Consider the following 41310-nt stretch of genomic DNA (forward strand, 5'->3'; position numbering starts at 1 on the left):
CGCGAGGGGGAGTTCGTAACCTCCCGTCAGCTCCGCGAACGTCTCATCGACGAGTCGCGCAACAACCTGGCGATTCGCGTAGAGCGCGACGACGCGGCCAACTGCATGCTTGTATACGGACGCGGGGAGCTGCAGATGTCGATTCTGATCGAGCAGATGCGCCGTGAGGGCTATGAGTTCACCGTGGGGATGCCGCGCGTCATCACCAAAACGATCGACGGCACGCGCCACGAGCCGTACGAGATCGCCGAGATCGACATCCCCGAAACGCACATGGGCGTGGTGGTCGAGCGCATGGGCACGCGCAAGGGCGTCATGCAGAACGTAACGCACCACCAGAGTGGGCGCGTGCGTCTCACCTTTGAGGTGCCCAGCCGCGGCCTCATTGGTTACCGCTCGCAGTTCCTTACGGACACGAAAGGCACCGGCCTGCTAACGCATCGCTTCGAGGAGTTCAAGCCGTGGGCGGGCGACATTCCGCACCGCACCACCGGCGCGCTCGTGGCTGACCGTCAGGGCAAGGCCACCGGCTACGCACTGTTGAACCTGCAAGACCGGGGCACCTTCTTCGTCGGTCCCGGTGATGCGGTCTACGAAGGGATGATCGTCGGCGAAAACAACCGCACGCAAGACCTCGACGTGAACATCACCAAAGAGAAGAAGCTCACGAACATGCGAGCCGCAGCGGGCGAAGAACTGGAGCGCCTGCCTCCGCCCCGCGACCTGTCGCTCGAAGAGTCGATCGAGTTTCTGCGCGCCGATGAGCTGATCGAGGTCACACCCGAGGCCATTCGCCTACGCAAGCGCCACCTCGACCCACACAAGCGCAAAAAAGCCAACGAGCACGCGTACTCGGAGTGAGGATGGTGACTGCAGTGATTGCAATGGTTGCCATCGCGCCAGGCAGCCTGGCATAGCACATACGGCTGAGCATGTACAGATAAACACATACAGACGCTAACGCAACGCCTGCCTTGTTCTCAAGGTGGGCGTTCGCTGTTTGGCCCGGAGACACGTACAGTCCAGCGTCATTGCTTTTCGGTTTCTATGCAGGTTCTTGCATTTGCGCTGGCCTTCACGCATATTGCATTCACGTGTCTCTATCAAACACTGCTTATCTAATGCAACTACGTTTTACGCTCCTGTGTGCAACGCTTCTTCTCTTTCTTAGCGCCTGCGAACCGAGCTCAGTCCCTGCAGACGACCCCGACCGCCCGGATCCAACAGCCGCCACCATCGACCTTGAGCTGGGCGCGATGGATGGCGACGATCCGTATCTCTTCGGACGGCTTGGCGGCGTGACGGCCAGCGCAGAGGGGCGCATCTTCATTGCCGATATCCAGGCCGATGTTGTCCGCGCTTATGACGCCAACGGGCAGTACCTGTTCGACGTGGCCACCGCCGGCGAAGGCCCCGGCGAGGTCGACAATCCGTGCTGTCTCGCTATTGGCCCCGAAGGCCACCTGTGGGTTCGCGACGACCAGAACCGCCGCTACAGTCAGTACGACGTGACCGATGACGGCGCCTCACAGGTCGCTTCCGTTCAGATGGGACACCAGATGTTTGGCTTGCAGGCGCCCACCACGTTTGATGCGGACGGGAACGTTATTGACGTGGGTACGCAGACGGGAGACAGCGGACGCTCGTCTACACCGGCTCGATTCCATCAACGCCCAGACGGCGAGACAGTGCGCACCGTTTCTATTCCACAGCCCCCTTCCGAGCGCTTAAGTGTCTACGAAGCCGAGATACGGGGCGGCGTAGCGCGCTACCCCCTCCCCGGCGGTGTACAAGCCTTCGACGCCCACGCCCCCAATGGCGATTTCGCGTTTGCCGTCAGCGACCGGTACGAGGTCGTTTGGGCAGATGCCGCGGGCGACACGCTCCATGTGCTTAGCCGCACCCCAGCGCCTATAGAGCGGTCGGAAGAGGATGAAGAGCGGATTCGTGAGACGATTGAGGTGCTCACCGAACGGTTTGACGCTTCGCCGCGCGAACTGGAGCAGCTTCTTCCCGATCAGAAGCCCCCACTCGAAAGCATCTTCTTTGATGACCAGAGCCGCCTGTGGGCACAGCGCGCCGTACCCGAAGACGCCCCCAACGAGGCGGATATCTACGACCGCACGGGCACACTCGTTCAGGTTGTGCAGTGGCCAAACGACGTGATGCTCACACGCGGCCACATCACCGAAGACGCCATATATGGGTTCCGTTACAGCCAGGCCATAGGCGTACCACAGGTCGTGCGGCTCCGCTACTAACGCCTGCCCAGCCCCCGTTCGCCCCATCACCTACTCAGAACATGCTATGCGTAGAACCCAACTTGCGCCTCTTCCCATTGTGCTCCTTTTCGCGCTCACGGTTACAGGGGGATGCGGAACGGATTCAGCACGCAACGCTGAAGGAGATGTCCGCCCCGAACCGGTTGCTGTAACGCCTGATCTCACCGTGGGCGTGATGGACGGCGATGCGCCGTACATGTTTGGCCGCATTGGCGGGGTTGTCGCTGACGAGTCTGGACGCATCATCGTCGCTGACACACAGGGCGACGTGGTTCGCGCTTACGACGCCGCCGGAACGTATCTCTTCGACATAGCCACAGGCGGCGAGGGCCCTGGCGAAGTCAGCAGTCCCTGCTGCCCAGCCATCGGCCCCGACGGGGACCTGTGGATTCGTGACGATGGCAACCGCCGCTACACGCGCTACCAGGTCGATGAAGCCGGCGCTACCTCCGTCGGACAGGTCAGCATGGAGCATTTCGCCTTCGGCCGCTGGGCCGCCACCACCTTCGATGCCGACGGACATCTGATCGATGTGGGGACAGCACGCGGCGAAGAAGGATTCAACCCGGTGCGCATGCATCGCAGCCTCGACAACGAGACCGTGCACGAGCAGCCAATGCCCGCAGCGCCCGATGGACGCATTCCGACTCACGAGGTTAGCATCGAAGGCGGCATAGCCTTCATCCCACAGCCGCACGGTCCACGCCGAGTAGATGCTCACGCTCGGAACGGCGACTGGGCCTATACCATCACCGACCAGTACGAGGTGGTTCGCTTCAACGCGGATGGCGATACGCTACGTGTACTCAGCCGCAGCGTAGACGGCCCCACACTCACCGACGACGAGTACCAGGCGGCCGAGGCCCAGCTGCGCCGGCAGACTGAACGGTTTGGCATCCAGCCAGACGCCCTCTCGTTCGACATTCCGGCGCGCAAGCCGCCCCTGCAACGGATATTCTTCGACGCCGACAGCCGCCTCTGGGTGCAGCGCACGACCGAGGCGGGCGCCCCCAATGAAGCCGATGTCTACGATACAGATGGAACCCTGGTACAGGTAGTACAGTGGCCCCGCGAGATCAATCTGCATATGGGACAGATCACCGATGAGAGCCTGTACGGAATCGCGAGCAGCGATGTCCCTCAGGTCATTCGGATGCGGTGGTGAAACGCAGAAGCCATAATGCAGGAGCCACCCGGAGCATAGATGACGGATGCGAATGCAGGCGTGCGCCGTGGCTGCACCCCGGGCCTATGCTATGGGCTCATGCTCCGATCCTGGGTGCTGCTACAACTGCGCTGCTACTCCGCTTCTGCTTTGGCGGCTTCGACAATAGCGCGGACATCGGCACGCAGGCGTTCGGCGTCGTAGAGGATGCCGTCTTTCACGGTGTAGGATACGCCGCCGACGCGCTCTACAGTGTCCGTCTCGTCGTTCAGGCGCAGCGCTCCGGTGCCATAGAGCACCTTCAGGTTGTGCAGTGGGTTCTCATCCACAACCACGAGGTCGGCTTTTTTGCCCACTTCTACGCTGCCGATCTCGGCCTCCATCCCGAGGGCCTCGGCCCCGCTCAAGGACGCAGCAGTGATCACTTCGAGCGGGTGGAAGCCGGCTTCTTGCAGAAGCTCCAGCTCACGGATGAATCCAAAGCCGTAGACCTGGTAGATGTATCCGCTGTCGCTACCGGTGGTGACGCGCCCGCCCCGGTTCTTGTATTCGTCCAGGAAGGTCATCCACCGGTCGTAGTTTCGCTTCCATTCGATCTCGTCGGTGGTGGTCCAGTCGAAGAAGTAGGAGCCGTGGTCGACGCGGCTCGGCGTAAAAAACTCCTGCAGCGACGGCAGGGTGTACGCCTCGTGCCAGTCGGCATTGCGGGCACGCATCAGGTCGCGGCTGGCCTCGTAGATATTGAGAGTGGGGTTCAGGGTGAAGTCGAGCGCGATCAGCGAATCCATGACCGCGTTCCAGCGCGCACTGCCCGGCTCGGCGGCCTGCTTCCAGAGGCGCCCGGCTTCACGGAAGCGATCCATTTCGTTGTTGTAGTTGTAGTCGGTCGGGTAGTCTTGCACCGTGCGGTCCGTGAAGAGCGCCTCGGGCAGGCCGTACCAGTGCTCCATAGTGGTAAGCCCCCAGGTGGCCGACTGCAGGGCATCGACGCGGGTCACGTTGAGCTGGGCGTGGTGCATAGCCGTGCCCAGGTCGTGCTGTTGCGCTTCGTCGAGTGCAGCCTCCATGATGCTCGGGCGCGCCCCGAAAAACTTGATGCCTTCCGCGCCCTGTTCGGCAATGTCTTGTACCCAGGCACGTGCCTGCTCCGGCGTCGAGATGGGGCCGTCGTGGCCCTGGCCGAAGCCAACGTAGGCTACCAGGCGCGGGGCAACGATCTCGTTGGAGGCGCTGCGCTCGCGGTGGGCGAGCGTCCAGTCTATCCCGTTAAAGCTGCCCGGCTCGCGCACGGTCGTTACGCCGTGGCCCATCCAGAGCTTGAGCACGTATTCGGCGGGCGTGCCCTGCGCGGTGCCGCCGAGGTGGGCATGCATATCCACAAAGCCCGGCAGCACATAGTGCCCGCCAAGATCAATCTCGTGGTCGCCCCCATCCGGACGCCCGTCCTCGTCGATGGGCACGCCTGGGTAGCCCACGCTCACGATGTCGGTGATGCGATCGTTCTCAATCACGATGTCGACGGGCCCCACGGGCGGCGCGCCGGTGCCATCGATAAGGGTAGCCCCGCGTAGCACCAGCCGCTCGTAGGGGCCCTCGCCTTCGTCGGTACGGTCGGGCGCTTCGGGGGGCGCCTCTTGCGCTGCAAGCGGTACTGACAATAGCACGGAGAGGAGCAAACAGCCAAAAAGAGAAATGACGGTTCGGTATGGAGCACGCATGGGAGGTCGAGACAGATGTGGGAAAGACAGAAAACGGTCGCATCCCTCTATACCAAAACGACATAGAGGCAGCCCGGCGCAGTGGCGAGCTGCCTCTATAATACGGATTCGAGGATGCAGGAGCAACCGGCAGACGGGGCCCTTAGCGAGACACGTACGGCTGCGGGGTGGGGGCTCCGTCTTGCTTATAGATGGTACCCTCTTTCATAACGAACTGGACCTCGTGGAGCGTGCTGATGTCGCTCAGCGGATCGCCGTGCACGGCAATGAGGTCGGCATGCTTTCCTGGTTCGAGGGTGCCTAAGTGGTCAAGCTGGTCGAGCAGGTCGGCGGCGCTGTAGGTGGCGGCGTAGAGCGCCTCGGCAGGCGGCATGCCGGCTTCGACCATGTACTCGAACTCGGTCGCATTGCGTCCGTGGCGAAAGACGCCGGCGTCGGTGCCAAAGGCGATGGGCACGCCGCGCTCATAGGCCCGGGTGAACATCTCCTGGATAACCGGACCGACTTCAATGGCTTTTTCGGTTACTTCGGGGGCGTAGTAGCCCTCGATACGTGCCGAGTCGGCTACGCTCTTGCCGGCGGTAATGGTGGGCACCAGGTAGACCCCGTTGTCGATCATCATCTGCATGGTCTCGTCGCTCATGTAAGTGCCGTGCTCCAGCGAGCGCACCCCTGCCCGAATGGCCCGCTGCATGCCTTCATCGCCGTGGGCGTGGGCGGTGACCTTGAGTCCGTGGTCGGCGGCGGTTTCGACGATGGAGCGCACCTCGGCCTCTTTAAAGTGCGGGCGTGTGCCATCGGCGTTGAGCGAGAGCACGCCGCCGGTGGCTGTGATCTTGATCTGGTCGGCGCCCCGCTTGATGGCCAGGCGCGTGGCTTCGGCGGCTGCGTCGACGCCATTCGCTACGCCGTGCTCAACATCGCCCAGCCCCACGATGTCTTCGCGATAGCCCGTGGTGGGGTCGGCGTGCCCGCCCGTGACGGCGAGCGACTGCCCGGCCACAAACATACGCGGCCCCACGACATTGCCCCGGTTGATGCCGTCGCGCAGGGCCAGGTCGATGCCCTCGCGTCCGCCCACATCGCGCACCGTGGTGAAGCCCGACATAAGCGTAGTGCGTGCGTATTGGGCGGACTTAAGTACTCGGTTGGTCGGGGAGAGCCGAAACGGTTCGATATAGCCGCCCTGCTCGAACTCGTTGGAGAGATGCGTATGCATATCGATGAGTCCGGGCAGGCAGTATTGGTCGGTCAGGTCTACGACGGTATCGGCATCGCCGCCTGTCGTGTGGCCTTCCTGGCGTTCGACGATGCGCCCGTCTTCAACCACGAGCGTCTGCTCTGGAACCGGTTCCAGGCTTATTCCTGGGTCAAGGAGCGTGCCGCACTGCACATAGGTTTGCTGGGCTGAGGCGGATGCAAATGCTCCTCCGACGAGTGCAAAGGCGATGGCAATAAGGATGGTACGCGAAAAGGTATACATGCAGGGTTGGGTCGATTGTGAATCGGTGTGGACGAGCGGCTTGCTGTGCACATATTGTGCACACTGTGCTCATTATGCATCGGTAGGATGCGAGGCACCTGTGCGTGGCAGCACACTATGCGGCGTGCAGTGCATATGCTGAGGGTGAGGCATCTGGCACGTGGGGAGCGGGCTGTATGGTGCGATGCGCCCGATTTTCCCCATCATCATCTTCGCCTCCTCCATTTCCAGGGCCAACAAGTCCGCACCCGGCGAGCGCCAGCAGGCCAGCCAGAGCGATGATCGGGATACACTGCAGGATACACTGTAGGATGCATTGCGGGATGTTCTTCATAGGGTGTGGCGATTTGTGTGATGGATGTTATTCATGTGATGCGAGGACGCGCTGGCATGACCACGAGCGGCTTCCTGGTTGACGTCACCTGATTGCTTCAGAGGCGCCCGTCGTCGGGGGGCGTGCTGCTCTGGTAGATGTAGACAAACTGAACAAGCGAGTCGGTCTCGGTTGCCGTGCGCGTGAAGCGGCGATCCCCGTCGATCGAGCCATCGACCTGGATGCCTTCGAGGCTTGTGGTATCGGTTGTGGCATATACCTGGGCCAGGAAGCGCTGCGGACGTGCAATGTCGTAGGTTGCCTCAAACGGCACGGCAACAGTAAGCGTGTCGCCCTCGATCACCTGCACGTCGAGCGTCCGCCCGAAGTCAGCGGTCTGGTCTTGAGCGAGAAACACGGTAGACACGACGAGCTGCACCTCATCAGCTCCTGTGCCATCGATCACGACGCGCGCCGTGCTGGGGGCTGGATCGGACACCAGCCCGCATCCTGCGGCCAGACCTATGCCCAGACTTATAACTAAAAGCACGGTCGCGGCGCGGAGTGGTGACATATGGACGTAGGCCATTGGGGCAGGATGCGAAGCGCAGAGCGCGGTGTGCGTTTTACTAAGTAGCACAGCAAAAATTACGTTTACACCTTGTCATCGCGAGGAGGGAGCCTGCGACCGACGCAGCGATCTCATGCGTCACTTGCAGAGATTCATCCCGCTTGGAGGGCACAAGATTGCACTCCAAGAGCACTTCCTCGCTGCACTCACAGCGCCACGTCGCTAGCGCTCCTCGCAATGACATGATCGAAGATACCTTTGTGGGTCTACTTAGTCTCTTACTGACCGAGGTTTGGATTCGCTCGAATCTCGGTGATCGTGATGGGCAGGAAGGTGCCCGGCGTGTTCGCACTCCAGTTTGGCGACGGATCGTCAAAGCGGTAGTGGTCTGCCAGGCGACGGCCCTGCAGGTAGAGGTTGACCTTGCGGCTGTGCTTGAGCAGCTCAAACGCATCGATCTGGTCGTCGTACGGCGTGAGTCCGTCGAGTGCCCGCAGCTTGTTGATCTCTTCCGTGTAGTCGAGCGTGGGGTTGCCGGCGAGTGCCGCCTCGGCAAGAATCAGATGCATCTCACGAGCCGACACCACCGGGATGTCTGCGAACTGATCCTGCGCGATGAACTCGGTAATCGCCTCTTCGAGAACCGGGTCTACGACGTCGTCGATCGGATCACGCAGCGACACCGCGCTGAACGTTCCGTCGGGCTCTGGCTCAATATAGGTCTCTCCGAATCCAAGCTCGGCGCGCTGGTTTACCTGCAGCGCCATGCTAAGGTCGCCGACAACCAGGCTCGGAAGTGACCCGTCCATCTCCATAGCAAAGACGTAGTTGGCGTCCATCATGTCGAGTGCAGCAATGGCGTCTTGTACGGCGCCAGACTCGTTGATGAGATTATCTTGTGGTGCGCCTGAAACGGGGTTCACAGTCTGCCAGACGGCTTTGCTATACTGGATGCGAGCGCGCATGCCGGTTAGAGCGACTTCGAGGGAAGGCCGCGGCTCCAGATCCAGTGCAGCATCTACATAACTGAGCGCCGTATCGTACAGACTGCTCATGTTATCGGGGCCCACCGGAGGCGCCCCTTCGCGGCGATCGGAATCGATTGCGAAGTCGTCGAACATGTCAGCGATGCCGGTATAGATGACGGCTCCGTAGAGATAGACGCGGGCCAGCGTATTTTCGTCATTGAGCAGCCCTTCTTCGCGAAAGCCTTCGATGCGACGTATGTACTCGTCGGTGGTCCACCGCGCTTCGCCTACGAACGGGAAGGCTGCGTCGGTGAATTCGTTGTTGGGGTTTTCGAGGCGGCCGATGTCGAGCTCGTCCCATGCATCACGCGAACCGATCCAAGTCAGTTCGTCGGTACCAGCCGAATAGGGCGCCAGAATAGCCCCGAGAGCGCGCGTAACGGTCGCTTCTGCGCCGTTGGCCATGGCAGGAGCTGCTGCCGGGTTGTCAAGCTCGTCTTCAATAAGATTGTTGGGATTGCTTACATCCAGCAGGTCGCACCCCGACACAATGATGAGCGTAGCGATGACCAGCGCAGCGGCGGCCTGTGGGAGTCGGATTGATCGTAGCATGTTGTACATAAGGAAGCAGTAAGTTCAGCGGCAGATATCGGTAGGTCGCAACATCGGTCCGGGGCTTTCTTGCCCCGGACCGATGGTAGAGCGGCACGATGGTGCGTCTTTAGAATCCGAGCCGGACGCGGAAGGACACGCGGCGAGGTACGGGGAAGCCGAACGCCTCTACGCCGTCGAGGAAGTTGTTTTCGAGGCTATTCCCTCCACCCCGGCCAATTGCGTTCAGCTCCGGATCTACACCGCTATAGGCAGTCCAGAGTGCCAGGTTACGCCCTGCAAGGCTGAGCGTGAGGTTGCGTCCGCCGAAGCTTTCCACGAATCGGGCCGGTACGCTATACGTGAGGCTGACCTCGCGCCAGCGCAGGAAGTCGGCCGACTCGATAGCGTTGAGTCCGACAAACGGATCGAGCGCTAGCGTTTCGTTGACCCACTCATCGAGCGCTTCGAGGCGGACTTCCGGATCGTTCAACGGGTTGCCGTTGCTGTCAACGCCGCCGGTCATATAATCGCGCTCGATGCGCGCTGCATCAGGCAGGTTACGCCCGATGGAGGCATTCGCCTGCCGAAATCCGCCGGTCAGGTTGTTGACGAAGAAATTGCCGAATTTATATTCGAAGAGCGTCGACAGCGTAAAGTTACCGTAGCTTACGTCGCCGCCAAAGGCTCCCTGCCAGTCTGGAGTCGGTTTTCCGAGATTGAAGTCAGCGGGGTCGCCGGTTGGGCTGTTCGCGTTGGTTGCAATGAGCACTTGGGCGAGGCTATTGGGGAGCGACGCCGAGGAAGGATCGAGTCCGGCCAGATAGGCCAGCAGCTCGTCACGCGTGTTCGGTCCGCCACTGCCGATGAGATCTACGGGCAGGCTGCCTTCAGGCACATCCTGCAGGCGCACGCCGAAGTGTGTGCCCGGCGCGTACCCTTCAACCAGGAAGTTACGGTACCGGGGGTAGCTCCCGCCCACTTTGATGGGCGGCGCGCCGCCAAGGTCGCTGACCTGCTCCCACAGGTACGAGGCGTTTGCAAAGAGATTGACGGACACGTCGCGCCGGTCGAGTACAAGCGCCTGTGTCGACACCTCTACGCCCTGTGCCTTGAGTTCGCCGATGTTTACGACCTGTGGTGCGTTAAATCCACCTGTAACAGGAAATTGCTGTGCGACCAGTGCATCTGAAACGGTGCGGTTCCAATAGGTGGCCTCAATTCCGATACGGTCATCGACCAGGCCAAACTCGCCGCCGACTTCCCATTCGGTGGAGCGCTCAGGCTCCAGGTTGGGGTTGCCAAGATTATTCGGTACGATCCCCGCCCCGCTGATCGACGAAAGCGATCCAAACGTGGTGAGCGCGTCGAACGCCCCCGGCTGAAGGCCGGACTGTCCGATAGCAGCGCGCAGGCGACCCGACGAGAGCGGCCCTACGTCGCCCGGCCAGAACGGGGCATCCGAGAAGCTGAAAGCGAGCGAGGCTTTCGGATAGAGCACGCCGCTGAAGTCCGTTCCGAATGCGCTGTTTGCATCGTAGCGAGCGCCCAGCGTTAGGAACAGGTAATCGTTGTACCCGATCTGCTCTTGCGCGAAGACCCCGAGGTTAACCACTTCGCTGAAGCTCTCGATGAGCGCCTGGTTCGCCGCTGCCGAGGTTACTTCGAACCCGGGTCCGGGAAAGTTCAGCCCCTGCCCAGATTCCAGCGAGTTGCGCGTTATGAACCCCTGCGAGCCAACGGTAAGATCCGATTCGAACAGCGGGCCGAGCTGAGACGCGAGTGTGCCCTTCACGTCGAACGTAAGCTCCAGATTATTCTGCGTGGCGAACTGCTGTCGACCTCTCGGGGTGTCGGAGGAGAAATTGTCGATATTCCATCCAAAGGGACGAAATTCGCGGCTCGACGTGTTGGTGTAGTCCAGGCCGAAGACCGCGTCGAGCACCAGGTTGTCGATGGGCGTATAGTCAACGCCGAGCGACCCGTTGAAGCGGCGCGCTTGCTGCGTGGTCTCTTGCTGCACGGACTCCGCAACCGAGGCAAACGCTATCGTACCCGTGCGATTGTTTTCTTGCACCAGCTCGGGTTTGCTGAACTGTGCAAGCGAGATCGTTCCGTAGATGTTGTTGTTGGTCTGTAGCGTCTCGAAGTCCATATCCGAGTAGCCGGTGGACACGCGAATGCGCAGATCTTCAGAGGGCAAGATCTGGATGTTCGCTGTACCCTGTGCGCGGCGCACGGCGTCGTTTGCGCGCGTCGTTGTGCCTGCAGGCATGATGCTCGGATCACCCTGGAAGGGCCCGTCCTCACTGAGGAAGCGTCCGCTCACAAAGTAGGTTACGCTTCCGAGTCCTGTGTCGCCCCCGCCACTCACGCCGCCTGAGTATTCCTGTGCAAAGCCGGTGCCGACCAGGTCATTTGGAAAGTTCTCGCTCACAAGCTCGTAGCGCTGAAACGCGTTCTCATTGCCACGCAAGATGCGCCCCATGCGCTGCGCCTGGTCATCACTGCGAGCAAATCCTACCTGATTGGGGTAGGCGTTCGGGAAGCGGATCGCGGTTAGCTCACTGGTAAAAGTGAACTCAGGCGGTCCAGGCGTTCCCTGCTTCGTAAAGATCTGGATGACCCCGTTCGAGGCTTCTGTGCCGAAAAGCGTTGCCGCCGCTGCACCTTTGAGCACCTCCACCCGCTCGATCATCCACGGGTTGATGTCGTCGAGGCGCGAGGGCGATCCCCCGCCGCCTACAAAGCCTCCGCCAAAGCCCCCGCCGCTGTTAGCACGCACGCCGTCGATGTACACGATGGGCTCGTTGCTTTGCGACAGGCTGGCCGATCCTCGAATACGAATGCGCGTACCGTCGCCGGTCAGTCCGCTTGACGGCAGCCCTACCATGCCTGGCTCACGTCCCTGGATCAGATCCGAGAAGCTCTGGATGGGGGCATTTTCGAGCGAGGCGGTGTTGATCGTAGAAATCGAGTTGCCGAGCCGTCGCTTTTCGACGGGACCGCCTGTACCGGTTACCACCACTTGGTCAAGGTTGATTGAGCTCTGGCGGAGCTCAAAGTTGGCGACGGCTGTTTCGCCTGGCTCAACGGTAACCTCTTGAGAGGCCGATCGGAATCCGACAAAGCGGGCTTCAATCGTGTAGGTGCCTGCAGGCACGTCGTCGATCTGATACGCTCCGTCTCCATCTGTAATAGCCCCAAGGCTTAGCTCGGACAAAAGCACCTGTACGCCAGGCAGCGGCTCCTCTGCTACGCCGTCAAGCACGATGCCTTCGATGGCACCTCGTTCCTGCGCGGATGCGGAGAGGCTGGCTGTAAAGATGAGTAGGATAGCGATCGTATACGGTATCACTCGCGTCATGAGAGTCGCTCTGGGTTACATGGTGGATAAACGAAAACAAGGCGACAGCCTGGCCAAAAAACGGCATCGTTTACATGCTTGGCTGCGCCGCCAGACACCTCAGGATTCGACGCTGCTTCTGTCGGGGTGGGGAGCGCGTCGCTTCACTACTTCACTGCATAGCATACTGCACGGCACACTGCATAGCACGGGATGCCTGATGCGGAAAATTGTGACTGCCATACAAGCAGTACACAACCTTGTATATGCGGTGAATTTGATGTCTGCGTCCCGTTAGTTAACTGTTAAGAAAGAATCAATCAACTCCAAATGTAACGAAAATGAAACGAAGCGCTTCCGAAATGTAGAACAGTGTAAAACAAGATGTCAAGCACGGTTTTTCTATACTTTGTGTGTACATTACGTGCGTATGTTGATGCACACCGACGATAAGCTGACTTTCTGGTGGCATGAGTTGCCTATTCGCCACCATAAAAACACAGTTCTGCTTTCTCTACTTTGCTTGATGTAGCCCACGACTACGGAGGTCGCGCACGGCCACTTGGGTCGGGTAGGAGTCTGGTAGGAGCATCCTCTCCGACTGGTTGTCATGGTGAACGTCTAACAGAAAGGTCTAACAGAGTAAGCGCAGAGCCTTAGCACCTGCTTTGATTTCTGGTAGCGGTTCAATGTTAAATGATTGCCTGTGGTTTGCATCATTGCAACCTGCTCAACCGCCCTCTGTCTGCCGAGCTTCGCCCAAGGCGTGATCCTGTGGACATCTCCCCCTTGGAGTTCCCCCTTGGAGTACGTGTTTAACGCCCCACCGCACGGGGCACAAGCGTTGCTAACGGCATTTGGAACAGGTTGCCCGGCTACGTAAGTGTCCCCACAAGTCCGTTTTGTGCATGCATCACTTCGTTCATGCATTGTCATCTTGAGCGGAGCGAAGCGGAGTCGGATACGAGCGAAGCGAGATCCCGGATCAAGTCCGGGACAGGCGAACGCAGCGAATAAAGATCTCCCCCGGAATGGGCAGGGCCATTCGTTGGGCCATAGCTGCTGAACGCCGATGAGATGGTTCGACTGCGGCCTCCTGCGTCGGCCTTCGCTCACCATGACAAGTAGTTCGTTATTATCATTGGGGAGGCTCTTACTCCCCTTGAACTTCAACATTGACACGTGACTGTACGTAGCGCTCAATAAACAGACATCCCCCTTAATCTCTTTTTGGCGAAGGGGGAGATGAACGGAAGGGTATCGCCTCCAACCGCTCCCCTGGAGAGGGGAGCTGTCGCGCCAGCGACTGAGGGGTGGACCGGGTGGGCCGCCGTGCTTTCTCATCGCATGGTAAGCTGAGGATATGAGTGATCCCAAAAGTTTTCGGAATAGGTTTGGCGTTACCCGGCTATAGCTCCCTTAGCCCGGGATCAGGAGCAAAGCGGAATAAGGGAGAGGGGGTAAGAAAAAGTTGCGGCATCCAATCGCCTTATCATTTAGCGTCTACCCACCACTAAATATCCTTTGCTCGGGGCGGGCGGACACGTTCCGGGCATTGACGGGCATGCCTGAGAAGGGACAGGAATGGGAAGTGGCTTCTGCTGCTACGGAAATCACAGCTTACGGAGCAGCGGGTAGAAACAGAAAACGCTCCGGGCCAGAGCGACACGGAGCGTTCAAGGCTCCCCGGGCTGGACTCGAACCAGCAACCCTGCGGTTAACAGCCGCATGCTCTACCAATTGAGCTACCGAGGAATATGTGATGTTCGCTGGTGCAATCTGCTGTCCGCGATTGCAGGCGTTACCAATGCGTCGAGCACTGAGCAGTTCCCAACGAGCACACGCATGGTAGCTCTTTTTTTGGTTCCCGTCAAGTGCTTGACGTGTATTTCAAAAGGAGTACAGCGAAGATCACAGGTCCTCCATATACCTTTGGGCAACCGGTTTTTCTGAGAGCAAGGCACCGTACCCGGAGGCGCCCCAAGAACCCCTATGCTGACAACGCGAAAGTACCTACTCGCCGGGCGTGGGCATCCAGAGGTGGGTGCGTCGATCCACGTCGGGCAGGAAGCGTCCGGGATCCAGCTGGATACGGGTGACGGTGGCATCAGCGGGCGTATCCCATGAAACCTGAAGGCGGCGCGTGCGCGTGTCGATCCAGTCGGTGGCTTCGCGGCGGTGCATCTCGGTGGTGCCGTCGTCGTAGGTGACTTCAAGGATGATGGGCATGGGCAGGTTGCCGCTGTCGTGCACGGTGACGGTGACGCGTTCGTCTTCTACAGCGACGCTGTCGATGCTGTGGTCCATCGTCCATGTTTCGTAGAGGGTGCCGCGCCAGAACCAGCTGAGGTCTTCGCCGCTAACGGTTTCGAAGGTGTGGAAAAGGTCGTGTGGTGTGGGGTGTTTGTACATCCACTGCTCGGCGTAGGTGCGATAGGCTTCGAAAAACGTTTCTTCGCCTAAGATGCCGCGCAGCGCGTGCAGCATAACGCCGGGCTTGTTGTATGACGCGACGACGCGTGCGGGCCCATCGATTGGAAAACGATCGTTATGTCGCATAGACGGCGTTTCGTCGGGGTGGCCGGCGAAGCCGTAGTAGTACTGCCGGTTGGGAGCCCAGGCGTTGGCGTTGTAAAAGTCGACCGTGCCCTCGTTGGTGTTGAATGACGTAGTGCCCTCGTCCATCCAGGTGTAGCGCTTCTCGTTGGTGCTCACGAGCATCGGAAACCACATGTGGCTGATCTCATGGTAGGTGACGCGAAACAGCGATTGCGGCGTGCGATCGCCGCCGATGACGGTGATCATGGGGTACTCCATGCCGCCTCCGATGACGCCCTCTACCGCCGTCATGTGGGGATACGGGTAGGGTAGGAGCATATCGGAGAGATGTTCGATCGAGAAGCGGGCGTACTCGGCGCTGCGCTCCCAGGCAGCAGTACCGGGGCGATAGAGCGTGTTGATGCGCACCGGGCCGTCGCTGGTGGTAGCGGTGGTGGCGTCCCAGATGTAATCGGCTGAGGTGCCCCAGGCAAAGTCGCGCACGTTCTCGGCGTGGAACGTCCAGGTAAGCGTTCCGCTCTCGCTGGTGCGCGTGGCGCTGCCTGCACCGCGTTCATCGGGCCCCACGATGGTCTGGATGGCGTCGGGGGCCTCGGTAGCGTGGATGCGCTCCTGGACCGGCTCGGTCAGCACGGCGTCTTCGTTCTGGAGCATGCCGGTAGCGGCTACGAGCCAGCCTTCGGGGACCGTCAGGTTCACGGTATAATCGGCAAAGCCCATGTAGAACTCGCCGTTGCCCTGGTAGCGCTCGGCGACCCAGCCGTCGACGTCGTCATAGACCGCCATCTGTGGATACCAGTAGCCAAGATAGAAGACCGCGCTGCCCTCGCGTCCCATGCGTGGCGCTTCGCTGCCTCGTGGCACCTCAAACGACCAGTCGACCTCTACATGGGCCGTATCGCCCGAGGCCAGTGGCGTGTCGAGCGGCAGGGTCATCACGGTGCCGTCAATCTCGTAGCGCGGCTCCTCGTCAAACGCATCCGTGTCCGTATCATACAGAGCGACGCGCTCGACCGTTATGCCTCCGGTGACCTGCACCTCTCGGTTGCGAATGGCGCCTTCGGCATGCAGGTTCTGTCGCAGGTGGAGCTTCAGCTCAAGGAGGGGTTCGGGGGCGTTGTTGGCGTAGCGAATTGTGGCGCTGCCCGTGAGCTCCGCGGTCTCCGGGTCGAGCGTCGCATCGATATCGTACGTCGTCGTGTTGGTCCAGTACTGCGATCCGGGCGCACCCGTGAGCGTGCGGGTGTTCGCCGCTACCGCATCCATAAAGGCAGAGGGAGGCGTGACGGAGTAGGGAACCGGGCGCGGGTCGCTGCTGGATTCGGGCGACTGCGCTTGGATCGTAGGGACGAGCAGGAGCGCTGCACAGAGCAGCAGAACGGCGGATCGGAAGAGCGGCATGGGCCGGCGGTGTTAGCGATAAGGAATGACATGCCTGCCTCTACTGGATGCGGGTGGCATCGGTTCACATAGCATGCGCGGGCGTTAGGGCAGAGCAGTGCGTTCCTGAATCCAGGTCGTGATCTGACGAAGCGCCTCGGGTGCGATCGTCGTCTCGATCTGTCCGTACTCGGTGGGCAGTCCGGTTTCGGCGGGCTGGAAGAGATGGTTTAGTCCGTCGAGCACGGAGACGGTTGCGTCGGGGGTCGCGCTAAGGGCATCGCGTAGCGGCCCGGCGTGCACATCGGGATGCACCTGCAGGTCGTTGCTTCCGTAGAGCGCAAGCACCGGCAGGTCGAGCTGCTGCAGCGCCGGCGCGGGGTCGTAGGCAACAAAGTAGCGAAACCAGGGCGACGTAAGCTGGTCGACCTGTGCGCCGATCTGTTCGTCGGGCAAGCGCCCGTCTTTCAGGAGGGCGGCGACCTCTTGCGCGGCGGCAGACGAGTCGGGGGCGGTGCGAACGGCCTGCAGGAGCTGCCGCTGGGAGGCGCTGCTCGTTTCAGCGAGTGCAGCCGGCATGCCCTGAGCAGCAGCAATGCGCTCAAGCTGGTCGACAAGCGTGTCGTATCCCGTCTGCGCTGGCGCGGCCAGCAGCACCAGAAATGCAAGCGATTCGTGGTTGAGATGGACCTGCGGCCCGACCATGCCGCCCTCGCTCAGTCCGATAAGTCCAACCGACTCGGGACGCACATCCGGGTGGGCTTTCAGGAAGCGAACGGCGGCTGCGGCGTCGCGGGCGAAGGCTTCGGTCGTAACAGACGGGAAGGGCGTACCCGAAGAGGCGCCCACCCCGCGTTCGTCGTAGCGCAGTACGGCGATGCCGGCGCGCGTAAGGTGGTCGGCCAGCACCAGAAAGGGCTTATGCTCGAAGAGCGTGGCATCGCGGTCTTGCGGGCCCGACCCCGATACGAGAACGACGGCCGGATGCGGTCCGCCGTGCTCGGGAAGCGAGAGCGTACCTTCGAGCTGGATGTCATCGGGGCTGCTGTCGAACGTCACCTCGTCCGTGCGATATGGGTAGGGCGGTTCGGGGTGTTGAGGCCGTTCTCGAAGCGCAACCGATGCGTCGGTTGGGTGCAGCGTAAGCGGAAACGACTGTCCCATCTGCGACCAGCTTCCCTGGATTGAGCGGCCACTGTCGCCCTCGACCACGAGCGTGCCCTCATAGCGCCCACCGACTGCGGTGACCGTGAGGCGAAGGCGCTCGTCCTGGAATGTTGCATCCGAAACCGGAATGCCGGTAGCGCCCTGATCGGGACTATCCATGAGCGCGGTGAGGCTGTCCCCGTCCGCATCGAGGTGAAAGACGATGCGCAGCTCAGTGAGTCCGGCGTCAAGCAGGCCCTCCCAGGAGCCTATCACGTCGTCCGGAACGTTTTCTTGGCTGTTGTGCTGATCATGCTGATTGTGCTGCTGTGCATGCGTGGGAAGCGCGGCGAGCAGCACGGTGAGGAACAGCCCTGCCAGAAAGGTCGCGATAATCCGTAGTACTATAAGCATTATGCGATAGGGCAAGCGTGGAGCGTGTGTGGCAGGTAAACGGCAGGTAGACCGCGAGCGCTACGGATTTGTTCGGGTTTACTCGCGCTCCCGCCCAGGGGTTGCCTTACGGGCCAGGAGCTGTGGTCAGGCTGAAACGCTCTCTTCAGTGTCCAGCGCAGATGCGAAATGGACAATGGTTGACGCCGGGACGCCCAGAGCGCGAGCGGCCTGCTGCATATCGCCACCGCATAGGTGCAGCGCATGCTCCACGGCAAGGAGCTGCAGCTCTTCGAGAGGAACAATAGCATCGGGGGCGTCGGCTGCGAGCTGTTGCAGAGGGGTGATCTGAGGAGAGGACGAGCGTTTAACTGAGGGCTGCATAGGCGCATCCTGCTCAACGGCCTTCATGTCAAACAACGAGCGGGGTGCGGGGGGCTCCTCGTCTCGACCCTCGCTGCCGTTGCGCCCTGCCGACTGCTGATCGTGTGCAACAGGTGCGGTCTGGCCATCAGGCGCGCCGTTGAGCGAATGCACACCGGACGACTCGCTTTGGGATTCGGTGCTCCTACCATCTGACGGGGCTGAGGCAGGCGTTTCGTCTTCGTTATACTCATCTGCGTTATACGCGTCCGCATCGTGCTCATCCGGGAAGAGGTCGGCTGCGGTGATTTCGAAGGCAGTAGCCGCCTGGACCCCCTGCCGGATGGCAGACCGCAGTTCACGGGTGTTACCGGGCCAGTCGTACCGAAGCATCTGCTCCATAGCTGATACCGAGAACGCAACGGGCGCGTCGTCCCGGTCTTTAGTCGCGCTGCGAAGCATCTGCTGGGCGACCATCAGAATATCTTCGTTCCGGTCGCGCAGAAGTGGGAGGGTGATATGCGACGCTGTAAGGGCGTCATAAAGATCGGCGTTGAACGCGCCGTCGTCCACCAAGCGCTCCAGGTCGTGACAGGTGCCACATACGAGGCGCGCCTTAAATGGAGCGGGGGCGTCAGCGCCGGTTGCGGGAATACGACCGTCGCGGGCAACCGACAGGAGCAGCTGCTGGAGGTCATCGTCGAGCAGGCCCACATTTTCAAGGAAGAGCGTACCGCCTCCAGCATCTCTGCAGGCTCCCGGAGTGTCGGGGCCGCCAAAGAGCGCCTCAGCGTCAGAGGCATCCCGGTAGAGCGCGCAGTCCATGGTAACGAACGGTGCATCGGGATCGGCGCTTTGCTCGTGCACTGCCTGGGCCCAGCGGTCGGGCTCCGTGCCCGACTCGGCCTGAAGAAGGATCGGCCCCGACATCTGCCGGGCCTGCTCTAACAGGCTGCGCGTGCGACACATTACAGGGCTTCGCCCAACAATCACGTTCGGTCCACCAGTCCGCTTGGGCAGAGGAAGCGCCGTCGTAATCGACTGCGTACGGGCTCGCTTGAGCCACCACTCCATGCGACTCAGATCTGTGCTACCGGCAATCAGCACATCCGTAACGCCATGCTGCAGAGCGTCTTGTACGACATCTTTCTCATGGGGGCGTACGAGCAGCAGAATGGGAACGTCGCGCCATCCCGACCGCATCGACTGAACGAACTCAAGGCCCGACCCGTCGGAAAGCGTTGCGTTCACCACTGCCATCGTGGTAGTTGTTTCGAACGCACGCAACGCCTCCTGCCCGGTATCTACGTGGCGCATATCCAGGGCCGGAGCAGACGCCAGGCGATATTTGACAAGTGTGGTGTACGTTGTATTCGTGCCGACAAGCAGAACGTGAGACAGCATGATAGTAGAGTGCTCTTGTTAAGTAAAGCCGTGAAGCGTAACGCCGTGAACACGTCAGGGAGAATGTAAGGCGGGAGTGCTTTGGTCTCCACCAGTACTGAATCGCACCTGATTCTACATGAAATCAACTAAAGTACGATGGAGAACTGCTTATCGTACTGTGCCAAAATGTTTGGCTTACGTGTCAAATGGTGTAGAAGCGCCATGCAAAAGAGTAAAATATACCCAAATTAGACACCTCTGTGCTTTTATGGCTGCTCCGAAGCAGCATACAAATATAATGCTTGATATTAAGCTGCGACCTGTTTACCGAATGCGCCTCTATTTGTTCACGGCCTATGAAGGCTACACGACTTGCTGGCTACGCTATCCTATGCAACACGTTTATACCAGGCAAAGTGTGTCAGGTAGAGCGCTTCATACATGCGCTAAAAGTCCTGCTTTCATGCGGCACAGGTACGCCCCAAGAAATCAGGAAACGGCTCTATTAGAAAAGCAATAAGTAAAGCAGCCGGATGGCGTGTGGCCAGCAGCATCTAACGGTCCTTATCTGCGTCTTGTCCTTCTTCCGGTTTTTCTTTTTGGGTCTGCACGTGAGCAGCGATCGTTGCGCTGACGCGTTCAGGGCGATCAGTCGCGTCTACCTGCAGGTGAGCGCGCTCGTATGCTGGAGCCCGCCAGGCCAGGAGGTCTGCGATATGGCGGCGCAGAGCCGTACCTTGCAAGGGCGTTCCGTCGTCATCCCACAGGAGGGGGCGCGATGCGGCTTCGGGGGCCAGGCGCTTGTAAAGCGTATCTACGTCCACCTGCAGATAGACAACCGTACCCAACTCTTTCGCGCGTTGCATGCGCGCCTCGTCAACAAGCATGCCGCCGCCCGTAGCCACCACAGCGTGCGGATGCGCGGCAGTGGCTTCCAGCGCGTTGCGTTCCTGCTCTCGAAAGGCTGCCTCGCCGGCCTCTGCAAAGTATTCTGGGATACGCATGCCGATCTGCTTCTCGATCCAATCGTCCGTATCCACAAAGGGCATGTCAAGACGCGAGGCGAGCCTTCTGCCAACGGTCGACTTTCCGCATCCCATAAAGCCTGTTAGGTAGACGCGCATAGAAACAGAGGCATGAACTGGAAAAAGAATGCACGAACGCAATGGTGTATGCCCCGCAGGAGCAGGCGTTCGGGGCCGTGGTGCGGGCGCAAGTACGCTCATTCACGGAGGGCCGTGTGACTACCGGACAGGCAGGGGCGTGACTTCGGGCGGCAAGTGCTGTAAGGCGCCTTTGCGGTATAGCATTTCTGGGCCGGTATGGCTATATGAGAGATAGCTGTTGAAAGTCCCCTAATGCCGTTTTGGTAATGCCGTTTTGGCGTTGCTCCCCAACCGTTGCCTGCATGTATCGCTTCGGTACCGTTTCATTGGACTATACACTGGACTGTAAAGAGGTGCTCTTATGTCTCATCATCATGGAATGACCAGCCTGAAAGGCATCCACGCGTTCTGTCAGTACGGACACGAAGGAGCGCGGGGCGATCGCTTTGGGCGTATGTTTCGCCGGCCGCCCCTGTACGTGCGTCCCGACCACCTGCGCCGCCTCGGCGCCCCAGGGGGCCCTATGGACGGCGGTACGTCGTCGGACCGCACGTCGTCGGTGGCTGTCGGGCAGGTGTTCTTCGGGCAGTTTATTGATCATGACATCACGCTTGACGTGACGTCGAGCCTGGAGGAGGTCAACGACGAAAGCGAAACGCCGAATGTGCGTACGCCCACGCTCGACCTTGACTCCGTATACGGCAGCGGCCCCGAAGCCAGTGCGTATCTCTACCATGCGTCGGGCGAGTTCGCCGGGGTGAAGCTCATCACCGGTGCCGACGGTACCGCCGCACAGGTCGGCGGCGCACCCCAGCCGGCAGACCTGGCCGCTGAAGACCTGGCGCGTACGGCGCATGGCATCGCCCTGATCGGCGACCCGCGCAACGACGAAAACCGCATCATCTCGCAGATGCACCTGGCCATGCTGCGCTTCCACAACCGCGTAGTCGATACGCTGCACAGTGGCGCTCAGAACGGCGCGGCCCTCTCCGGGCACGATCTCTACGAGGCCGCTCGTCGCCTGACGACCTGGCACTACCAGTGGGTTGTGGTCGAGGACTTCCTCACGGCCATGTGCGGACAGGCCGTGGTCGACGACATTCTGGGGAATGGGCGGCGGTTCTTCTGTACCGACACGAGCGTACCGTTCGTGCCGATCGAGTTTGCTACGGCTGCCTATCGGTTTGGACACTCCATGATTCCGCTGCGCATCCACATCCGGCGCTCGGACCCGACGCACCACGTGTTCGGGCCGACGCTCGGCCGGGGGTTCACGCCGCTCAGTGCCGAGGCGGCGGTTGTCGACTGGTATGAACTGGCCGACACAACCGCCGACCGCAACGTGCAGATGGCCGAGAAGCTCGACAGCAAGCTCTCGCCCGATCTGCTCGCTCTCCCGTTTATCCAACCGCCCTCTGAGGCGTCGCTGGCTACGCGCAACCTGCTGCGCGGGCAGGCTTTCTTGCTCCCGTCGGGGGAGCAGATTGCGCATGCCATGGAACGCCCCGATGATGAGATCGACCATGTGTCTACCGCCGCCCAGAACATTGCCAACTCGGCAGATGCAACGATCGACCTGAGTTCGGGTACGCCGCTGTGGTTCTACCTGTTGGTAGAAGCAGAGCGCATCGGACGCGAAACTGAGCCGGGGCTCTTTGAGGAGCGCGAGGGACTGGGCCCGGTGGGCGCTCGCATCGTGGCGGAGACGATCATCGGGCTGCTGGAGCTCGACAGCCGCTCGTACCTGGCGCAGAACCGCAGCTGGCATCCCGACGAAGGCGTGGGGGTGACTACGCTCGGTGAGATGCTTACCTTCGAGGTAATGCAGCCCGATCCGGTTCCGGCATAACCGCGGTTCCGCATAGCCGTGACCGCTGAATGCAGCTATGTCTTTCAGCTATGTCTTTCGGCAGTATCCTGCAGCAGCGCTTCGAGCTATCGGTCCGGATGTACATCTGCCACCCGTTGTAGGCGTCTTGCACGGCGCCTGCACGGGTGGTGTTTTTTGCGAGGTGGGGGCGGTTCAAGGAGAACAGGAACGCATGGCGCTGCTGGGTCTACAGGAAGCACCTGGGCTTTTCTCAATCAACAGACCCTCACCATGCCGCGCTTGCGCCTTCGCATCGAGTACGACGGAACCGACTTTCACGGCTGGCAGGTGCAGCCCGATGTGGGTACCGTGCAGGGCGCGCTGGAGGAGGCGCTCGACACCGTGCTCAGTACGGCCCCCCGCCTCACCGGGTCGGGGCGCACCGATGCCGGGGTGCATGCCCGCGGACAGGTCGCCCACGTTGACGTGCCCGACGGCACCGATCCGCATCGCCTGCGCCGCAGCCTGAACGCGCTTACGCCGCCGGGTATCGCCGTGCGGCAGGTGGCAGCGACGCACGCCGACTTCCACGCCCGCTACGACGCCCGTTGGCGGCGCTACCATTACTACCTGTGCACGCAGCCCCGCGCGCTGGACCGCCGCACCCGCACCTACGTGCGCCCCGTGCCCGACTTCGACGCGATGCGGCAGGCGACCCCCGATCTGGTCGGTGAGAAACACTTCGGGGCGTTCTGCCTCGTGCAGTCCGACACCGAAAACCGCGTGTGCACGATCCGCCACGCCCGATGGGTACAAGAAACCGACTGTGGCGACTGGCGCTTCGAGATAGAAGGCTCGCGCTTCCTGCACGGCATGGTGCGGGCCATTGTGGGTACACTGATCGACATCGGGCAGGGGCGGCGGCCCGTCGACGATCTGCCGCGCGTCTTAGCAACCAAAGACCGCCGCGAAGCCGGCCCCGCCATGCCTCCCGAGGGCCTGGTGCTGGAGCGTGTGGAGTACGAGGCATAACCCGTAGAGACGTCTCGGGAGGTCTCTACGGAATGGTTTCTACTGCAATTGCGCCGTTACCGCCTCAATGCGGTCGGCCAGCTCGGCAAACGCAGCCTCGTAGCGGTCCATCCACACGCCAAGGTCGGCGGCACCCGTTTCCAGCTCGTAGCGTAGCGCGGGCAGCATCCACGAGGCGTACCCGCTAAACGGATCGGGCGAGACGTAGAGCGAGCGATGGATGCCTCCGGACTGCAGGCCCTCAGCGTGAATAAACGCCCGGCTCAGCTGTAACAGGGCCTGGTTTATTTCGGGGGATGCGGAGCGTCCCTCGTCTACGTAGGCATCGCGGGCTGACTCGTAGGCGTGGGCCGACTGCTCGATGCGCTCCACGGCCGTGCGAAGCGCAGCCGCATCGAAGTTGATTTCATGCTCGGCGGCCACCTCTTCCAGCACATCCAGGTGCGCATGCGTGTCCTGAGCGTAGCGGGCCACGTCGTAAGGCAGCACGTCCGCGTTGGCAAAGCGCAGGGCCAGGATGCCGTCGAGGCGGGCCAGCGTGGGGCCGCCGGTGAACGTCGGGTCGCCGAAGCGCTCGTACCAGGCAAACGAGTCGTAGTTGGAGTGATAGATCGGGGTGGAGCTCGACATCGAGACCGCGGCAGACGGCACGCCCAGATGGGTCACGAAGCCGACGTGATCGGAGCCGCCGCCCAGATTGCCGAGAGCGGTGTCGGCGTCGCCCGAGCGAGCGGCCAGGTGGTCGTAGACGGTGCTGGTATCGTTATCGGGATGCGCGACAGCACGTGCGGCGTCGAGGATGGGCCCCTTTAGCAAGGGCGAAGCTGCCCCGCGAAAGGTACGTCCGGTGGCGGCAGCATCTGCATTGATGTAGGTTACGGCGCCCGCATCCAACTGCTCCTGTAGCTGGCGCACCCACTCGATCGAGCCCAGAATGCCGTATTCCTCGGCGTCCCAGTGCGCAATGAGGATGCTGCGGCGAGGCGCGCAGTCGCCTTCAGCGAGCGTGCCGAGCGCTTCGGCCAGGGTCAGAAGCATGGCCGTGCCGCTGTTCGGGTCGGTGGCGCCGAAGGCCCAGGCGTCGAAGTGCGAGCCGAGAATGATCCACTCGTCGGGGCGTGTGGTGCCCTCAACGACGCCGATGATGTTGGTGGCACGGGTTATGCCCTTGGGCTGGTCGACGGCCAGCTCAACGGTGAGCGATTCGCCCCCGGCAACGCGATACGTAAACGGGAGACCGCCCTGCCAGCCAGCTGGTACGGCATCGCCGTTCATGCGCGAGAGGATCTCCTGCGCCGAGCGGTACGACAGCGGAGCCACAGGGATGCGGGGCAGATCGGCCTCATCGGGATCGAGGCGCTCGGGACTGTCGGGGTGGTCCAGAGGAAGCGCCGGGCCGTCGGGCGTGAGCGGGTCGCCGCCAAGCGGAGTTAGGATCGACCCGCGCTGGATGCCGCTCTCATGCACGTAGCGCCCCTCCGGATAAGTGAGCCCCTGCATGTAGCCACTGTCGGCCGGGTCGGTGTACATGATGAGTCCGGCCGCGCCGCGCTCCTCGGCGTACTTGGCCTTGTAGCCACGAAAGTTACCGCCGTAGCGCGCAATCACGATCTTGCCCGACAGATCGACGTCCATCGCATCGAGCTGCTCGAAGTCCTCGATACGCCCGTAGTTTGCATAGACCACCTCAGCGGTTACCGTGCCCGAGCCGGAGTAGGCGTTCCAGCCGGGGCGCAGATCCGGGTGATCGGAGAACGGGTCTTCGGGCAGGATGTCTTCCTGCATGCCGAGGGGCATCCGCTGCGGCGTGACCAGCGCGACGGAGGCGGTGGCTGACTCCGGATCGGGCATGTAGAGGTCGTACGGGTAGCGGTCGACGCGGAGTCCGGCGGCTTCCATCTGCGCGGCGATGTACTCCGCGACCCGCTCGTTCGCCGCGGTGCCTGCCGGGTTGGGCTCCTCGGTAAGGGCCTGCAGGTGCGTGCGGAAGGTGCTGCTGTCGGGAAGCGCAAGCAGCTCGGCCTCACACGCCTCTTGCGCAGCTGCTCGCTCGGGCGTGAACCCCGTCAGGCTCTGCGCCGGAGCGGCGAGCGGGGCAGCAAGGAGCGAGGCAGCAAAGAGCGAGGCAATGAGAAGACCGCTAACAGAGAGCGAGCGGAGCCAGGTGTGCAGAAGCCAGGTCATAAGGCAAATAGCGTCGAGGAGAACGAGGCGGGGGCGTTTTGCAGTATCGCAGGCGTTTCCATCAAACTCAAATACAAGAGGGATTAACTTTTCTGCGCTGTGCACGTACGGGCATGAGAGAAGCTACTCCCTGCACACCGCATCGCGACAGAGGCAGGCCAGAAGCGCTTCCAGTATCACTCCGACATGTTCTTCTCCCCAAGCACGCACCCCGCGCCATATGCCCGATACCGTTGCTCCGCCGCGTCCGACGTCGGCCACCTTTCAGGTAGACACCGAATCCATGCCGCTCGAACAGGTGCTGGTGCATACACCGGGCCACGAGATGGAGCTGGTAGCGCCCGACAATCGCCTGGACCTGCTCTTTGACGATATTCTGTTTCTGGGGCACGCCCGCGATGAGCACCTGCTCATGTGCACGCTCTTTGAGAAGGTAGTCGACAAGCCGGGTGCTGTGCTACAGGTGAGCGAGCTGCTGCTGAACGTATTTCAGCAGGAGGATGCGCGCGCCGACTTCATCGACCGGCTCTGCCGCGTGATGCCAGAGACCAACATCCAGGCGGTGCGTCACGACCTGAAGCAGCTTACGCCGAGCGAGCTGCACAGCCTGGCGCTGACCGGCGAGTCGCCCCTGCCGATTACGCTGCCGCCCCTGCCGAACCTCATGTTCACGCGCGACCTGGCGGCGGTGGTGCACGATCGCATCGTGATCAGCCATGCAGCTACAGCTGCGCGCTCGCGCGAGAGCATCATCATGCAGGTGCTGCTGCACCACCACCCGTTCTTTGACGATGTGAGCGACCGAGTGATTACGCTGCCTGAGGGCGTGACCTTCGAAGGCGGCGATCTGCTCATGGCGGCCCCCGACGTGCTGCTCGTGGGGCACTCCGAGCGCACCTCGTTCGGCGCCATCATGGCGATTGCGCACCAGGTGTTTGAGCACACGCCCATCGAACACGTGCTGGCGGTGGATCTGCCAAAGCGCCGCTCCACGATGCACCTGGATACGGTGTTTACGTTTGCCTCGCCGAACGAGTGCGTGGCCTTTCCGCCGCTGGTCGACGACCCGAGCTACGGCTATGCAGTGCACCTTACCGAGGGCAACGAGCCGGGCCAGTTCATCACCGACATGCGTCCGAACCTGCGCGACGTGCTGGGCGACCTCATCGACCGCGACCTGAAATTTATTCCGTGTGGCGGCAGCGAGCGGCTCAACCAGGAGCGTGAGCAGTGGACCGACGGCGCCAACGTGTTTGCAGTCGCGCCGGGTGTTATTGTGGGATACGAACGCAACCGCCGCACCTTCGAGGAGCTGCGCAAGCACGGCTACCGCGTCGTATCAGCCGAGAACTTCCTGTCGTACTACCAGGACAGCACGTTTACGCCGGGCGAAGAGAAGCTGGCCATTCAACTGGCCGGTACCGAGCTTTCGCGCGGACGCGGTGGCCCCCGCTGCATGACGCTGCCGCTGGCGCGCACGTCGATTCACGAGGTGTGATCGGGCAACGTGTGATCAGGCAACGTGTGATCGGGCAACGGGTGATCGGGCAAAGGATGCACGTTCTGCGTTCAGAGAAAGAGAGCCGGAAGATGCAGCCCAGTGGAGCTGCTCGGAGCGCTCCGACCGTCGGGAGGACGTATTCCTGGGGGGCAATCAAGCCGTCAACATACCAGGCTCTTGCGTCCCGCTCCCTGTTTCCGGCTACCGTCTACCTGCTGTGCCTCTAATGCCCCGTTGAACATCTGTCCCGCTGCCATCCTCAGATAACAGTACCCCTTTCGCATCCCCATGTCCCTATCCTCGCTCCTTGACGCCGACCGCAAATGGATGCAGAAGGCCTTTCGCGAGGCCGAACGTGCCTTTGATGCCGACGAGGTGCCGGTCGGCGCGGTGATCGTGCACGACGGGCGTGTGGTGGGGCGTGGACACAACCTCGTTGAGCAGCTGGGCGACCCGACCGCCCACGCCGAGATCATGGCGGTGACGGCGGCCTGCGATACGCTCGGACGCAAGTTCTTGCACGACTGTACGCTATACGTCACCCTCGAACCCTGTCCGATGTGCGCGGGGGCACTGGTGCACGCCCGGCTGAAGCGTCTGGTGTTCGGCGCCTACGACGAAAAAGCGGGCGCGGTGGATACGCTCTTTCGCATCGGACAGGACGAGCGCCTGAACCACCAGATCGACGTCGTGGGCGGACTCGAAGCCGGGCGCGCCTCCAGTATGCTGCGGGCGTTTTTTCGTGCGAAACGGGCGTAGGGACACGGCGCGCCGTGTCCTACTACGGTTCTGACGTGCCATGCTATTTTGAGCGTCAGGTGCGCACGACTACGGCAACACCGCTACTGCCCGAAGCGGCGCGCCGCCCGCCCCTTCAATTTTCATGGGAAGGGCGATCAGGTGCGCACCCGTAGGAGGCAGATCGTTGAGGTTCGTAAGGTTCTCAAAGACCGCGATGTTCTCCGGAAAGAGAATCCGGTGGGCCGCGAAATCCTCTGACGGTCCGTAGTCGATGCTCGGCGTGTCGAGTCCGACGGCGCTGACAGACCGGTTCGCGACCAGCCACTCTGCAGCGTCGGGATGCAGACCTGGAAACGCCAGGTCGGGCAGCGCCTCCTCGCCGCGTTCTGCGGTACCCATGTACGCCTCGCGGTCGGGGTAGAACTGCGCCGAGCCCGTGTTCAAGAGCACCATGGCCCCGTTGGGGATGCGGCCGTGCTCGGTCTCCCAGGCCTCAAAATCCGATACCTGCACCTGATAGAGGCGGTCGTCGGTCGCCTGTTCGCTCACATCGATGACCACCGCTGGACCGACGAGCCGCTCGATCGGAATCTCCTCGACGGTGAACTGCTCCTCGGCCGCCTCAGCGCTTTCGGCGAAGTGAAACGGGGCGTCGATGTGCGTCCCGCCGTGCTCTGCGCCGCGGAAAACATGCGAAGCGTAAAAGTAATTTCCGGTATCGCCTACAAACTCCTCTTCGAGCTCGAACTCCTGCGTTGCGGTGGGCCAGTAGATACTCTCGTCGTTAAAGGGATGCGAGAGGTCGACCAGCTCGCCATCGGGGAAAGCAGCTGCGGCCGCACCAGACGTCTCCGAAAGATCGGCATCGGGCGACGGGGCTTCGCATCCCGTTAGCACAAAAACAAGAAGAGCGGCGAAGAGACCGGAAGGCAGGGCACGTAGCATACCAGAGGGCAGTGCTTGAGCAGAGAGCATGATGCTGTTGAAGTAAAGATGAACAATGCAGGGGCCGATTGCAAGCTGTGTGGACACAGAAGACGTTGTTTTCGTCCCGTCGCCTCAACGTTGAGGAGACCGTGCCAGCGAGTCGTGTTATGCATCGCGGTTTACTTGGGCCGGTGGAGCAAGTACGATAGCTCAAGCAATGGGCCAGGGAAAGTTTGAACATCTTACATAGGGGAGCCCCAAGTGGTTAGATTGCCAGAGCAGACAAATCATTTGACTTTTTCCGCATGCGCCAACCGCGGTTGACGCCGAGGGATTCGATCTGCATCGGTAGAGGAGGCCTGGTCTACAAGCAAACCCTACAAGCGAACCGATTGCGACAGATACTGTACAAATCGGTGCAATACGCAACCATAACACACCATATTTGCCAAGCCACTCATTCTGCCTATGTCTGCGCTCACGCTGAAAGGCATTCCCGAGGAGGTGATGGACCGCATTCGGGAATTGGCTGATACCGAACGTCGCAGCTTGAACCAACAAGCCATCTTGCTGCTGGAGCGGGCCGTGGCCGAACAGCCGGATTCGTTTGGGACCGCCTACCGCCGCTTCCGCGACCGGCATGGGCCGTCGCCACTCACCAAGGACGACATCAGCGGCTTGCGCAGCGATGATCCTGGACGCGAGGTACGCCTGTGATTCGCTACCTCCTGGACACGAATATCATCTCCGAACCGGCCCGCCCCGAGCCGAATGCTGCTGTCGTAAACCGATTGGATGCACACAGCGGTGAAGTGGCCTTGCCCGCTCCAGCCTGGCATGAACTCGTCTATGGCGCCTGTCGGATGCCAGAAGGCAAGCGCCGCCAATATATGGCCGACTACCTTGCGGAGGTCGTTCGCCCGTCCATGCCTGTCATTCCGTATGACCGCGAGGCCGCGCGCTGGCACGGGGAGGCACGGGCTAAGCTGGAGGCGCAGGGACGTACACAACCGTTCGTAGACGGGCAGATCGCAGCTATAGCCGCCACTCGGTCGCTTATCCTCGTTACGCGCAATACATCCGACTTTGAGGCCTATGAGGCGCTAACAGGGGATATGCACATTGAGAACTGGTTTTCCAGCTAAGGCCGGTTGGCTACGCTAAGCAAGATGCTAAGCGAACAGGACAAGATCGTATCCCTCTATTCAAGGACGGCGGGCGCCCCCTTTGTTCCACCCTTCCTGTTTTTGTTTTGCCCTGGTAGTGAGAATAAGTCAACATGCTATTTTCATGCAGGATAGGTTGCCTTTGAGTAGAGTGCCTTTGAGCGGAGGAGGGACGTTACAATTTGAACCTCTGATTTGCGGTGAGATATTGCATTTTTACAACATGTTATGTCCTGGTGTGTTGATACCTCTACCAACCAAGCACCATACTTTTCGTCTTTTAATCCACTTCCATGTCACTCATACGCGCTGGGTATTGCCTCTCCGCTGTCCGAAAGCACCTAAGCTCGCAAGACGATCCCTTAGCTGGTGTACTCCTCAATCGGCTGACTGCCTTCGACCTTTCGGTCTGCAGTGAAGAAGGGTATGCTGAGGAAAGGTATGAAGAGGATCTCGCAGAGGGTGATAACGGTCTCGCAGCATCTCTTCTTGCCGTCGCGAGCAACATTGTGTCGCGCGGGCTCCCTACGCTGGCTCCGGTCAATGTCGAACGGGCCCTTGCCTCAGAAATAGAATGGACAGAGGAAGCTCCCTCAAACAGTTCGATCTCGTTTCCCTTCACACGTGCAGTCACCGAGGCCGACCATGAGCTTCTGCGTTTAGCACTGGCTCCGATTATGCCCGGCACCACGCCTGAAAAGGTTACAGCCGACCGCAGCGCCCAGCTTGATAGCGACGCCGAGGGGACGTTTCTGCGCCAAGGACTGCCATCGGCAGCTGGTGCATGGGCTCCGCAGGTCACGCAGCCGCAGCGTAGGATGGATACGATCGTTCCAGATAGCAGGCAGCACCAGTTTACTAATCAGCGGGTCGATTTTGCTCTTGCCCTCCCCGATCTGCCTCGTACAGCACAGGGCCTTATTCTGGAGGTGGATGGCGAGGCCTACCATGGAAAAACCCAACAGAAGCTTGACGCCAAGCGTGACCGAGCCTGTCAGCAGGCGGGGTGGACAACAGGTCGTATCCGAGCAGAAGACACATCTTCTCTCTCTGATGAAGCTACAGAATCCATTCAGGGGGCTTTAGAGGACCATCCGTACGTCAAACTGTTGGCGACAAACTACAAGACCCCGCTCTTCAACACAGAAGTCGGGCGCAACTGGATGCTCTTGGCGCTTCTCCCCATCCATGTCGCTCGCATCCAGAAGGCGCTGATTCGGCTTGCCCGGACATCGCTTCTAAGCCTTGACCAGGACACTTGGCAGATCGTGGTCGTAGAGCGCGACCTCCCGGGCGCTCGCTTAGCCATCGATGACCTCAGGAAGCTGTTAGGCGCCCTGATCGACTTAGGAGGCGAAGATCGCACCGTGCCAGACATTGACCTACGGGTAGCCCGTGATCGCGCGTGCAGCGCTCTCACGCGGGAGGCTGCGCCCGCAGATATCGCGTTTGACGGCGACCCGTTAGATCTGGCCGAGACCCAAGACCTGTTTGCGGGTGCGGATGTGGTGCTCGATACCTCAGTGCTCTTACATCCTCGCCTGAATACGTTGGACTCATCTCGCATTGATGCACCGGTGGCAGTCCTCCGGTCGGCTTATGCACCTACGGAAGCCCACCATATCGCAGGTGGAGCGCCTATTTCCTATACGCTCCCCGATCCGCCACCGCCTGAGAAAGAGAAACGGTGGATCGAAGGCGATGCTGAAAACGAAACGAAGGAAAAATACGTCTCTGTCGATCCGCCCCTGGATGATACCCGGGCCGAGGGAGAGCCCGCATTTCAAGCCCTGCTCTACCTGCTTCGGAATCTTTTTCGGAAGCGCACCTATCGCCCCAAACAAGTCGATATTCTCTGCGAGACGCTTCCGGGACGCGATGTGATTGGCTTGCTCCCCACCGGTGCGGGCAAATCGCTCACGTATCAGCTTTCGGCCTTGCTGCAGCCAGGCCTTACACTGATTGTGTCGCCGCTGAAGTCGCTCATGCAAGACCAGAAGGCCAACCTCGAAGAGGCAGGGATTGGCCACGTCGCGTTTATCAACTCCTCGCTGAACGCAAAAGAGCGCAAGCAGGCTCAGACAGACATGAAGGCCGGGCGCTGCCAGTTTGCCTTTGTCGCGCCGGAGCGCCTACAGATTCAGGAGTTTCGAGACTATCTCGGCACGCTGGAGTGTCCGATTGCGTACTGCGTGGTCGATGAAGCCCACTGTGTGTCCGAGTGGGGACATGACTTTCGTCCGGCGTATCTGCGGCTTGGCCCGAATGTGCGCGCCCACTGCGACCATGGCTGGCCAGACACGTTACCCATCATTGCACTTACCGGCACGGCGTCGTTTGACGTGCTGGCCGATGTGCGCCGCGAATTGGAGTTTGGGGAGGAGACGAAGACGATTACGCCTGCTTCTATGGAGCGGAAGGAGCTTCACTTTGACGTGGTCAACGTGCCCGTGGAGGATCTCGACGAAAACGCGGACGCATGGGACAAGAAGGAAGCAACCTACAGCGCCAAAAAGGAGGCGTTGAAAGATTTGATTGCAAATATGCCCGATCATGATCTCTTTTCGGGCGATACGAACAGCTCCCCAAAGGACTTCTTTGATCTGCATGATAATGACACCCAGGCCGGGCTGGTATTCACGCCGCATGCCAATGGCAAATTCGGCGTGGATCAAGTCGCAAGCGCGGTGAGGAGCGTTCAGCCGCTACGAGACAAGGTGGGAACGTTTGCCAGCTCAAATCAAAGCCAAAGCGACGAAGACCTCACCCGTGCGCAGCAGCGCTTTACCAACAACAAGGTCCACACGCTGGTTGCCACCAAGGCATTCGGCATGGGTATCAACAAACCCAACATCCGGTACACGGTGCACATGAACATCCCGCAGTCCATTGAATCGTATTACCAGCAGGCTGGGCGTGCGGGTCGTGATGGCGATGCATCGCGCTGCGTGATCCTGTATTCAGGGTTAGAAGTGGAAAAGCCTGAAAATGAGCCTGCGGTAAGCACCGATCTTGAACTGCTTCGCTTCTTTCACAACGGTTCTTTCAAGGGGCTCGAGAAGGAAAAGCAGATTGTTCTGGACGTGCTCACCGGCGCGGTAGGCGAGAACGATACGGACCTTCTGGCCCTGCTTCAGGAGATGAAAGAAGGCGAGACACGTCCTGTAGAGATCGACTTTGAAGGCCAGACGCCAACCGAAGAGATCGTGCAGCACCTCAAAACCAAGGTCGACCGCGGGTTCAACAAATCCATCGTCCGGTTCGCATGCCGGAAGGCGCGCAAGGCCAAAGACATCGTCAAGAAGCTCAAGTGGGCGTACAATAGAAAGCATAACGATTGGCCGCCCTACAACTCGGTTGAAGAGCACGACGACTTCTTGCAGCGCCAGTACCGACGGCGTCGGAACCAAGACGATACGTTTCGGGCAGTCTACCGCCTTTCAACTGTTGGGCTGATTCAAGACTACACCGTTGACTACCGGCGTGGAATCATTGAGGCTACGATCCAAGACGTCGGGGACGAAGGCTTTATCGATGCCGTGCAGACCTACATCGGTCGGTATGTATCCCCTGAGAAAGCGCGCCGCATTCCCCAAGAGGTTCGCGAAACCGAAGGAAAAACTACGCTTCACAAGTGCATTGGCTACGTGATCGACTTTGTCTACGATCAGATCGCAGCGAAGCGGCAGGCGGCCATGCGGACGATGGAGGAAGCTGTGCAAGCCGGTCTGGAAAACGATGGCGAATTCAGAACGCGCGTCAATACCTACTTCAACTCGCGCTACCTGCCCGAACTGCAGAAAGCCATTGATGACCGCACCTTCTCGCTTGAGTTGGTCTGGCACTACATGGAAAAGACCGAGGGCGTAGACGACAAAGTCAACCACCTCCGTGGGGCGTGCGACCGCCTGCTCACCACCTACACCGACAACGGCGCGCTCTACCTTCTACGCGCCTTTACACGTTGCCTAACCGACGGAGGAACCTACGACACCTTCCGCCGCGACATGGAAGACGGGTGGCGCTGCTTCCGCGAGGTCAAGGACTTTTCGCACGGCGACATCCTCTCAGCGCTGCATACCTACAGCGAATGGCTACTGCGCTACGACCGTGAGCTCGAAGGGCTTGTATCTGAAGAAATTGCCCGTGTGCATGCCGACTGGCTTGAGCAGTTCAATGCAGACTTTCTGGGAAACTCCCCGCATGAGCCGGTAGCTGTGTAGCAGAATGTAGCCCCTTCTTTCACGCTTGTTGATTCCAACACATATTCCTTCTATGTCAACCTCAAACGATACCGGATCGACGTCTTTCGCCAGCGTGCCCGACGTAAGCCAGTCGCTCCAGACACTGCAGCGCGAGCTGAAGCAGTTGGATTCGGCGATTCAGCATATCGAATCGAGCAAAGAGGCCGCACAGGAGGCTGCGGAAGCTGCTCGCGATGTGCAGGCCGCCACGAAAGACCTGGCCGAGGCTACGGCTGCTCTTATCGAACAGATTGACGACGTAGACTTCCCCGAGCGGTTCGAATCAATGGAAGCCCGCATCCAGGAGTCCACGACAACCCTCGACGCCTCGCAAAATAAACTCAACGAAACCATTAATCGCCATAGTGAGCAGCAACGAGCGATCATCGACCGGATTCAGTCCAACGGCGATCGTATCATTCAGGCCGGTAACCAGGTAAGCGACGTCAAGGATCGTCTTGGTCAGGTGAGCACCAATCAGAACGCCCTGGAATCGGCAGTACGCACCAACCAGCAGGCGCTTCAGCAGCAAGAGCAGGCCCTTACCGATACCAAACAGCATCTGCGGCTTCTGCTGCTGGTTGTTGGTGGCATGGTGCTTCTCAACATCGCGATTGCGGTGTTTGTGTAGAGGACCATGTAGAGGCTGCTCATGCATGTAGTCTTGTCTTACCTGCACCTTGAGGATGGTGCAAACAAGGCGTATACTGAATTAAAAAGAGCATTTACTGATAATAGCTCTCTTCCCATGGAAAACGGAAATGAACGCGTATACATTGGGCTTCCTGATCGCTTGGTCGAAGATGTTTTCTGGGTCGGACGCACGTACCGCACCAATTCGCTATCTCATATCGAAGGCGGGAGCGACATAATCGTTGAGCACCAGGATGGGTCAGTGTAAGGATACGATTGGATCAAGCGACCCTCTGCGTACATTACGGCCATTTTTGCGAAGCTCGCACATCAGAAAACACAGGCCTTCAAACAGCTCCCCAACGACGAGCAGATGGACATCGCTCGGTCTGAGGTCTCCACCATCCATGCTCGGCAGTATGAGGACGAAGCCGAGTACAACAAGGCGGCATTTCGCCAGGCATGGGATGCAAGCCACTCAGACGACCTGCCCTTTTAATCGTTACTAAGAGCGTGTCCCAACTGGACGTCCTACCTACGCTCCACCCTGCAACGACACGTCCTCATTACGTAGATAGGTGACTTCGAAGGGCTTACAGCGGCGAGCTTCCTGGTTGACGCGGCCCCGATCGAAGCGGTTAGTGGGGGGCTGAAAGATATCGAGCCCGCGGTCTAAGCTGATCTTCCATCCAGTGTCGGTTTTAATGGAACGGGCGTGCATACTCTCCCACGAGATCTCGTAGGTGAACCGAACGCCCGTTCCCGCAAGGCTGTCGGCGAGCTCATCTAAGAATTGCTCCTGCTCCTCCTGGTTGTCGGTGTCGGCGCCAGTGATGAGGTGAACGTCCACCTCATTGCCTTCCGGGCGCGTGCGGAGGAGCATGTCGCAGAACTCCATTACGTTTTTGACCTGATGGTAAGCGCGGATGTACGGGTCAATGATTTCAATCTTATTGGCTTCGCGCAGGTACGGGGCAAAGAGCATCTCGTAAGAGATACCCTTCTGGTTCTCCATCACCTCTATCTGCCTCCCGCTTTCCAGCACTGGGTCCTCTGTTTCAGGCTCGCTGCCCGGGTCGGCAGGACGATCGGGCACCGAAACGCTTGTGCCCGTGGCTCTATCTGCATCGGATTCGTAGGCGGCGACAAGCTGTGGGTACTGGCGAAACTCAAGCGTATCTACGGAGGTGACGGCTCCACTCGCCTGATCTGTAAATTGGAAATCGACCTCTTCAAACGTCTCATCGATGCGAAGCAAGTGCTCTTTTACGCGCTTGCGTCCCTCCATTGCAAACGCCAGCAGACGCTTCATTTCGTCTTTCGGGCACTGCTTGTTCGGATACAACAGCTTCAGCAGCCCCGACAGGGTCTTCATAGCGCCGTCGCGGTCGCGCTTGGTGAGGGAGGCGTCCAATTCGAAATGCTCGCGGGCCATCAGGCTGAAGTCTTCTCCGCGCAACGTGTGCAATGCCTCGGCCAGGTAGTCGACAATCAGGCCGTAGCCGTCGGTAAACATCTCATTGCGCAGCTTGTCGACCTCCCATCCGGGCACGTAAAAGTGCAGTCGGTCGATGAAGGCCGGGTCGTAGTAGCCCTTGGGCAGCGGCTCAAACAGGTTCGAATGCTTGATCATGTAGGGCACCGAGCGGTCGGTGTTGCCGATGAATGCCATGGAGGCTTCCGCCGACATCGTGTCGCGCCCACGCGAGAAGCTGCGGTTGGCCATGTAGTTTTTCATGATGTCGACCAGCCCCCGGCTCACGCGCTTGTCCTGACCGGCGAACTCGTCGAATCCGACCACATCCCAGTAGCCAACGAGTCCGATGTCGCCCGTATTGTTGTTGACGAAGAGCTTTGCCTTGGTGACGTCACCACCAGAGATGAGAATGCCGTGCGGCGAGAACTCGGAGTAGATGTGCGACTTGCCGGTGCCTTTGGGCCCGAGCTCGATCAGGTTGTAGTTGCGCTCGCAGAACGGAATGAGCCGCACGAGCTGGTAGAGCTTGTTGCGACGGCTGAGGGTGGCCGGATTCAGCCCGATGCTCTGAATCAACAGGTCGAGCCACTCGTCGGTGGTGAACTGGCTGCGCGACGCCTTGTAGTCCTGCAGGTCGAAGCTGCCCATCTGGATGGGCTTGAGCCGCTCGATGATCCACGGGGAGCGGCGGGCTTCTTCGGTGTGCAGATACGCCATGTCTACGATGCACCACACCCCGCTGGTGAGTAGCTTCGGATGCTGCTCGATTACCTCTTCAGCGACTTCCACGCCGCGAATCCCCAGATTGGAGAACGCTGCCTCGTAGATATCTCGATTCTCGTTGAGATGCACCGATACCCGGTCGATGATCTTGTGCTCTTTCTGCTGGCGGATCGTGGACTTGACCAGTTCGGCTTCGTCGCGGTGCACGTAGTGGTTGCGCACGATCTGCCGCACCTTCTTGACCCCGTTGCGGATCAGGTCTTCGTCGTCGGTGGGGCAGTACTGGCCGAGCAGGTATTCAAGGACGTACGTGGGCACGACGGCGTTGCCCTTCACGAGCTGCGTGAGGTCTTTGCGTACGACTTTGCCCTCTAACTCGCGCACAATCTTTGTCTGCAGGGCCCCCAGGTTGGATTCGGCCGATGAGGAGTCGACCAAGGGCTCATCTGATTCGTGTATGGCATCGGACATAAGACACGGAGACGTTACGACAGGAGCATGAACGGATCTGGACGGACCTGGTGCAGACAAGCCCATTAGAAGTCGCTTCCAAAGTGCCGCTGGATGGTAAACGGCTGGTCAATGATCGCGTTGAGGGGGTCGTCGACATCGTATGCGCAGAGGCGGCACGCATTCAAGTCATCGGCCTGCGGCATGAGTTCAAGCAGGCAGGTGTGCGTGCGCTGCCCCGGATCCTCTGGAGCAACGACATCCAGCTCCAGTTCTTCACTGTTAGAAATCAGGCTTCCCTGGTTGTCGTATAGACCCACCTGGATGGTGCGGGGACGCACTGTGTTGGAGATCGATTGCATCTGGAAGAACTCGGCTTTCAGGACGCCCGACAGGATCGTGTGCTTGCTGGTAAGGAGTCGTACGTCGACTTTCTCAGCGATGTCGGTGCGTGAAGTCTCTACTTCGAGTACAGGCACCACCAGCTCTTGCAGACTGGCGCCGCCATGCGCATACCGTTTGCCTGCACCGGACAGATTGTATCGGTTGACCGCACGCGGCACCACAGCATACCAGGCATCAGTCAGCGGACTTACTGCGGGGACTTCGAATTGGTACCCATGATCAGCCGCGATGGCCTCGGCCACTACGCAGCGACTGCGGCGTACCACATAGCCCTCGGTGCCGTCGGCGCGCGTTGTGGATGGAAACGGTTCTTGCATCGCGTCGGGGACGCTGTCGTCATACAGGAATCCATGGTCGGCGGTGATGAGCACCCGACGCACGTTCCAGTTATTGAGCTTCTGAATGAAGCCCTGCAGCTCGCTGATGGTCTCATAGGCGGCTGTCGGCGTGTCGGTTTCGGTGTCGGCTTTGTCGCCATACCGGTCGATGCGGTCGTGGTAGATGTACACGAGCGAGTGCTCTTTCATGCGAGCGCGCCCCTCATCGGTCGTTAGGCCATTCAGATCTTCGAAGCGAAAGACCCCCGCATCCGACCGGCGGGCTTTAAGCAGTTTGCTGCGTTGGCGCGTGCTGTTGGCAGGATTCCCATCCACGTGGATGCCAGTGGCGTTGGGATTCAGCGTTAAGGTCTCATGGGGCAGCAGGCATGCCTTGCCCAGCGAGGTAATCGACGGGATAGGCGCGAGCATTGCGTTCAGTGTAGTGTGCTTGCGGCGCGTGCTCTGTAACGCATTGTTGAGAGCTGCGGCCACTTCGTAGCGTAATCCGTCGGAGATGATTACTGCAGTCTTTTTTTCGACAGACGCCACATGTCGCGCGTAGAACTGGTCGAGCGAGGGGATGCGTATTGCACCACGGATCGGCTGGGACGCCGCCTCGGCCTCCAGCTTCTGCTGCCAGGGAATGTTCATTGCCTGCACAAACCGGTCGGCGTACGCATGCAGAAAGGATTCGTAGGCGGCGTCGATGACGCTGCGGTACCTGGACTGCTCGCGCCGAATTGTCTGCATAATACGCACCGCCTCGCGGTAGTGCGTATCGCAGCGATGCAGGTCGGTGGTGTAGGTATCGACGAAGGCGTCGAGGGCGCCAACGTCGAGGGAGGCGTGCGCATTAACATGGCGGTAGAAGGCGGCCATGTGCCACACCACGTGTGCGGCTTCGGCGGCTGCCTGGTCGTCGCTGCTGCGGAGCGATTGCACGGTTTGCTGGCTCGTTTCGGGCTGCTCGGGCAGCAGCGCGACCGCCTGGCGCAGGCGCTCGCGGCGCAAGGCGGGCGTCAGATAGCCGAACGAAGCCTCTGATCCGTAGGCTTGCATAAGCCGGGCTTCGTCTACTTCGGGGGCCAGTGCATTGAGCACCTGCTGGTACGATGGGGACAGCCGGCTGTGCGCTTCCCATTCATTGACCAGGTCGCGCATGCGAGTGAGCACACTCGTTTGCTCGATGCGCAACGTAGTGCGGTACGGATCGTCGGCAGAAACGGTGTCGAGGGGTTGCGTAAGCAGGTTGTACTTGAGGCGCTGTGACGCGGTCTTCACCATCTCGTGTGAGAAGCCAACACGGTCGAGCGCAAACCGCTGCGCCATCTGCTGGCCCAGCCAGTCGTCGAGGTCGCGGGCTGTGCAGGCTTCTCGAAAGTCGGTGAAGGCCTCCGTATCACAGGCGCGGATCAACACCCCCGCAATGACATGATTGGTGGACGAAGGCGCAGCTGAGCCAAACAGATCGAGGTAGTATGCGGCCAGCCCACGCTTCAGTCGGTCTTCGGTGAGGCGTTCGCGGCTGAGTGTGCCGCCCAGAAACCGACGCCGGTTTTTGTAGCGCAGGTCGCTGTCGTAGTACTGCTGCACGAGGCGGCGCTGCTCAGGGTGTAGATCGAGTTCATCGGCCAACTCGGCCGCTTCGTCGACGGTGAGTTCGGCGTTGGCGATGAGCAGGTCGGCCAGCGGGTAGCTGCCCAGATCGGCAGCCGGCGGACGCGGGCTGGGAGTGTACAGCAGCACGTTGGCATCAGTCCCCTGCTTCTCGATGCGATAGACGGTGCTGAGTCCTGGCTGCGTGGCCTCGATGCACTCAATCTCGGGATGATCCCACGCGCGAATGGCCTCACGGTGGTCCTCGTCGGGGTCGAATAAGAAGAGTACCCGCAGCGCATCGCGGCGATTAAATTGCTCTTCGGCACGCTTTTCGAGCGTCTTAGGCATGAGGTCCAAACGGCGTTATTAGGGATGCGAGGGCGTTCTGTTTGTTACTGTCAATGCTGGTGCAGACCCAACAGGCTTCCAAGACCTGTCAGGTCTGCGTTGGCGTTGCGAGGGCGCTACAAATCGGCCAGGGCCTTGCCGAACAGGGGGTAGTTGTTCTGAACACCGTCGTCGAGGTCGATCTCGATCTGCTGGTTGGCTACGTCTTTCAGGATCTCGTCGTAGGCGGCGGCGTCGGCGGCTTGTTCGTGGAGGCGGTCGAGCTGCTTGACGTCGCTGGCGGTGCGCTCGGTTTCGGGGAGGGCCTCCAGCGCGTCGATGGCGCTGCCCAGGTGGTCCTGGTATGTGTGCAGGTACTGCCGCCGCACCTCCTGGGCGGTGAACTTGGTCATGCGGTGCATGTAGGCCAGCACCTGAAAGTGCCCCTTGGGACTCTGAAACAGCCAGTAGATGGGCTTTTTGCCGTAGTAGTTTACGCTGTACTGCTTCTTGTGGTAGTCATCGTAGAAGTCGCCCACGAGCCACTCGTCCATCGTTTTCTCGTAGCTGCGCTTTAGGCCGCGGCTGCGCCCGATGGAGAGCGCCCGGTTGATGACATTCATGCTGCGGGTTTCTTCGTCTTCGCCCCAGAGCAGCCGCAGAATCTCGCGCATGCGGTAGGTGGCGTCGTCGCTGAAGGGGCTGTCGGGGCCCATGAGCGGGACGAGGCCGTTGTCGTCGATCTCGAATAGCTCGGTGCCGCTGGATTCCGACCCACAGAGCGGCGTGGGTACGTCGTACGGAGCAAGCTCGTCGTCCGACGGATCGGGGTGGGCGATGTGCAGCCCGTCGTGCCCGAGGCGGTAGCGGCCCATCATGACGCCGATGCCGTAGCTGAGGAGCTGCCGGATGGGCACTTCCATCTTGAAGAGGGCCTCGTCGGGGTCGTCCTCCAGAAAACGCGCGCGCAGCTCAGCGTCGCTCAGGTCGTCGCGCTCGGC

26 protein-coding genes, 1 tRNA gene and 1 pseudogene are annotated in these 41310 nt (G+C 60.4%); 13 read left to right on the forward strand and 15 right to left on the reverse strand.

All coding sequences use genetic code 11. From position 1 onward, the window contains the following. The 3 genes from PPP56_RS04605 to PPP56_RS04615 form a co-directional block, all read left to right on the forward strand. Positions 1–861, forward strand: an 861-nt coding sequence (locus PPP56_RS04605) for a large ribosomal subunit assembly factor BipA (protein WP_502912549.1), incomplete at its 5' end; no start/stop codon positions are given. 260 nt (positions 862–1121) lie between these two features. After that, positions 1122–2261 carry an NHL repeat-containing protein gene (locus tag PPP56_RS04610; protein ID WP_353562859.1) on the forward strand — a complete coding sequence of 380 codons (1140 nt, stop codon included), beginning with the start codon at positions 1122–1124 and terminating at the stop codon, positions 2259–2261. Positions 2262–2307: 46 nt separating this feature from the next. After that, on the forward strand, positions 2308–3447 hold the full coding sequence (locus PPP56_RS04615; protein WP_353562860.1) for an NHL repeat-containing protein: 1140 nt from the start codon (positions 2308–2310) through the stop codon (positions 3445–3447). Between the two features lie 134 nt (positions 3448–3581). Here PPP56_RS04615 and PPP56_RS04620 read toward each other — a convergent pair whose 3' ends face one another. From PPP56_RS04620 to PPP56_RS04665, 10 genes are all read right to left on the reverse strand, one after another. Next, on the reverse strand, positions 3582–5165 hold the full coding sequence (locus PPP56_RS04620) for an amidohydrolase family protein (RefSeq protein ID WP_353562861.1): 1584 nt from the start codon (positions 5163–5165) through the stop codon (positions 3582–3584). A 142-nt stretch (positions 5166–5307) separates the two neighbouring features. Then, positions 5308–6648 carry a metal-dependent hydrolase family protein gene (locus PPP56_RS04625; RefSeq protein WP_353562862.1) on the reverse strand — a complete coding sequence of 447 codons (1341 nt, stop codon included), beginning with the start codon at positions 6646–6648 and terminating at the stop codon, positions 5308–5310. Positions 6649–7079: 431 nt separating this feature from the next. After that, a complete protein-coding gene (locus tag PPP56_RS04630; protein WP_353562863.1) occupies positions 7080–7535 on the reverse strand; it encodes a hypothetical protein in 456 nt (151 codons plus the stop codon). A 275-nt stretch (positions 7536–7810) separates the two neighbouring features. After that, positions 7811–9112 carry a RagB/SusD family nutrient uptake outer membrane protein gene (locus PPP56_RS04635; RefSeq protein WP_353562864.1) on the reverse strand — a complete coding sequence of 434 codons (1302 nt, stop codon included), beginning with the start codon at positions 9110–9112 and terminating at the stop codon, positions 7811–7813. 109 nt (positions 9113–9221) lie between these two features. Continuing rightward, positions 9222–12458: a SusC/RagA family TonB-linked outer membrane protein gene (locus tag PPP56_RS04640; RefSeq protein ID WP_353562865.1), complete on the reverse strand. Its 3237-nt coding sequence runs from the start codon at positions 12456–12458 to the stop codon at positions 9222–9224. Positions 12459–14119: 1661 nt separating this feature from the next. Continuing rightward, positions 14120–14192: transfer RNA gene (locus PPP56_RS04645), tRNA-Asn, on the reverse strand. Between the two features lie 258 nt (positions 14193–14450). Beyond that, positions 14451–16397 (reverse strand): M1 family metallopeptidase, encoded by a 1947-nt coding sequence (locus PPP56_RS04650; protein ID WP_353562866.1) that lies wholly within the window; start codon positions 16395–16397, stop codon positions 14451–14453. Positions 16398–16481: 84 nt separating this feature from the next. Continuing rightward, positions 16482–17936: an alpha/beta hydrolase family protein gene (locus tag PPP56_RS04655; RefSeq protein ID WP_353562867.1), complete on the reverse strand. Its 1455-nt coding sequence runs from the start codon at positions 17934–17936 to the stop codon at positions 16482–16484. A 126-nt stretch (positions 17937–18062) separates the two neighbouring features. Next, on the reverse strand, positions 18063–19682 hold the full coding sequence (locus tag PPP56_RS04660; protein WP_353562868.1) for a sigma-54-dependent transcriptional regulator: 1620 nt from the start codon (positions 19680–19682) through the stop codon (positions 18063–18065). 536 nt (positions 19683–20218) lie between these two features. Further along, a complete protein-coding gene (locus PPP56_RS04665) occupies positions 20219–20788 on the reverse strand; it encodes a shikimate kinase (protein ID WP_353562869.1) in 570 nt (189 codons plus the stop codon). Positions 20789–21131: 343 nt separating this feature from the next. Between PPP56_RS04665 and PPP56_RS04670 the strand changes: the two genes are divergently transcribed. Beyond that, positions 21132–22619 carry a peroxidase family protein gene (locus PPP56_RS04670; RefSeq protein WP_353562870.1) on the forward strand — a complete coding sequence of 496 codons (1488 nt, stop codon included), beginning with the start codon at positions 21132–21134 and terminating at the stop codon, positions 22617–22619. A gap of 252 nt (positions 22620–22871) precedes the next feature. Further along, a complete protein-coding gene (gene truA / locus PPP56_RS04675) occupies positions 22872–23612 on the forward strand; it encodes a tRNA pseudouridine(38-40) synthase TruA (RefSeq protein ID WP_353562871.1) in 741 nt (246 codons plus the stop codon). A 39-nt stretch (positions 23613–23651) separates the two neighbouring features. On the opposite strand, the gene PPP56_RS04680 is transcribed toward truA, so the two are convergent. Continuing rightward, positions 23652–25796, reverse strand: a complete 2145-nt coding sequence (locus tag PPP56_RS04680; RefSeq protein ID WP_353562872.1) for a M28 family peptidase — start codon at positions 25794–25796, stop codon at positions 23652–23654. A 220-nt stretch (positions 25797–26016) separates the two neighbouring features. Here PPP56_RS04680 and PPP56_RS04685 point away from each other — a divergent pair, with 220 nt between their 5' ends. Next, positions 26017–27294: an arginine deiminase gene (locus PPP56_RS04685; RefSeq protein ID WP_353562873.1), complete on the forward strand. Its 1278-nt coding sequence runs from the start codon at positions 26017–26019 to the stop codon at positions 27292–27294. A 291-nt stretch (positions 27295–27585) separates the two neighbouring features. Beyond that, positions 27586–28056, forward strand: a complete 471-nt coding sequence (gene tadA / locus PPP56_RS04690) for a tRNA adenosine(34) deaminase TadA (RefSeq protein WP_353562874.1) — start codon at positions 27586–27588, stop codon at positions 28054–28056. A 69-nt stretch (positions 28057–28125) separates the two neighbouring features. Here tadA and PPP56_RS04695 read toward each other — a convergent pair whose 3' ends face one another. After that, complete coding sequence (locus tag PPP56_RS04695; protein WP_353562875.1) at positions 28126–28983, reverse strand: cyclase family protein; 858 nt, start codon at positions 28981–28983, stop codon at positions 28126–28128. A gap of 450 nt (positions 28984–29433) precedes the next feature. On the opposite strand from PPP56_RS04695, the gene PPP56_RS04700 reads away from it, so the two are divergent. The 6 genes from PPP56_RS04700 to PPP56_RS04725 all read left to right on the forward strand — a co-directional run bounded on the left by PPP56_RS04700 (position 29434) and on the right by PPP56_RS04725 (position 35507). Further along, positions 29434–29682: a ribbon-helix-helix domain-containing protein gene (locus PPP56_RS04700; RefSeq protein ID WP_353562876.1), complete on the forward strand. Its 249-nt coding sequence runs from the start codon at positions 29434–29436 to the stop codon at positions 29680–29682. Further along, positions 29679–30110 (forward strand): type II toxin-antitoxin system VapC family toxin, encoded by a 432-nt coding sequence (locus tag PPP56_RS04705; RefSeq protein ID WP_353562877.1) that lies wholly within the window; start codon positions 29679–29681, stop codon positions 30108–30110. The genes PPP56_RS04700 and PPP56_RS04705 overlap by 4 nt, the downstream gene beginning before the upstream one ends. A 530-nt stretch (positions 30111–30640) precedes the next feature. Beyond that, positions 30641–34354 (forward strand): DEAD/DEAH box helicase, encoded by a 3714-nt coding sequence (locus tag PPP56_RS04710; RefSeq protein ID WP_353562878.1) that lies wholly within the window; start codon positions 30641–30643, stop codon positions 34352–34354. A gap of 52 nt (positions 34355–34406) precedes the next feature. Then, positions 34407–35006, forward strand: coding sequence for a hypothetical protein (locus PPP56_RS04715; RefSeq protein ID WP_353562879.1), 600 nt, complete (start codon positions 34407–34409; stop codon positions 35004–35006). A 117-nt stretch (positions 35007–35123) separates the two neighbouring features. Beyond that, complete coding sequence (locus PPP56_RS04720; RefSeq protein WP_353562880.1) at positions 35124–35276, forward strand: hypothetical protein; 153 nt, start codon at positions 35124–35126, stop codon at positions 35274–35276. Positions 35277–35381: 105 nt separating this feature from the next. Next, on the forward strand, positions 35382–35507 hold the full coding sequence (locus PPP56_RS04725; protein ID WP_353562881.1) for a hypothetical protein: 126 nt from the start codon (positions 35382–35384) through the stop codon (positions 35505–35507). Positions 35508–35543: 36 nt separating this feature from the next. Here the strand turns inward: PPP56_RS04725 and brxL are convergent, their stop codons facing one another. The 3 genes and pseudogenes from brxL to PPP56_RS04740 all read right to left on the reverse strand — a co-directional run. After that, on the reverse strand, positions 35544–37679 hold the full coding sequence (gene brxL / locus PPP56_RS04730; RefSeq protein ID WP_353562882.1) for a BREX system Lon protease-like protein BrxL: 2136 nt from the start codon (positions 37677–37679) through the stop codon (positions 35544–35546). A 65-nt stretch (positions 37680–37744) separates the two neighbouring features. Next, positions 37745–40330, reverse strand: a complete 2586-nt coding sequence (gene pglZ / locus PPP56_RS04735) for a BREX-1 system phosphatase PglZ type A (RefSeq protein WP_353562883.1) — start codon at positions 40328–40330, stop codon at positions 37745–37747. 116 nt (positions 40331–40446) lie between these two features. Further along, positions 40447–41310: pseudogene (locus tag PPP56_RS04740) on the reverse strand (hypothetical protein); the annotation flags it as partial.

The sequence above is a fragment of the Longimonas sp. genome, assembly GCF_040409695.1.
GTDB lineage: Bacteria > Bacteroidota > Rhodothermia > Rhodothermales > Salinibacteraceae > Longimonas.

Excerpts from the sequence above, each read along its gene's own strand:
- PPP56_RS04610 (WP_353562859.1), top strand. The coding sequence starts at position 1,122 with ATGCAACTACGTTTTACGCTCCTGTGTGCAACGCTTCTTCTCTTTCTT.
- PPP56_RS04615 (WP_353562860.1), top strand. The coding sequence starts at position 2,308 with ATGCGTAGAACCCAACTTGCGCCTCTTCCCATTGTGCTCCTTTTCGCG.
- PPP56_RS04620 (WP_353562861.1), bottom strand. The coding sequence starts at position 5,165 with ATGCGTGCTCCATACCGAACCGTCATTTCTCTTTTTGGCTGTTTGCTC.
- PPP56_RS04625 (WP_353562862.1), bottom strand. The coding sequence starts at position 6,648 with ATGTATACCTTTTCGCGTACCATCCTTATTGCCATCGCCTTTGCACTC.
- PPP56_RS04630 (WP_353562863.1), bottom strand. The coding sequence starts at position 7,535 with ATGTCACCACTCCGCGCCGCGACCGTGCTTTTAGTTATAAGTCTGGGC.
- PPP56_RS04635 (WP_353562864.1), bottom strand. The coding sequence starts at position 9,112 with ATGCTACGATCAATCCGACTCCCACAGGCCGCCGCTGCGCTGGTCATC.
- PPP56_RS04640 (WP_353562865.1), bottom strand. The coding sequence starts at position 12,458 with ATGACGCGAGTGATACCGTATACGATCGCTATCCTACTCATCTTTACA.
- PPP56_RS04650 (WP_353562866.1), bottom strand. The coding sequence starts at position 16,397 with ATGCCGCTCTTCCGATCCGCCGTTCTGCTGCTCTGTGCAGCGCTCCTG.
- PPP56_RS04655 (WP_353562867.1), bottom strand. The coding sequence starts at position 17,936 with ATGCTTATAGTACTACGGATTATCGCGACCTTTCTGGCAGGGCTGTTC.
- PPP56_RS04660 (WP_353562868.1), bottom strand. The coding sequence starts at position 19,682 with ATGCTGTCTCACGTTCTGCTTGTCGGCACGAATACAACGTACACCACA.
- PPP56_RS04665 (WP_353562869.1), bottom strand. The coding sequence starts at position 20,788 with ATGCGCGTCTACCTAACAGGCTTTATGGGATGCGGAAAGTCGACCGTT.
- PPP56_RS04670 (WP_353562870.1), top strand. The coding sequence starts at position 21,132 with ATGTCTCATCATCATGGAATGACCAGCCTGAAAGGCATCCACGCGTTC.
- truA (WP_353562871.1), top strand. The coding sequence starts at position 22,872 with ATGCCGCGCTTGCGCCTTCGCATCGAGTACGACGGAACCGACTTTCAC.
- PPP56_RS04680 (WP_353562872.1), bottom strand. The coding sequence starts at position 25,796 with ATGACCTGGCTTCTGCACACCTGGCTCCGCTCGCTCTCTGTTAGCGGT.
- PPP56_RS04685 (WP_353562873.1), top strand. The coding sequence starts at position 26,017 with ATGCCCGATACCGTTGCTCCGCCGCGTCCGACGTCGGCCACCTTTCAG.
- tadA (WP_353562874.1), top strand. The coding sequence starts at position 27,586 with ATGTCCCTATCCTCGCTCCTTGACGCCGACCGCAAATGGATGCAGAAG.
- PPP56_RS04695 (WP_353562875.1), bottom strand. The coding sequence starts at position 28,983 with ATGCTACGTGCCCTGCCTTCCGGTCTCTTCGCCGCTCTTCTTGTTTTT.
- PPP56_RS04700 (WP_353562876.1), top strand. The coding sequence starts at position 29,434 with ATGTCTGCGCTCACGCTGAAAGGCATTCCCGAGGAGGTGATGGACCGC.
- PPP56_RS04715 (WP_353562879.1), top strand. The coding sequence starts at position 34,407 with ATGTCAACCTCAAACGATACCGGATCGACGTCTTTCGCCAGCGTGCCC.
- PPP56_RS04720 (WP_353562880.1), top strand. The coding sequence starts at position 35,124 with ATGGAAAACGGAAATGAACGCGTATACATTGGGCTTCCTGATCGCTTG.
- PPP56_RS04725 (WP_353562881.1), top strand. The coding sequence starts at position 35,382 with ATGGACATCGCTCGGTCTGAGGTCTCCACCATCCATGCTCGGCAGTAT.
- brxL (WP_353562882.1), bottom strand. The coding sequence starts at position 37,679 with ATGTCCGATGCCATACACGAATCAGATGAGCCCTTGGTCGACTCCTCA.
- pglZ (WP_353562883.1), bottom strand. The coding sequence starts at position 40,330 with ATGCCTAAGACGCTCGAAAAGCGTGCCGAAGAGCAATTTAATCGCCGC.